The following is a 55,329-nucleotide window of genomic DNA, read 5'->3' as shown; positions in this document are numbered from 1 at the left end:
GCGGAATCTTAAGAAATAATTAAGAATTAGTAGGAAAACCCTAGCTGAAAAAGTATGGAACTTATGCAGCTGCAACCTATCTCCCAGTCCCAGAGGATCAGGACGATGCAATGCGAAAAAATCGATAATGGTAGGAACGGTGGCTGTTCTAGCATGGATGTATCGCCACAGCATTGCCTCAGTTCATTGGGATTAGGTGATGAACAGCTGCTACGCGCCAGCGTTGGAAATGCACCGATTATCTTGTATGCCCTGGATAGCAATGGCATTTTTACGCTTTCTGAGGGCAAGGGGCTGGAGGCTGTCGGATTGAAAGCAGGTGAGGTCGTCGGAAAGTCGATCTTTGACCTTTACAAAGACCAGCCTGACATCTTAGCCAATATTCGCGACGTTTTGGCTGGAAAAGAGGCGACCTGGATTGCCCAGATGGGTAATCTGGTGTACGAAAACCGCACCACCCCCCTGCAAAATCAAACAGGTCAAGTGGTTGGTCTAGTGGGTGTGGCGATTGACATTACGGAACGCCAGCAAATAGAGGAAAGGTTACGGCAACTGGCGGCGGCGGTTGAATTTGCGGAAGATGCGATCGCTATCACTTCCACTGACTTAACTTTTCCCGGCCCAGAAATCGTCTTTGTCAATCGCGCGTTTACGAGAATGACCGGCTACACCCCAGAGGAAATCATCGGTGAATCACCGAGAATCTTGCAAGGGCCAAAAACCGATCGGACTCTCCTCGACCGACTGCGGCAAACTCTGACCGACGGGAAAGTATTTTATGGCGAAGCGATCAACTATCGCAAAGATGGCACGGAGTTTTACAACGAGTGGCACATCGAACCCATCAAAAATACACAAGATGAGATTACCCATTACCTAGCAATTCAACGCGATATTACCAAGCGCAAGCAAGTAGAGTCGCAATTATTCCATGCAGCCTATCACGATGCTCTAACAAGTTTGCCCAACCGAGCTTTTTTTATGGATCGGTTGCGACAAACCCTGGAACGGGCTAATCAGTGCCAGGATTATTTATTTGCTGTGCTGTTTTTGGATGTCGATCGATTTAAAGTGATTAACGATAGCCTGGGACACTTAGCGGGAGATCAATTGCTGGTAGCGATCGCTAAAATTTTACAGGCATCTATGCGCCCAGAAGATACGGTGGCGCGGTTGGGCGGAGACGAGTTTGCTATCGTGCTAGCAGATTTATCAGACCTGAGTCAAGTCACTCTCATTGCCAATCGATTGCAACAGCAACTGCGAAAACCATTGCAGATTGAGGGGCAAGAAGTGTTCAGCACCATCAGCATTGGCATTGCTTTGAGTATGCTGGGCTATGACCAGGCAGAAGACATCCTGCGCGATGCTGACATTGCCATGTATCGGGCAAAAGCACTGGGTAGGGCGCGGTATGCGGTGTTTAACAAGACTATGCACCACCAAGCGGTTGCCCGATTGCAGATGGAAACGGATCTGCGACACGTTCTGGAACGCCAGGAGTTACGGCTGCACTATCAGCCGATTGTATCGCTGGCAACAGGTCAGATTACTGGCTTTGAGGCGCTGGTGCGCTGGCAGCATCCCACACGCGGCTTAGTTTCCCCGGCTGAGTTTATCCCCGTGGCGGAAGAAACGGGACTGATTTTGCCGATAGGCGAGTGGGTACTGAGTGAGGCTTGCAGTCAGTTGCAACGCTGGCATTCAGCATTTCCGAATTACCGGGGACTGACAATGAGCGTAAATTTGTCTGGCAGGCAGTTTTTGCAACCCGATTTAATTGAGAAGATTGACCAGATTTTGCGGAAGACGGAGTGCGATCCCTACAGTTTAAAGCTAGAGATTACCGAAAGCGCGATCGCAGACAATGAAGATGCGATCGCTATGCTGGAATATCTAAGAGTGCTTGGCGTTGAGCTATCGATTGATGACTTCGGCACCGGCTATTCTTCTTTAAGCCGGTTGTATCATTTTCCTATTAATACCTTGAAGATTGACCGTTCTTTTATTAGTCGGATGGGCATCGGTGGCGAAAGTTTACCGATTGTCCGGGCAATTGTGACGCTAGCTAATAATTTGGGGATGGATGTCACCGCCGAGGGTATCGAAACGACTCAGCAGATGGAACAACTCCAGGCGATGGGATGCGAATCCGGGCAAGGATATTTGTTTTCTAAGCCAGTTGATAGCATGGCAGCTGAGACATTAATCGCCGCGTCATTTCGGTACGATCTTAGAGCGATATGAGCGATCGCTACTGGGCTAAGGTGTATAAAAAACTGGCTATTTTACATATTTGTTAATAAATTTGCACGCTGTCTTAATTTGTCACTAATGGAGACTTCACCTTATTTTCACTCAAAGTCCATTACTTCTGATTTTGTTAAGTAAATAGGCTGTTACTGCTTGAGCCGCATACTAAAGCAATAGACAGGTTATTAGTTAAAATATTTAGATTATTTTAATATTCTTACTTTTATAAGTAGGAAAAGTAGGATAAGAAGGAATAATAAGTAATAATTTGTTATGTTTCATTTTTCAGCATTTTATTGTGGTAATAATTAATTGTTAATTTACTCATTTCAGAGGGTGTACAATTAACAGCTATATTTGTTTTGCTGTAAACTTATAAACTGTGGTGACTTGATGCTATTTTTAGCATAAGTTGTCACGATGTTGTAAATGAAAAAAAGTGTTAACAAATCCCGCTCTTCAATCCTTGATGATAAACTTCAAGTACATAATTTGAATAGCATCATTTTCCATCTGAGGTCATTCGGCTGTACAGATGGTGCTATTCGTGTCAAGGGTTATGAAATGATTCATATGATTGACAAGGAATAAGTTCAGGGAATAGAAAAAGTGGGTACTGCCTATGTCGTTGCACTGGGCGGCAAGCGAATTGATTCACAACAAAGGAGAAATTGAGCATGGCTAAATTCCGAATTCTTTCGATTGACGGTGGTGGAATCAGAGGAATTATTCCTGGCACCATTTTATTAACACTAGAGCAAAAAATTATTCAACGAACGGGCAATGCTGATGCCAAAATTTCCGACTATTTCGACTTTATTGCTGGCACCAGTACTGGGGGGATTTTAAGCTGTCTTTATCTACTTCCCGGTCAGACTAGCGATCCGACTCAGCCTCGACCTCGAATTACTGCAAAATCCGCACTCGATATTTATCTGGAGAACGGCAACAGAGTTTTTGCTACAGATCGATATCAAAGACTGCGTTCCGGAGACGGTATTTTGGATGAAAAATATTCCGCTGCTAACCTAGAAAAGCTGATTTTAGACTATTGTCAAGATACAAAGTTAAGTCAACTTTTGAAGCCTTGTCTCATTACTTCTTACGACATTAAAAGAGGAAAACCGCAGTTTTTTACCCAGCACGATGCTCGTGAGTTGGGCGACAGCAATGATTTCTATGTAAAAGACGTGGCACGAGCGACATCGGCTGCCCCAACTTTCTTTGAGGTGACTAATACCCAATCGCTTTCTGGAGTAAGTTATCCTCTAGTGGATGGAGGCGTTTTTGCTAACAATCCCACCCTCTGTGCCTATGCGGAAGTTCACGCGAAATTCTTGAAGACTCCTAAAGGATTCGTTCAGAAAAAACATTTAAGTTCAAAAGGAGAGCAAGCAAAGGACGTAAGCGAGATTTCCGCGAAGGACTTACTAATTCTGTCTTTGGGGACTGGGCGAACTGCTCTCAATTACGAGTACAAACAAGCTAAAAATTGGGGAGCAGCTGAATGGGTGAGACCAGTCATCGATATCATGATGTTAGGAGTTTCCCAAACGGTTGATTATCAACTCCAACAAATTTACGACTGCATTAATCAACCGAAGAGTTATCTCAGAATCGACCCTCTTCTGCCCAAACCCAAAACAATGGTGCAAATGGATAATTCTACACCACAGAACGTGCAAGATTTGAAAGAACTTGGCGTTGAGACAGTTGAGCAAAACAGTGAAAAACTTGATGATTTCTTGGAATTGCTGCTTAAAGAAGCGCAAGGTTGATTAATCTCCGAGAAATCTGCTGGCGACTGCGGGGTATAGCTTTGTTTGAGAATGCCTCAGACTTAAGCCAGTAATGATTGTTCCAAGGCGATCGCTCTCATTTGAAAGTGCTAAGTTCTGAGTGGAAGCAAACAGACTTACATCACTTGATTGTGGGCGATCGCTCTGACTATATGAATTCGTTGATGGAAAATCAATCCTCAGAACACCACGCACAGTTGGCACAATGGCTGCACCGCTTGGTGGAAATCCTGCGAAGCCAAGGAGGCTCTACTTGGAGAGATTTTGTGCAAACGGTTTCGGAAAAAACTGCCGTAATTGACCTGGATGGAATTCAGTTGCGAGTGCGGGCGCATGGCGGCGAACAACTCCAAGTCAAAAGCGAATATCCAGTGGCACTGGAGTCAGTCAATTTTCGCAGCGAAGCCGAAACTCTCCGAGATGTAATTGCTGGCAGGTTGACCTTAGATGCAGCATTGGTTACTGACAAGCTTTATCTGCGGGGTAATTTACAAGACCTGCTTGGTATACACCAAATTGTGATGGGAATCTTAGCCGACAGTGCCATTAACCCGCAGTTGCGGCATTTGTGGGCAGAGTTCGATGAATTGTGGCTTCGTTCCCCTTCTTTACCGCCTTGCCTTTCTCTGGAACATCAGAGACCGTCCTACGGTGAGCTAATTCGCAGAGTGCCCGAAGATGTACTTAACATTCAAGTTTACCCAAAAGAAGAGAACCTAGCCGGGTAGACAATCGTCTATCCATCCCCTTCATCTGACAGTTTCCATCTTTAAACCAATAACAACGATAACTATGAGTAAAACAACCATCACGATCAAAGTCTCTTCAGCGGGTGCCAGATGCGGAAACTCTGCCAGCATTACCGTCAACGACACGGAAATCGGGTTTGGTAATTATACTCGCGGACTCAACGTGGCAGTCTTCGACCAAGCCACAGGTCAAGTCATTTCTGGTGCCACATTCGATACCTTTATCGCTGGGAATGCCGATAGCTTTGCTTACTTCATCGACACGCTGGTGATTGGTCAAATCGTGGCGATCGCTGTACTTGATGACGCCAGTGCTTCTTTATTCTCAGACCCGGCGATCGCAGAACGTGTTAATAAAGCCTTAGAATCAATCGGCAGCATTAAATACCCTAACCTGCAATTTCAAAACTCCTGGGCACTGATTGGGCAAAAAGGAACTCAACCGGGAAGTGCCGCCGAAGAAGTGTCTGGCAACTCAGCTGTAAGCGTAACTCGTGCCTTTGAAGTAGAACCAATCAACACTCCTCGCCTTGGGGTAGGGGCTACCTCAGTTAGTTCGCTGCATCAAGGTGAAGTAGAAATTACTCTCAACGGCACCAATATTTCCCTTGAGGGAGGGTATCAACCAGGACTGAACGTGGCAGTGTTTGATGAAGCCAAAGGCACTTTATTAACAAGTCACGCCTTTGATGTAGCGGAGAATGCAACGGCGGCGGATGCTTTTGTGCAACTAATTAGTAGTTTGCCTACTGGGCGGATAGTTGCTGTTGTTATGAAAGGAGAAAGCAACAACCCGATTCCAGATTCAGTTAAGAAGGCCTGTGCCACTTTAGGCTCTCTCAAAGTCTACTATCTCTACCACAAAGGAATCTGGGCAATGGTGGGGGCGAAAGGCAAAAGCGTGGGGTCAGCCATTGAAAACCTGGACAATGGCTCTCAGTTTTATGCAGGCGATTATGCTTTCCTGATTGGGACTGGAGTGTCTGTGCGTTCTTGGGAAGTTCTAGAAGTAACGGTTCCAACACCCACGCCGACTCCGACTCCTACTCCCACGGCGACTCCGACAGCACCTGCACAGGATGTCCCACGACCTAGAATAGACTACTACCTCGTTGCCAAACACAGCGGTAAAGTTTTAGATGTGGCAGGTGCTAGCACTAGGAATGCAGCCAATGTCATCCAATTTGAAAATCGAGGAAATGACAACCAAAAATGGCAGTTACAGGAGGCGGGAGATGGCTATTACTACCTCGTTTCCAAACACAGCGGTAAAATTTTAGATGTGGCAGGTGCTAGCACTGAGAATGCAGCCAATGTCATCCAGTTTGAAAATCGAGGAAATGACAACCAAAAATGGCAGTTACAGGAGGCGGGAGATGGCTATTACTACCTCGTTTCCAAACACAGCGGCAAAGTCTTAAATGTGGCAGATAATAGCACTGAGAATGCAGCCAATGTCATCCAGTTTGAAAATCGAGGAAATGACAACCAAAAATGGAGATTTAAGCTGGTGTAGTTAAGTTTTCAGCCCAGGCATAAATAAAGAGCTTATAATTGCCCATTTGATATTTTGCATCAACCTAATAGTCCGCCAGAAACCTTAGATGGCTGCAAGATGTGTGCCTAACTACTATCAATGTTAAATCTACAGTTTTTGTCTCTCGTTTCACCTTCTAAGTATATGAGCCGAAATCAATGTAACAAATACCTAACGCCCAGTCCCCTTCCCTACAAGATAGAGGGGAGAATTACCATCACTTTGTAAGGAAGAAGTTAGGAAAGAGGTTTTATGTTTAATTGTGTCTAGCTCTTTAACAACACAAGAAACACAGCCAGAGATGGAATCAAAAACGAAGTCGAATTCTTTGCTATCTTTTATGCACGAGCGCTACAATAAATTAAAAAATACCTTCAACTATCACATCTATTTGTGCAATATCTAAGATTTGGAAAAAAATTACCAATATTGTTTTGCAGGTTTTGTTGACTACAGACACAACAAAGATGAGTGAGATGTTTTTTGCTAAGTTACTTCAGTCTAGTTTGACTACTCAGTATTTTCGCTCAATCAGTCTCTTTGAACACAACCGCCAGTTGAAATTTTTAAACACTTTATAAACGCCAGCAAGTCGGGACAAAAATATATAAATAATTGCTTTGCTTAGGTTTTCGTTTTTCGATTTTTGTTAAGAAAAGTTTTTCCTAATTTTAAACTCATTAACTAATCATTAAGAGGAGCCAAAAACATGAATGTGGTATATCTGTTAGGTGTTTGCTGTATAATTTTTTTTACAATACGCAAAAGCAATTCTAATCAAGATCAAGGAGTACAGCTTGTGGCTAATGTGAAAACTTCTGGTATTTGGGCAAATGTAACTGGAGAAGCGAATGCATCTGCTGGTAATCTAAATGGTGTTGGCACAAACCAAATTATTTGGGGAACTCCTTATCTCCCTAAGAATCCCGAAGGTAAGCAAAGTGCCTATCGCTTCGATGGGGTAGATTCTAAGCCTTTACCCCTAGATGGTACAGACTTTTTATTAGGAACATTTACCCACGTCAATTACCGAATTCAAGGCTCTAGCATTCTTTCAGCTAATTTAAAGTTAACTTTGGAGATTGAAGGGGGCTTAAAAAAAGAGTTTAACTTCATATTCAACCACAATGAGACACCCAATGATGGTGTTAATGGTACCTGTCCGGCGACACCTGGATATAATCCCCCTTGTCCAGATATAGTCTCAGTTCCCACTCTACAATCACACGAAACTGTAACAGTTGACGGTAAGGAGTACGCTCTGTCTATTACTGGGTTTCTCCAAGACAGTAAGGTGGTTAATCAATTTATCACCCAAGAAGATCGGGATAACAGCGCCCAACTGTATGGGAAGTTAGTGGAAGCGAAACCACCAGTAGAACCCCGTCCGCCAGTAACAGTGGAACCCCGTCCGCAAGTAACGGTGCAACCCCCAGCGCCAGTAGCGGTGCAACCCCGTCCGCAAGTAACCGTGGAACCCCGTCCGCAAGTAACGGTGGAATCATTAGTACCGCAATACGTAATAATACCGCAACCAGGGGGATTCCAACAACCAGGCTTCATGCAGCCGGGACAATCTTTCGTCTATGTAATCGGACAACCAGGCTTCATGCAGCCAGGACAATCTTTCGTCTATGTAATCGGACAACCAGGCTTCGCTATCGGCGGACAACCAGGCGGCTTCTTTCCTGGACAACCAGGCTTCGCTATCGGCGGACAACCAGGCGGCTTCTTTCCTGGACAATCCGGTGGCTACATCCCCGGACAACCCGGTGGCTACATCCCCGGACAAGGCTCAATCGTGATCCAAGGACAACCAGGTGGTTTCATCCCTGGACAACCAGGTGGCTACATCCCTGGACAACCCGGTGGTTTCATCCCTGGACAACCAGGTGGTTTCATCCCCGGACAACCAGGTGGTTTCATCCCCGGACAAGGCTCAATCGTGATCCAAGGACAACCAGGCGGCTACATCCCCGGACAAGGCCCCACTGTAATCCAAGGACAACCAGGCGGCTACATCCCCGGACAACCCGGTGGTTTCATCCCTGGACAACCAGGTGGCTTCATCCCTGGACAACCAGGCGGCTACATCCCCGGACAAGGCCCCACTGTAATCCCCGGACAACCAGGCGGCTACATCCCCGGACAACCCGGTGGTTTCATCCCTGGACAACCAGGTGGCTTCATCCCTGGACAACCAGGCGGCTACATCCCCGGACAAGGCCCCACCGTAATCCCCGGACAACCAGGCGGCTACATCCCCGGACAAGGCCCTACCGTAATCCCCGGACAACCAGGCGGCTACATCCCCGGACAAGGTCCCACCGTAATCCAAGGACAACCAGGCGGCTACATCCCCGGACAACCCGGTGGCTACATCCCCGGACAACCAGGCGGCTACATCCCCGGACAACCAGGCGGCTACATCCCCGGACAAGGTCCCACCGTAATCCAAGGACAACCCGGTGGCTACATCCCCGGACAAGGTCCTACCGTAATCCAAGGACAACCAGGCGGCTACATCCCCGGACAAGGTCAAGGTCCCACTGTGGTGCCGGGACAAGCTGGTGGCTACATCCCCGGACAAGGCCCTACCGTAATCCAAGGACAACCCGGTGGCTACATCCCCGGACAAGGCCCCACTGTAATCCAAGGACAACCCGGTGGCTACATCCCCGGACAAGGCCCCACTGTGGTGCCGGGACAAGCTGGTGTCATTCAACAAATGGCATCATTAGTAATAACCCTAACCACTTCTGGTATTTGGTCAAGTGTTGTTGAAGAAGCATCTGGTTTTAGTTACCTAAATGGTGTTGGCACAAACCAAATTAGTTGGGGTATCCCCTACAATACACAAGGTTTCCAAAGTGGTTACCGCTTCGATAGTTCAGGTACTACGTATTTACCCTTTAATGGCTCTTACTTTGCCTTAGGGGCATTTACGCATTACAATTACCCAATTTCCGGATACAGCATCCGTTCGGCTAATTTGAAGTTAACCCTGAATATTAATGGGACGAATGTAGAGTTTAACTTCCTGTTCAGCCACAATGAAACACAGAATGAGGGTGTTAATGGCGTTTGTCCTGTGACCCCCGGATATGCTCCGCCGTGTCCAGATGTCATCGCAATTGCCAACGTACAATCCCAAGAGAGTGTAATGATTAATGGGAAGCAGTACGTTCTATATATTTTAGGATTTCTCCAAAACGGTCAGATTGTTAATCAGTTCATCACCTTTGAAAATCAGCTAAACAGCGCCCAATTGTTTGGTCAATTAGTGGAAGCCCAATCACCAGTTGCAAGGCCAATAGCAGTGAACGAAAATCCAAATCTGAGATCCTACAGATAAGATAGACAAGCTGTAGCTAAACCTTTTTTGGGGGTGGGCATTGCCCACCCTTTATGTTAGATGGGTGCTGCCTATATCTTCTAATTAGAAAACCAACAGTGGTAGCTGGTGCAGAAACTCCAATCTGCCTACCTCTAGGATAAAGAGCGCTTTGGTTGCATTGTCGCCAGACATAACCGAAGATAAAAGTAAATAGTCTTTCAAGAATTAAGCCACAAAATCATTTTCTTACTGCAAAATATTGGATTATCTACTGCCGTCAAAATAGACTGAGTTTATTTTTCAATTCTCATAAATCTATGGTTTTTAAAATTTTCCATGCCAAGAAAGTCAATCAGTATAAATATATACCAGATCCAAACCCGGTATTTCCATTCTGCAATGTTCCTGATTTCCTGAATGAACCACTGTATGAATGTCTTCTTAAATACAGCGAAACTTATGGTGATGTAACTTTATTTTGGATATTTTCTCAACCAAATATTCTCATCACTAGTCCAGAGCTTCTGGAAAAGGTGCTGGTGACTTAACATGAATGATTATTACAAATAAGTCCCCAGGGATGCGGGAAAACCAGCATTGCGTAGCGATATGTTTATTTCCAACGGTGCTGATGACTGGGTTTGGAAACGCCAGGAGCATCAATTTTCTCAGAGCAATCGGGATGCACAATTTGATCGCCTCCTACCGGAACAGTGGCGATCGCTACTATTTAGCCTTGAGCCAATACTTCTCGGAGCGAGCCGCCTAACCCACCGACAGAATTACTTATAGGGAATAGGGAAAGGGGAGTTAAATTCTCCCCTTTCCTGCAACGACAGATATTAACCGAAAAGTATTGAGCCACAATCCTTAAATGTTGATCAGCGACCTGATGTTATTGGCATCATAACCAAGTTCTGCAAAGTCTTTCCTGTGACCCAACAAAATTGTTCTCAATTCTTCTGGAATATCTCCGTCTTCATTCTTGAGGATATATCCATACTTAGTTGCGGTTAATACGTTAGCTAGGTAAAGCAGTTCAATCGCTTCAGATATAGGGGGAGCGATCGCTGGATCGTCCTCACTACCAAAGCTGCCATTACGCATTCCCAGCGAGCTATAAGCAATTTCTCCTCCATCGTCAGCTTGACCATCGTTGACCCATGAGTGCCATAGAGTGAGGTGGAAAATCACATAACGGCAGAACTGCTTCAAGTTTTCAATATCAACGACGTTCGGCTGGTCGGATTGAGTAATGGGTCTGACAGCTTTTAAGACTCCATTAACTTTGTACCTGGGAAGAGCTGGTTTGTCCAGTTCGTTGACATCGTACCATTCGTAGTCATCGGTACCTGCTTTTGGGTTGTTTTCTTTAGCAGGTTCATAAGCAACGCTGTGTTCTACTATGTCATCAGATAAACAGCGAATCTCTACCCATTCTTTGACGATTTCATCGTAATGTTTCTCAAAGAAAACATCAGTATACTCGGTTAAAATGTTCCAATAGAGATTGGCAACCTTAGCATAGGTGTGTGAATCTGTTAATGGCTGACGAGGTTTCCAACCCTTCCAGTCCAGCTTCGACATCACTTCATGGCATATCTGATTAATGGAATTGTTGGTTAAAGGTCCGGCGCTGGTGACGTAGCCTATCTCTGATACCAGAACCGTGTCAGCTCGCTGATTGATGTTGATCACGCTCTTGACATGGGGAATCAGCATCAAGCGTACAGGATTTTTTCTCAAATTGCGGAAGGCAGCAATAGTATATTGCTCCATCTGCAAATGACCTTTTATATAATGCTCTATTAACTCCGCAGCGAATAAGTAATTTGTTCGGAAAATTCGCTTAGCCTGGAGCCACTTTTCCCCGTCGTTTGGAGTATAAGTTACTGACTCTTTTAGTGGAGAAAAAGGAGCGAAAGAATCGGGATATCGGCTTTGGACAGTGATGGCAGTAGGGAGCATTTTGCCATCTTTCACCTCAAAAATTGCTTCTACGTTGTTGAGGTCGTGAACTTTATCTTTTTCGTATGCATCCCAATTGAAAGTCATTTTATATTGATTGGGATTATTTTTATTGCGCTTGAGCAGGCAGGGATTCATGCCATTCAAAACCCGCAATCCGAAGTATTCATCGCTTCTGGTGTAGCCGGGATTTTTTTGTTCTAGCTGTAGTGTTAAGTTAGGTGGATAAACAGTTTGAAGTTCTGCTAGGGATGGCTTATTTGGGTTCAGAGTGTTTTCTAAAAGTTGCTTTACTTTTATAGGTGTAAAAACATTTGCTGCTTCGTATCCTTTGAGTTTGCGACCGATAGCATCCTCATCAGGACTACCTTCTAGCTCCGTGAATAACACCCGTGGAAATGGCGAAGATGGCTTATAAACCCAGTAGGGAACTGTACAGGTGCCAAAGTCGTACACTTGCTGCGTAACGTTGTCTTGCCCTTTAATTATGTAAGCTACCTTTCTGGAAAGAACCAGCTCGTTATTAGCGTTGAAACCAGAGCGTATTTCTATAAGTCTTAATTCCAAATCGGGAACATCTTTGAAACCAGCAGTGGAACCAGCATTTTCTGGATCGTAGTAAATCTCAAACTTACCATCTTTGTCGGTAATTCCTTTTCCCAAGTAGTCATCCGGCTTGCCGATATCTCGATCCCACAGCTCTACTTCTATGTTATGCAAAGGCTTATTATTGTCGGCGAATACCAACTGACCTACAGCTTTATGCAACGAGGATTGTTGTTTTTCTGTCTTTTTCTGAGCTTTTTGTTTTCCTACTGACGTGTTGAGTAGCTTGATCATCGCCAGCTTAAATACTTCTTTGATAAGTGTGGTGGTCTTTGTCATATTTATGATCCTGATAAAGGTTGATTATCTGTTTAATCCGATTTGGCTTTACAAAAGTTCTTTTCCAATAGGTTCCAAGCTGGGAATATTGTTTGCGAACTTCCCCCATTGTAGCCTTCTGGCTGGGGGTAGGTATTACTTGTAAAGCTTTAGTTGCTCAATGGATTAAGGATATCTCACTTGGGATAGATTTGCTCTGCTGAAGTTGATGCATATAAATACTATAAATTTTTTGATAAATTTAGGAAAATTTACTTAATTTTAATTTTTACTTAACTTTACATTTTTTGATACCCGTACATAGCAAATATAAAATTTACTTATTTTTACAATGTGACAGAAAAAGAATAACTATAAACACATACTGATTTTCAGATATCTGCTTATTGCATCCTGTTCCCTCCGTAACGCTATGATGCCTTGAGCTAAACCAAAAATTATTCCTTCAAGCCATATTAACAACAAGACGGCTAAAGTATAATTTTTAAACCAGTAGGAAAAGTAGGTTAATAGAATTTTGTGTGGAAAAATTTATTAAATTTTTGTCAAGAAGTAGTAGGATTATAATCCTAGCACTTTAAAGAATTTTTAAAGCGACACAAATATAAAATCCCAAATTTAAAGTCCTCAAGCTCCATCCTGTTGTGGGTGGAGCCAATGTAAAATCTAAAATCGATTGAGAGGAAGTGATGTGTAGCAGTAATTTGGTAAATTGCTACAGCCGCAAGCGCGATCGCTTCCCTGAGCAGAACGTCACCAGCTAGAAAGTTGCCATTGATGTAGAGCGCGATTCAGGAATTCTCGCACCTCGTCGAATCAGAAATAATTTGGAACTGAAGGTACGTCAGCCGCTTCCTCTATGTTGCTCATATTACCGCAATCGATCGCGCCACTAGCGAGAAAGCGAAAAGTTTCCTGGTAAAGACTCTTCCAAAAGCGATTAACCATTCCCTGGCTGACGTCAAAAGGGTTTACCATCGGGTGAGGCACTAAGTCGCTCTCAGGATAGAGATAGCAGCGATGACCCTTGGCATCACCACCCATAGAGTTAAAGAATTGCTGGATAACCTTGTTATCCGTAGCGTCATCGTTTTCTGTCAGCACAAAAAAGGTGGGAATGTTCTTTAAGTTTTGCAAGTTCTGCTGACTGCGGACAAAACCACCAAAGTAGTTAGCTGCTGTCAAGCAGCCTACAGGGAAGCTCACACCTTGCTCCCAGGAGAATTCTCTGACATCTAGCGGTCCTGCCAAATTTATATACCGCTCTCGCATTTCATCGCCAACTTCCAGCAAGGGAGCGTAGGAAACAACCTTCTTGACTCGGTTGGGTTGAGCTGCGGCTAGAGCCAAAGCAACCGCACCTCCTACTGACAACCCTACTGTATAAATTGGTCCCGGCATCGCCTCCAGCTCTGCCAAACGCTGTTTAGCGTCATTGAGGTACTCCATGTGGGAGGAGGTGAAATAGCGCTGAAACTCTCGGTCATTGCGCCGTTCAATTGCTAATGTCATATCCACCAGACGGGGAAAACGTAGACCGATGCGAGCAATTAAAGACCCCATTTGGCGAACGGTTGGTCGCTGCAACTGCGAGGGGCTATCCTTAGCAACAATATTAGAGAGGAAACTATGGATAACTGGATCTCGCGCCATTTGTTCGCGGATCGGGTCGCGAAATTCCGGCTTGAGGTCAATTTGCGCCCAGTAATTATCGGCTGGCACGAAACAATGCCCGGTTAGGGGAACCTGGTAGATGTTGAAGCCGTTACGATACAGGTAGTCTGCCAATACCCACATTTGGGTTGGTTTGGCAGCAAAGCCGTGGAAGATCATCACCGTACCGCGAATCGGCTCTCCTGGTTCGTGAATCTGGTAGTAGGGTCCAGCGCCTTCTCGTTTGTCTGGGTGAAAATACCATTTGAGGAAGTATGCCTCAATTGCTTGTTTAGTTTGGGCAATTTGTTCGTTAGTTGGGGTGAAATAGTTATCTAAATTGGTTGTCATAGAGGCAGCCTCAAAATACTTGCAATCTTTATAGATGTAGCTGTAATTTTACCAACATAACAATAATTATTATTTAACAAAAGTTTACAGTATAAAATTAATTTTATCGAGTTTTATCCCTTTTCCCTATTGACAAGTTTAAATTAAGCCAGCAAGATTTAATCATTCCAATAGAATTTAATTGCCAACCGCAAAAGTTGACCTTGGCTAAGTTAGAAAACTGGGTCTAAAAGAAGACAAAGACAACCGGAAAAAAAACTTATGCTCAATCAAGTTACCTCTCAAAGCTTATCATTAGGGGCTGATTCCGTGACTGTAATTAACATAGATGCAACAACCAACAACAAAGAAAATTCAGTCGTCCAGTTCTTAACAGCAGGAACCTATGAAGTAAGAGTCGTCGGTACATCAGAAGGGGGAAGATATGATGCATGGAGTCTTTGGAATTTTACTACTGGATGCGACGAAAAAGGAGAAAACTGCATCACGGGGTGGGTGAATGAATATAACATAATGTCAAGTGAATTTACCATCAATATTCCCAGTAGTGGTAAATATTCAACAGCCGAACAGGCGCTAGCTTTGGCTCAAAATACATCATTTACCCTGACATCAGATGCGAACGTTAACTTTTTCATTGGCGACGATATTCTCCCAGATAACCGAGGAGGAGTGTCACTAGCGGTGAAAAAAGTTCGTGAAGCCTCTGCTTACCCACAATTGAAGACTGGGTCATTGGTTCTGATACTGATAGTGTTACTTACGGTAGGGGTAATTTGGCTTTTGATTAACTTGATTACTTCCAATGCTACATCCAGTTAGGAGCGATCGCTCCTGTGGGGAAAGAGTGTGACTACAAGTCTTCAACCAATAAAGTTAAAACCTTTCTCCACGCATACTGAAGCGCCAAAAGTCAACAGCCTACTTCCTACGGCTTGAGGTTTCGTTGTCTAAATACGCTTCGATTGCATCGCCAGCGGCTTTGGTACCATCTTCCGCCTGTACCAAACGACCGACTTCTGCCGCACGAGCTGCATAAGTGGGGTCAAACAGCAGATGTTTGAGTTCGGCGGCGATCCGGTCAGCGGTACAATGCTGACGGTCGATGGTTCGCGCTACCCCCAACCGCACCAAACGGGCGGCATTATCCGGCTGATCGTAAGCGCAGGGAACTACTAGCATGGGACGACCAGAACGCAGCGCCTGCGCGGTTGTGCCGACACCGCCGTGGTGGACAATTGCCGCCGCACGGGGAAAGAGTGCTGAGTGGGGGGCGTAGTCAACTGCGATCGCTTCTTCAGGCAGATAGTTTGGGGGAATATTATCCGCCGCATTTCCCATCAGCAAGATTGCTCGGTAGCCTAACTGGTGGGCGGCAATAGCTCCCTCTAAATAAAAGTTCCCTTGCGTCCACACTACTAGAGAGCCTAAAGTGAATACAATTGGGGGCGGTCCCGCTTGCAAAAACTTCTCCAGTTCGGGAGACAAACCTTGCTGCTGTTGGTAGTTATATAAAGGAAACCCGGTAATCTTCGTTTGGGGAGGCCAATCGGGTTGCGGTTTTGCCAGAAGCTGGGAGAATAGACCAAGTACCAAATCCGGTGAATGCTGACCTTCAAAAAAGGGATCTCCACTCGGTGGTAAACCGAGTTCAGCTCGCAGATGCCGCACTGCTGCGCTCCAATAGCGTGCCTGCCACCGGAAAGATCGATACATAGCATCGTTGGCAACCAATGTCATGGCACGTTCGTAAGCTGATGTCGCTAGAGCAAGGCTGGGAGCATCGTAAACAGACATCAACGAGGCAGGGGAGAGAACAGTCGATACTCTAGGAGTCCCAGTTTTTTCAGCCGCAACAGTTGCTGCAAAAGCCAGATGATGCGTTATCACTAAATCCGCTTCCCCTACTGCTGCGATTAAGTCGTGGTAGGTTGCCCGCAAATGAGGCGCGATTAGGTAGCTGATACCGTAGTCCAGAGACTGCTGGGAGTATGAGAGCAACCCGATAAACTCTCCATCTTGTTCGAGATTGATTGCTCCGCTTGGTCTGACGGCAAGAAACTCAATTCCTTCTGATTCGATGATATAGCTATACAGTGGGCTGCTGGCAGCAAGAACAACACGATATCCCCTGGTTCGCAACTCTTTGGCGATCGCTACGTAGGGATATAAATCTCCCAAAGAGCCAAAGGTAGCGATCGCAATATATTTGCTCATTCTTCTGCCCTTGGCATACTACATGAAACGTTGACTTGATGAAGTATCATATTTTACAATATCTATCCTTTTTAGATTAACCATCTAGTTGAGTTGTACTTTCCTACTTTTCCTACTTTCTGTACCTATTATTTTTATGTCCTAATTTACATACATTTGACGCATTTATCCACCATAAACTTGAAGGTTTATTACTAAAAAGACTTTACTATAACATAATAATATGTTAAGAGTATTATCTAAAAGAATCTAAAAAACTTATTCTCAGAGGAAAAACGATTGTACCTAGTCCCATTATAAGGTGGTCGAGTCGGAGCTATTTTCCGATAAAATGCATTTTAAGAGTAGCCTCGTGCTGAATATGGCAGGCAACAATCCGGAACCTTTGAATAGATTTATTTATCCAGGCAAAGGTACTAATGTAAATTAACTTAGCAATGAACAAAGTATGTAGAGATAATTATAAAATTTTATGTATATTGATTTGTTGTAACGAAAGATTGACTTAATTTTGATGGGTAACGTTCGCACTCTAACCAAGCTACAAATAATTAAGATGGTCTACTAAATGTTGATAAAAAGAAGGAGCGATCGCTTCGTATTAGATATTTAGAGAAAGGATTTTAAGTTTAAATAATGATTATTTTACACTCAGCAAGCCGCCCAGCAAAAAAAAATAATTTAATCGAGGCAATTTATGATGGTAAATTTACATAAAAAAGAAACTTCCATCGTCTCTATTACAATGTTCCTTGCCCTCGCTGCTGTCACACCAAAGTTTCTAGAAGCAGCCCTTATTCTCAATCCTGTGCTGGCTCAATCTGCCCCACTCTCTTTCCAATTGCCCACATCTGTACCCCGTGGCACAACAGTGCGGATCGATGGATCGAGCAGCATGGAAAAAGCTAACAAAGCCCTAAAACAGCGTTTTGAGAAACAGTTTCCTGGTACGAAAGTGGAAATCGAAGCGGGGGGAAGCGATCGCGCGATCGCTTCCCTGCTGGATGGAAAAATCGATCTAGCTGCCATCGGTCGTCCTCTGACTAAGCAAGAAAAAGCTCAAGGACTGGTGCAAGTTCCCTTAAACAGACAAAAGATTGCGCTGATAGTTAGACCTGATAATCCTTTTAAAGGAAGCTTGAGCTTTGAGCAATTTGCTCGGATTTTTCGAGGTGAAATTACCAATTGGTCTCAGGTTGGAGGTGCCCCTGGGTTAATTCAGCTGATCGACCGCCCGGACGGTAGCGATACTCGGCGGGCGTTTCAAAGCTACAAGGTGTTCCAAACCGCTCCCTTTAAGACAGGAGCAAAAGCCAAGCAGATCCCCAAGGGTAGTACAGCAGAAGTCATTAAGCAACTAGAGAAAAACAGTATTACTTATGCGATCGCCGACCAAGTGCTGAAGCGGAAGGATGTGCGAATCGTCCCCATGCATGGAGTCTTACCCGATAATCCCAAGTATCCTTTTTCACAACCCCTGTCTTACATCTACAAAAAGCCAAATCCCAACCCCGCAGTTTTAGCATTTTTGGGCTACGCTACCGATCCATCCAATCAGCAGATCGTAAAAGGAGCGATCGCTGCTACAACTACTGCATCAAGCGTGACTGTTGCTAGCAACACAGCACAGATAGACACTGCCAATAGTAGTGCAGAAACTGCTACTGCACCAAGCGCGAGTGCTTATAGCAACACAGCACTGTTAAACGCTGCTAGTAGTGGTGCAGAAACTGCAACTTTAGAAGGGGGATTATCCTGGTGGTGGCTTTGGCTACTGGGGATTCCAATATTAGGAGGGTTCCTCTGGTGGTTACTAAAAGATCGACGAGTAGCGATCGCCTCCATAGCAGACACTACTGTTGCTGCCACTATACCAGCAACATCTGCCGCCACCCCAACGCCTGCCCATAGCATCCTATTCTTAGTGCCTTATGACGGCAAAAACGCCTACGCTTATTGGAAAATTGCCCCAGACCAAATCGAGGAACTCCAGCGCCGAGGGGGACAAAAGCTCGTGTTGCGGCTGTATGATGTCACCGACATCCCAGACCTAGAACGCTACAACCTCCCAAGCCTACAGCAGTTCGGCTGTCAAGTTCAACAGGATTATTTGCTCCTTACCCTACCAGCCGAGAATCGGGATTATATAACCGAGTTGGGGTACCTCACCCAAGTAGGAAGTTGGCTACCGCTGACTCGCTCCGGGACAGTGCAAGTTGCCAAGAGCGCACCCACAGGCAATATCCTCACCCTAGAAAACAGCAGCTATGGGGGCACAACTCAGCTCACCCAAGCCACAGACACCGCCGTGGTAGCGACAACCACCCCATCTTGGTACACAAGCGAACATCACTCACCAGTCCCATCCCACAGCCGCCTGTTCTTGGTGCCTTATGACGGCAAAAACGCCTACGCTTATTGGGAAATTGCCCCAAGGGAAATCGAAGCCCTCCAGCAACAAGGGGGACAAAAACTGATGTTGCGGCTGTATGATGTCACTGACATCCCAGACCCAGAGAGCCACATCCCCCACAGCCTACAACAGTTCGACTGTAAAATCCCAAACCAATATTTGCTGATTAACCTACCAGCAGAGAACCGAGATTACATAGTCGAGTTGGGGTACCTCACCCAGGCAGGAAGTTGGCTACCACTGACTCGCTCAGGGATGGTGCGAGTTGCCAAGAGCATCCCTACAGGCGATGTCGTCCTGCTCTTGGTGCTTCGCGATCGCCAAAATGCCTACACCTATGGGGAAATACCCCCAGTGGCAATAGAGGCTCTCAAGCGCCACGGGTAGAAAAGCTAACGCGGCAAATCTACGCAGCCATGAATATGGACATGGACTCTGAGGCTGTCCGTATATCAAATGTTGACTTAATTATCAAAGGAGCAAAAATGATTTCACAGGGTACTGTTCAAGAGCAGTCTAAAAGTGGCTACTTTCTGATCAGAAGTAAGCTCAATGGCTTCGTGCTGGATGTTGCAGGTAACAACCCGGAACCTAAAACCAACCTAGTGGTTTACCCAGCTAAGGGTACTTATGGAGAGCCGAATCAGCAATGGCAAATTACTAAGGATGGATTAATTAAAAGTAAGCTCAACGGCTTAGTACTGGATATTCCAGCAAGCAAAAGAGACCCTTTTACCCCCCTGATTATGTACCCAGTAAACGGTGCTAACGGTACGCCCAATCAGCAATGGACAATTACTGAGGATGGGTTGATCAAAAGTAAGCTTAATGACTTCGTACTAGATATCCTAGGAAGTATTCCGGAGCCTTTGACCCCCATTGTTATGTACCCAGTCAACGGTACTCACGGTACGCCGAATCAGCAATGGGAACTTGTTCCCGTTCCAGAAGAAACTTCGCCAGCATCAGTGTCCTTCCTAACACAAGGACCAAAAGGCAGCTTTATCAATGCAACGAATTTTGACATCCGACCAAAAAAAGAAACGCCTAAATCGAGAATTAAAACTGTGCGTATTCATGCTGCTTGGGCTATCGACAAGATTCAAGTTCAATATGAAAATCTGGCAACCAATCCACCTGAGACATACGAGTCAATAGCATATGGTGGATCGGGTGGTCAACTTGGCGAATTTAGCCTAGAAGCGGGAGATTATTTGACAGGAATTTTAGGAACCTGGGGGAAACAAGCCCCTAGTTATCCACAACAAGATATTGTCAGCTTACAGTTTCAAACCCATAAACAAGTTAAATCACAGGTATTTGGCGGAGGAAATAGCCAAAAGGAAGTTGAACCTTTCTCTTTTGAAGCACCTCAAGGTTACGAAATTATAGGCTTTTTCGGTGCCTATAGCGGCAATCTTGATGTGTTAGTTCGCCTGGGTGTTTATCTCAAAGCGATCGCCCTGTAACCCTGACAGAATGACAACCGTCTCAAAAGCTCGCTTGGGTGGGGATTGAAATAACTTGTAGAAAAAAATAAGCTTGATCTTGTCAATAACCCCACCTAAACCTGTTTTCAATGACAGCTAAAAAAATCTGACTCGGTTGGTATCCAATAGCTTGAATGTTTTGATTCATAGAGAAATTTAATGCTGGCAATTTTCTTATTTGCGGTATGTTTTTGTTTCTTGGCTTCGTTAATAAACAGCCCTAGCCACGACATCGTAAGTCAAACCAAAAAACTCTCACAGCAGCAAGTTATTAAAATCGTCACGGCGATACCAAAGGAACAAGCAGACAACCAATCAATACTCTCTGTAGAATTTAATTTAGGCAACGGTATTAAAAACCAATCGATAGCTTGCCAGCAGTTGATGCCTGCTTCTAGAGCAGCTTTTGAGGAGAATGGGACTAAGATAAGCCCAAATGGGAATGGGAGGAAAGAGGGCACTGAGAGAGGAAAACAGGGAGATAATGGAAATTCCTCAACCACACTCGCAGCGTTCCAAACTGTTAACTCAGTGCCATTAGCTTCTGATGGGATGTTGGCTTTCGCCTTACGTAATGACATTGCTACAAACTTGTTAAATGAAGAAACCATACAAAACCATAAGATTGAGAAAATTCCCAAGATTGCCCAAGAGGAATTGATGTATGACAAAAAAATTATCAATGAAGCAGTACACAAATCCCGCTTAGTTGTAATTGAAAAAATCCAAGAATTTGTTGAAACTAAAAGTTACCTATCAGGTGCCTATAAACCCTTATACGACTTGTTAACAGATTACCCCTTTCGAGTCGGCAAAATGCTGCGCCCAACCATGTGTATTAGTATTGCTAGAGCAGTAGGAGGGATGGGACATTCTGCCTTAACGTCGGCATCTGCTCTAGAACTTTATCACAACGCTTTTTTGATTCACGATGATATCGAAGATGGTTCTGAATCTCGACGGGGTAAGGGCACTTTACACCAACTGATAGGAATTCCTCGTGCCATTAATGTAGGCGATGCTACGAACGTGTTGGCGGTGGGTTTGTTACTAGAAAACTTGTCCGTTATCGGAGTTTCTAAAGCTCTTAATGTTCTGCATGAAATCGAGTTTATGGCACAGCAATCTGTCGAAGGACAAGCGATGGAATTAGATTGGGTTGCCACTAATGCTTCCCACCTAACCGATCAAGATTACTTTAAAATGTGCGTCAAAAAGACGTGCTGGTATTCGTTTATTACTCCCTGTCGAATTGGTTTTATCGTCGGACATCCATCAGCAAATGTTAAGGATATGGTTGAACATTTGGCAGGTCTAACTCGATTTGGTATGATTTTAGGAATTGCCTTTCAGATCCAAGACGATTTGTTGAATTTACAAGGTCAACTTGAAGCTTATGGTAAAGAGATTGGCGGAGATATTTACGAAGGCAAGCGCACATTAATGCTGAATCATGTCTTGGCAAATAGTGGCAAAGAATCTGAGAAGATATTAGAAATTCTCGCTTTACCCAGAGAGAAAAAAACAACCGATCAACTCGCCTTTATTATCGAGAAAATGGAGTGTTGCGGTAGCATCGAACACGGTTGGAAAGTAGCGCGATCGCTCTCCAACAGAGCCGCAGAAATTTTTGAGAGCCTAGATTTTCTTCAGCCAGAAACTCCAATACGACCAGAAGAACAATGGGTATGCTCCGTCCACGACCGACGATTCTTGAAAGAATTAATCAACTATGTAATCTATCGAAACGCTTAACTTTGCATAAGTAGAAGACAAAAAAATAATGAGCGAACACCCAACCGTCCTACAAAGTTCTCCTCACTTAAATATCAAAGTTTATCCAGGTGCAACCCTGGTTCTACGGGTGTTACTTCATAGCCAGATAGCTGAAACTTTATTGTTCCGTCTTACCTTGGATGATTGGATATTAGATGACGGTCAGATTATCTCTCTATCTAGCCGGATCGAACCCTCATATCTTTATCTATGTCAAGGAAATAAAGTCAACCAAACAATAACACTTTCAATTCCTTTTCTTCTGCAACCTGGGCAACATCTCAAGAGTTGGTTACGCTTTCCGGCAATTCAAGAAGAAGCTATTCCGATTGAACTAAAAATTTTGTCATCAGTACAGAAACAAGATAAACCTCAAGCTGTCGAAGTCTCCTTGCCAGTCACTTTGCCCTTCACTTCTCAATTGTCGGATACCCGAAATCAAGCGCCAGCCGCAATCTTTGGTTTATTGTCAGGTTTGATAGATTTAGATAAAATTCCATCTCGTCGGCTATTAGCTGAAATTTTAATAATTTTGTGTCAAACAGGAGAGGAATACGCCCAAACAGAATCAGGCGCACAGTTACTCAATCAACTTAAAACCACTCCCTTCTTTCAAAATGGAATCATCGCTTTTGCATTCGCTCAAATTCCTAACTGGATCGCCGATAGCCTCAAAAGTACGAATGCAATCTTAAGCAATCAGAGTTTGCTATATCTTTGGGAGCAATGGCTGTTAAGTTTGGTTCCAGAGGATATAGCAGTAGATCGCAAAAAAGCAGAAATATCTGTTCCTTTTTTAGCAAATTTTGTTTTCAAACTAGGAGGATCTGCCGAACGCTGGTTTGCAGGCATCCTTTTAGGACTGGCGCTAATCTCGCCAAGAATTACCATCAATTTGAAAGATTTAACCTCTGGTGAAGCATCTCTCTCAAAAGCTACCTTAGAAAGCGGTTCGTCAAGAGAGAAATCCGCTGTGTGGAATCGCGCTACCGCAGCAACTAAAACTTTGTTCCCCGCACTAGCGTGTTTAGCTACGCTCCCGGCTCGTTGGCTGGTGGTAGAATTATTGCTCCTGCTGTGCCGACAAGGCGACAAATACGCTCAAACCGATGCTGGTAGCATACTGGCACAGCTAAAGCAGACAAGTTTCTTTGATAATGGGGTACTCGCTTTCTCAGCAGCTCAAGTTCCCCGTTGGTTAGCTATCACTCAGGAAGCGGCATCTAGTTATCATGCTTGTGTTGGCACTCAGATGGGGCAAGGTGGTTTGCTTTATTTAGGGGAACAGTGGCTGTGGAGTTTGGTACCAACCGAATTAAATGTCAGTCAGCCCAAAGTTGATACATCGGTGTCGGATGCGGCGGCAGAAGTCGTGGCATCCTTGGGCATGGATGCAGAACGCTGGTTTACTGGCGTTGTTTTAGGACTGGCGTTGGTATCGCCTAGGATTGCGGCTACAGTGGAAGCGATCGCTACCAAAGCACCATCACCCGTAGAAATGCCTCCACCCCAGATCGATTTTGAGGATGTTATTGGGGCAAAAGGCTCGATACAGCGATGAGCATTAACGAACAACTAATAGCCCGTGTAGAAGATTTACGCATCCCCCTAAATGACCTCTTTTCACCCCTAGACTGGAAGGATTGGTACCACTTTATTTTGATAGATATTCAAAGTGGACTGCGAGTGCTGGTCAATATGACAATGATTGGCAGACCGCAGCAAGGAGAGATTCAAGTTAGCTTCATAGTAAATCTCCCCTCAGAACAGATTACGCAACAACACCAACCAGATACTCCTTTGGCTACCTTCGCAACCACCTTTTCCTTGGAATGGCAACAAGACATGGTGTGTCGTCATCCATTGCGTTTGCAAGGAAAAGGTATCTATTTAGAAATTAACGGCAAGCACTCAGTAATAGAAGTGCAAGACGAAAGGGCGCAGCTATTTATACGCTTTCAAGGGGAGGCCCAAGCAATGCCTCTATTAGTGACGGAGGATTCGCCTTTCGGTAGCGGGTTTATCGGATGGGGCTTAGTGCCCGGTCTAAAGGTAATGGGAGAATTATCAGTATGCGGACAGCGTTTTAATATCCATCAGGATTGGTTTTGCTATCACGATCGCAATTTTGGTCGCTTTCGTTGGGGTGAAGATATTGGTTGGGAGTGGTTTGTGGTTTTTGCTACTTGTAATGACGGTAGGAAAATCGCGCTGATTTTAGACCAACGTACTAATAAAGATCACTCTGTGGGCGGCTTGCCCTACATCTTTATTTATTTGGGTAACAACTTATCTAAAGTTTTTCTGGGTGCTAACTTAAGCATTAATTGGCATTGGTCTGAGTCGCCAGTTTTACCTTTGCGTCTGCCTGGAACTATGGCGTCACTGTTTGGCGATCGCAAATTAAAATATCCTCAAAGGTTGCAGGTAGAAGCCGCCGACGAACAAGACCAATTATTGCTTTCCGTACATTTTGATGCGATGACAGAGCTAGTAGTGCCCGACAATCAAAGTCGGCAATACACCTTTATTGAGGAAGTCACAGGCAACGCTGAAATCAGCCTTTCTCTGCAAGGAGAAACTTTGCGAGCTAACGGATTAATTTATGGTGAATACGTGGTGTAAACATCGGAACTGTTTTTCATCGCCCAAATGGCGATCGCCTTCCTTCCATCGGGGCTAAAGTAGAGTTAAGAGCAGCAGATGCTTACGCGATCGCGCCCTTGTCGTTTTGACTGCAAGAGGGCTTCCTCAGCTGTCGCAATCAGTATCGCTGGAGAGATTTGAGGGCTAGGCGTTATCGTTGCCACCCCTAAACTGACTGTGAGAACATCAGCAGGAAATCCATCGAAATTGGAATGATCGTGGGCGATGGCTAAAGCTTTGATGCTCTGTCGAATATTTTCTGCGAGTAAAATCGCCACATCAGCATGAGTTTGGGGCAAAAGCACAGCAAACTCTGTAACCCCATAACGTGCAACTAGAGCAGCTCGATCCGCCACGCACTGACGGGTAGTCCTAGCGATTCGCTCTAAACTGGCATCACCAGCTAAATTTCCGCGAATATTGGTGTAAAAATTGAAATAATCGACATCGCATAAAATGAGAGACAGCGGTAAAATCTCTCCCAGAAGCTGCTGCCACTTGGTTTCTAGATATTGGTTGAAGTAACGCCGATTAGCCAAGTGGGTGACTTCATCAATAATATTGTATAAATCCTGAAAGTTTTGTTTTTCTTGCTCTAACTGCTTTAGAAGCACGTCAGTTTCATTTTCCTTTCCTAACTGTTGGCGAAAATAGAGACGATACAACTCGCAGCTGACGCGAACCTGATTTCCATCCAGTTGAACCAATCCCATGCTTTCTAACTTATGGGCAGCGATCGCTTCTAATCGCACGCTTCCATTAGCAGTAACAACCTGTTGCAATGCCGATGCCAATGGTGGCTGCTCTCGGAGGATCGCCAAATAATCCCGCAGATGATGACTGTATACCCCACCTAATGTAGGGCTGAAAAGTAATAACTCCTCCAAAGTCATCTCTTTCCGACACAAGTAATAAAGCGCCACGCTGACTAGATAGGGATGTCCTCCCACCATTGCCATCAGTTTCTGGATTTCGTCATCAGTCCAATTAAGTCCATAGCGAACTGCCAAATCCTGCACCTGCTCGCTTGTAAACTGTGGCAAGCGAATGGATAGCCCAACGTTGAAGGGGGATTGATTCAGCTTGAGCGAAAGATAGCCTTCCGGCGCGTAAATTACCACCAGGCGAAGTTTTTGCCAAATTTCAACTTGTTGTGCCTGTTCGTGCCAAAATCGCAGCATCCCCAGAAAGTCTTGGGCAATGTTGGGATGCTCAAAAACCCGATTGACTTCATTCAAAGCCAAGACTACGGGAGTGTTAAGTTGCTTGAGCAGATAACTCTCAAAATAGATTTTGCAACTCACCTTGCTGCCCATATCCTCATCCCAATAATCGTCTAGCATGGGATTGAGGTTCAACTGCCTGCTGACATTGGCACAGAACCAGCGCAAAAATTTATCGAAGGAAGCAAAAATCGCTTCTTCGGCTTCTTGAAAGTCCAAGTAGACGGTTTTGTAGCCAACAGCTGTCGCGCCAGCAAGAATTCGGTTAAGTAGCGAACTTTTCCCCATCTGCTTAGGTGCGTTGATCCACAGCAGGCATTGAGGTTGGGTAATTTCAGTGCAGGCGAGTTCTTCAATCGAGGGGAGATTGATGTAAAGCGGGGAATCTAGCGGCACACCACCGCTGGGAAATTTGATCTCAGTCGCAGTGAGGGGGGCTGGAAAATTTTCTGGGGTTCTTGTAGAAGTTGGCAACTGGCGCGGCGCTGTGCCAATCTGCTCAAGAGTCCGGTTTTGCTGGTACTGGTTGAGGAGTAAATTCAGATTTTTTTTCGTTACTCTCTGCCCTAGTACCGCTGAGAGATCCTGCCACAACTGGGAGCCAACTTCTTTGAGGTGGGGGATACTGTAAGCAGAATCCCGTGCCATCTCGCTATAATCGTGCCCCAGCCACGACTGACGCAGAATTAATCGCTCAAGGTGATTGAGTTGCCGAGAAAGCAGAACTTGTTCTACAGCTTCCAGAACTTCATCTACATTCATGCGATCGCATCTTTTGACGTAGAGTGCATATAGCAAGTTATTTCCAGAATGTTCGGTTCCTAAACTGAAAAATTCTATCTTAATTTTCCAACTTTTCCTACTTTTTACCAATGAAAATAAATAAGTTTTGTGGTAATTATGCGGATGCAATTAAATTGAAGATTTTCGTAGGGAATGGAAAACGCTCTTGAAACCCAACATCTGCACGGGTTAGCGATCGCGTAACCACTACTACAAATAATTAATCCCACCTACTTATCTGTTTTTATAATAGACAGGACTTACGCAAACATCACCACATAGTAAGGGCAACCACAGGGGGATTGAACCCGAAAAAACGCTATATGTATAAGCTTTGCGTAAGTCCTGGAAGTAACAAACCTGCAAATCCTGTAACTGCATTTTCCTGTAGTCAAGATGTCGAGCGCAGGAATTAGGGCGTCCTTGCTCAGAAAGGAGGTTGCAATCCTGCGCGATCGCATAGAAGCATTTAGCTTCTTACCAGGGTGATGACACGATCCTAAGCAACCTTGTCTACCAACTCCTCCAGTTCTAAAACCACCCTGTCTAACTCATCAATGAGCGGTGATGAACCGGCTTGGCGAAATGCGACAACCAAAGAGCGATAATACCAAAGCGTTCCTTCTCTGCCTCCTTGAAAGCGTTCCCAAACTGCCTCGCCTACAATGTGATAATCAGTCAAAATCGAGCGGGCATTGTGGAGTTTATCGGCTGCTGAGACAAGCCGCACCGAGGTTGAAGCAGTCGGAATGTGGGCAATATAAGCTTCTTTGCGTTGTCGCCAGGGTGGTTTGGGTGTCGTGTCAGCATCGGTACAACCGTTGACAATTTCCGTCACCGTATCTCCAAACCGACGGCGAATTTCTTCTCGGATTGCGGCACCGCCTTGGTCTTCGATGGCATCATGGAGTAGGGCAGCGATCGCTTCATCTTCATTCGCCCCATGCTCTAAGGCAATACTGGTGACGCCAAGTAAATGGGAAATATAAGGAACACCTGAACCTTTGCGAATTTGGTTCGCGTGCAGCGTGGTAGCAAAGGTGAGGGCATCTGTAAAGCGTTGTGAGAGAATCATTTTAATTTTGGGTAATGGGTAACGATCAATAGTTTTTAGTTCTTAGTTGGTGGCTACTGACTAATCACGAATCACCCATAATGAATTACCAATTACTAATTCCCAACTACCCATCTTTAGTGTAAGCCTGCCTCCCAAATGCCAATATAAACGCGATCGCGCCGATCTCGCTCAATCACTCCCTGAAGGGACTCTAGCGAAAAAAAGAATTTGGGAGACTGACGCTGCTGCACCTGTTGTAAACCCTGCTTGATGGTGTCGTTGAGCTGGCAACCCAACATACTATTCAACGTCACCAGCACGATCTTGGTATTCACCCATTGGGCAAAAGATGCTTCGGTTTGGCGTATGAGTCCAGAAGTTTTATCAAATAAAAAACCCAGGCTCACCTGATCTGGTATTAATTGATATGATATTGCACGAGTATTAGGCCAGTAGCCTTTAGTCGTTACGCTGGGATTGCCGAGGATTCGTTGGACAACGTTATTATGTACTCCTGGTTGAAATCCTGGAATGCCAACGCCGATAGGAATATCCTGACAAATATCGGCATTAAAATCCTCCAAGGTTGGCTCCGGACGCAATTCGGGTGGTATATTTTCTAAAACCTGTGAAGGTGAATAAGGCTGAGCGCTCAGAAAAATGCTTGCTGGTACTACCAGCGGATTTGGCAAGCGCTGAGGAAAAACTAATGCCTGTGTTGGTTTAGTAAACAGTAAACCAGCAAAAATATAGGCACCCATCAACATCATTCGGTGAGACCGTTTCACCATGTCTTTAGAATTTTTTTTGCATTAGGTATTTACTCATAAAAAGCTGCCCTTTCATCCCAGAATAGGGTGAAAGAACAAAAATTAGCAGCCTTACCTTCTCACTCTTACCTGAGTCTGACGCCACGATCGCTCTAAGTTCCCCACGGTCTAGAGGATGCAGAACTTGGCTGCAATGAGTTTCAGGAAGCGATCGCATCCCGATCTGACAACTTCAAGATTCGGCTATCAGAGCCATCCTCTGTTCATCACTTTTGACAAGCTTTTCGCAAGCGATCGCGCCAATTATGATTATCTTTTAATCTGTCTTCTTGCGCCTTTCGGAATCGCTCCCGCCACTCGTCACTACCTTTTAATTTATTTTCTTGCGCTTCACGCAATCGCTCCTGCAATTGGACAAGAGGACTGGCATTAGCATTTCTGGGTGGTAAGATTCCCAACAATGCCAGCCATTCCTGCACTGACTGAGGGCGATCTTCTGGTTTTAAAGCCATACCTTTGACAATAGCGTAATTTGTGCGATCGCCGAGGAGCGAATTAATTTGTTTGGGTGGTATTAGTTGCATCCCATACGCTCTCATCGGAGAAGGCGTAGGTACTTGGGCGGTTAATAAGGTATATAGCGTCGCCGCCAAAGAATAAACATCAGTGTAAGCACCCCGTTTTGAGCGCCAGTCATACTGCTCAATCGGTGCAAAGCCGCTGGAGCAAAATTCTGTCTGCGTTTGGGTGATATCTGGGGTAAACTCGCGGGCAATGCCAAAGTCAACCAGAACCGCTTCAAAGACGCCCTCCATCTCAGAAGTCACAACATCAGCATTTTTACAAGAGCGCAGCATGATGTTGAGTGGCTTGACATCCCGATGCAGTAAACCATTGTTGTGAACCAGCGTCAGGGCGTCACCTATCTGCTGAATGTAGCGCCATGCTTCCGTTTCGGGCATTGCCCCTTTCCGCCAAACTCGATGGGCTAGACTCTCTCCAGCAATATATTCCATCACAATGCACCACAGTCCATCCTCTTGAATGACTTCATCAATTTTCACGATATGAGGATGATTGAATTTGGCTAACCGCACCGCTTCATTCAGGAAATCCTGTTGAAATTTGTCGAAGTCGTGTTGGTGTTGCAGAAAGTGTTTGAGGGTTTTGATGACCAGCAAATTGCCTTTTTTGTTTTTAACCAAATGCGCGATCCCAAAACCACCTTGTCCTAGCACTTTTTCAATAGTGTACTTGCCGTTTTGCAACTTCTGCCCAGGATTCCAAGCCATTATTTCTGACTCCCTTGCGCTTGTATCGATTTTGGCGCGGTCTGAAGAGGTATTATGTTAGTACAATTGTACTATATTGGGAAGACAAATACAAGCGATCGCTTCCTTACAACATTTCAGGACTTACGCAAAGCTTATACATATAGCGTTTTTTCGGGTTCAATCCCCCTGTGGTTGCCCTCAGATGTCGCGCAAGTTGCGTAAGTCCTGATTTTTCGGTTAACCCCTCGTCCAAAGGATTTCCTACAAAAAAATAAAAATATAATTGCCCCCTTTCCTCCCAGGGAATGGAATTGGGAGTTAGGTAACATGACAGCTTAGCTGACGAAATACGCACTCGCATCGTCTAACCCCTCGGTTGACATCTGACTGTTCAATGGCAGCAACACTGTAAAAGTGGTGCCTACCCCAACTTCACTATTAACGGCAATCTGACCGCCGTGCAAATCCACGAATTTTTTGACAATTGATAATCCCAGCCCCGTACCGGGAATCTTGCCAACATTTTTGGCTCGATGAAACACTTCAAATAGTTGTTCTTGGTCGATTGGAGGAATGCCAATTCCTTCATCTTTAATTTGGATAGTTGCCTGTCCATTTTGACAAGAAAGTTCAAGCTGGACAGTGCCGCCTTGAGGTGAATATTTAATTGCATTCGAGAGCAAATTCGTCAGAATATGCCACAGTAATTTTTGATCCATATACGCCTGGGTACATTCCGATTTACTGACAAAAGTGAGCGCGTGTTCCTTGCCAGCCGTAAATTGAATTTCTTCCACCAGATCGTGGCAAAATTGTTTTAAATTAAAATGCTCTAAGTTAATCTCTAATTCTCCAATTTCTGCTCTACTAATTGTCAAAACATCCTCTAACAACTGCGTCATATGTTTAGCAGCCAAGCGAATGCGATTGAAGTATGAAGTTTTTTGCTCTTCAGTCGTTTTATAGCTGTAATGTTCGAGAAGTTCGGCAGACATAAGGACTGTGTTGAGTGGATTGCGAAACTCATGAGCCATCATCGAAACAAAGTAAAATTTATCTTCGTTCAGTTCTTTTTCTTTTTCCAAAGCAATGCGAACTTCTTCTGTTCGCTTCCGTTCCGTAATGTCCCGGCAGTTAACAACAACTCTAGCGATTCCTGACTGGGGGATAAAATTGTTGCAAATGGCTTCCAAGATTTGCCAAGAGCCATTTTGATGCTGAACTTTAAATTCTATAGATAGGGTAATATTTGGTTTCTCAACTGCTTGATTTAGGGTATAAAGAACCTCTGCTACATCTTCGGGATGAACAAAATCGCAGAAGTTTTTGCTAACTAACTCTTCCGGTTTGTAACCTAAAACCTTCTCAACGGATGGGCTATTGTAATATACAGTGCCGTCAGTATCTAGAACGGCGATGATGTCTAATGCATTTTCGATAAGTAAGCGGAAGCGTTCTTCATTCTCACGTAAAGCTTGTTCTGCTTCGCGCCGTTTGCGCCGCTCAACTGCTTCGCGCAACTCGCGTTCAACTGCGGGAATTAATCGCGCCAGCTTGCCTTTCATCAGGTAGTCAGACGCTCCAGCTTTCATCGCAGCGACTGCAACATCCTCACCAATGTTGCCGGAAACAATAATAAATGGTAAATCTAGCTCTTTGTTCTTCAACAAAGTTAAAGCAGCGGGAGCGCTAAAATTGGGCATTGAGTAATCTGCAATGACAATATCCCAATGCTGTTTATCCAGTGCTGCATTCATGGCAGCCGCTGTATCTACCCGTTCGTAGACCGGCTCGTAACCACCGCGCTCTAGTTCATTCAGCAGTAATTCAGCATCATCTTCTAAGTCTTCGACTATGAGAACTCGCAGCGGTCGATTCATCATATTCCTAGCAGCGGCGGGGCTTCATTTAAAAGTAGCCAGTAGACTCCCAACTGCCTTACTGCTGTCATAAATTGTACATAATCTACGGGTTTGCGGATGTAACTGTTACAACCGAAGCTGTAGCCGTTGAGGAGGTCTTGCTCTTCTGTTGATGTCGTGAGAATAACGACTGGCAAGAGTTTTGTCCGGTCGTTGGCACGCAGTCGTTGCAACACTTCTAAACCATCAATTCTGGGCATTTTTATATCCAGGAGAACAACTGCTGGTAGTCTGTTGATGTCCCTGTCAGCGTACCTACCCGTACCAAACAGATAATCTAGTGCCTCTACTCCATCATGGGCGACTACAATATTGTAGGAAATACCGCTTTGATCCAAAGCAAGTAAGGTAAGCTCTTCATCGTCAGGATTATCTTCCACCAATAGGATGTGTCGGTTATTCAATTTATTTTCCGTTTAGAAGTAAGTTTGAATTCTGCCCACCCTAAAGCGTGAAATAGAAAGTTGCGCCTTGTTCTACTGCGCCTTCAGCCCATACTCGACCCCCGTGGCGGTGAACAATTCGCTGGACAGTTGCCAGTCCAATGCCAGTTCCGGGGAACTCAGTCATCGAGTGCAGGCGCTGAAAGGCTCCAAACAATTTGTTGGTGTAAGCCATGTCAAAACCAGCACCGTTGTCACGTACAAAATAGGCAGGTTGAGAATCTGCCTGTAGTATGATGCCAAATTCGATGTGAGCATATACGTGATTTGACGTAAATTTCCAGGCATTATGAAGTAAATTCTCTAGAATTATTCGTAAAAGCCGCGCATCCCCCTGTGCAACGATGCCGGGAGCGATCGCCAATTCAACGTGTCGTTCCGGTTGCGTCTGTCTTAGCTCAGTGGCAATCTGAGAAGCGATCGCGCTTAAATCAACTTTGGTGCTACGCATCTCGGTACGTGTCACCCGTGAAAGCTCCAGCAGGTCATCAATGAGTTCTCCCATCCGCTGGCTGCTTGCACGAATCCGATGCAGGTAGTGTTTGCCTTTCTCATCCAGCGTGTCGGCGCAGCGCTCCAAAAGTGCCTGACTAAAGCCATCAACACTCCGCAGCGGCGCACGTAAATCGTGGGAGACAGAATAAGAAAAAGCTTCTAGTTCCCGATTGGCGACTTCGAGTTGTGCAGTCCGTTCAACCACCCGGCGTTCCAAGTCTTGATTGAGTTGTGTAATTTCCTGCTCGAAACGTTTGCGATCGCTAATGTCTTCAATAATGCCAATAAAGTACCTTGGTTCACCTGCACAATTACGGACAAGCGATACTGTTAAATTAATCCAAATGTGGGAGCCGTCTTTGCGAATGTAGCGCTTTTCCAGCGAGTATGCCGAAAACTCACCCGCTAACGATCGGCGGACGTGTTCGCAGCTACTATTGAGGTCATCGGGGTGAGTAATATCTTGGAAAGTTCGCTCTAAAAGTTCCTCACGAGTGTAACCAGTAATGTCGCAAAGCTTTTGATTCACCAGTCGCCATTGTCCATTCATTTCTACCTGTGCAATGCCGACAGCGGCTTGATTGAAAGTAGCACGGAATCGCTGTTCGCTGTTCCGCAACGCTTCCTCCGCCTGCTTCAGTCCAGTGATGTCCCGCGCGATACCTAGTACAGAATTGATTAAACCGTCTTTGGTAAATTCTGCTACGAGGCGAGATTGATAATATTTCAGCCCATTCGGTGTCGGAAACTGAAATTCAACAACCTTCTCTTGGCCCGTTTCAACAACTTGGCGGATAACACTTTCCCAATGGCAGACGATATCCTCAGACATCCCTAATTCTCGATTAGTTTTGCCGATAAATACCTCAGGCGGTACTCCTGTTGCCAGTTCCACTGCTGAGTTGACATAGGTATGACGCAGATCCCGATCGAACCGTGAAATGATATCTGGAGTATTTTCGATTAGCGCTTTGAGTTCTTGTTCTCGTTCGTGTAGCGCTGCTTGCGCCTGTTTACGTTCAGCAATTTCAGCTTCTAACGATGCGTTGATGGTTGTTAATTCTGCCGTTCGTTCCCGAACCCGAATTTCTAGTTCATCATAAGCTCGCTGCAATGCTTCCTCCACTTGCTGACGTTCTAGCACTTCCTTTCTCAGCGCTAGGTTTGCCGCCTCCAGTTGTGCTGGACTGGGGAGAACCAGCACTTTAGGAATCAACTCTGCCAGCAGCACCGCCGTACCGAGGGAGACAATCGCGGTAAAAGCTTTGATCCATCCCGCTAGCCAGTAAGTAGGATGCCACAGCGTCCATATTTCCATCAGATGAGTGGTGCCGCAGGCGATGATAAAGCTGCCAAACATCAGAAAAATCCAGTTAAAGGGCACATCTCGTCTTTTGCAGACAAAATAGACCAGCATGAATGGAATTGAATAATATGCCAGCGCAATCAAAGCATCCGACGTAACATGAAGCCAAACTAAATCTGGCTTCCAGAGATAGCAGTGTCCGTGGGGAATAAACCCTCCTGAAGTCAAAAGGGTTCTTAAAAAATCCGGCATGAAGTCTCCCTCATGTTGTTGCTGGTGATAATATTTGCCTCGCCAATTCTTGTCTTCAATTAGGCTAAGGGCGATCGCACTTCTGGGCAGTGATTCGGTTCACACTACTACCGCAATCATTGCACCGAATAGCGTCTGTTACGTCTGTGCCTGACGCGCACTCGCACGAGAAAGGCAAAGATGAAGGATGCCTGAAACTAGCGTCATGTTTCGGGCGATTAGGCTAGAATTGTTAAGGCTTCTTTACAGGATTCATGTTAAATCCCAAATTCTGTTAAGTGAGTCAAGAGACATCTATTTCAATTTCAATCTCAACACCCTCTCTGGAACGCTTCTATGACGCTCCCTATTCGCAACGTCGCAATTATTGCCCACGTCGATCACGGCAAAACAACCCTCGTTGATGCCCTCCTCAAGCAATCTGGCATCTTCCGCGAAGGCGAAGACGTTCCTGATTGCGTCATGGATTCCAATGCCCTAGAGCGGGAGCGAGGCATCACAATTCTGGCAAAGAATACAGCTGTCACCTATAAAGAGACGCTGATCAATATTATCGATACTCCCGGACACGCCGATTTTGGCGGCGAAGTCGAGCGGGTGTTAGGCATGGTAGATGGCTGCATCTTGATTGTAGATGCCAATGAAGGCCCCATGCCCCAAACGCGATTTGTGCTGAAAAAAGCTTTAGAAAAAGGACTGCGCCCCATCGTTGTCGTCAACAAAATCGATCGTCCCCAAGCTGATCCCCACGGCTCAATTGATAAAGTATTGGATCTGTTTTTGGAACTGGGCGCAGATGACGATCAGTGCGATTTCCCTTATCTGTTTGCCTCCGGTATCAATGGTTATGCCAAAAATAACCTGGAATCCGACAGCATGGATATGCAGCCCATGTTTGAGGCAATTCTGCACCATGTCGCGCCACCTGTAGGCGATCCGAATAAGCCTCTACAACTGCAAGTGACTACCCTGGATTATTCTGAATATCTGGGGCGGATTGTGATTGGCAAAATCCATAACGGCACAATCCGGATGGGACAACAAGTGGCTTTGGTGACAGAAACCAGCGCCATCGTCAAAGGCAAAGTCTCGAAGTTGATGGGGTTTGAAGGCTTAAAGCGGATTGATTTGGAAGAAGCCTCCGCTGGAAATATTGTAGCGGTGGCTGGTTTTGCCGATGCGAATATTGGCGAGACAATTACTTGCCCGAACGAACCGCAAGCTTTGCCGCTGATTAAGGTGGATGAGCCTACCTTGCAAATGACCTTCTCGGTGAACGATTCGCCGTTTGCCGGACAGGAAGGGACTATGGTAACATCGCGGCAAGTACGCGATCGCCTGTTCCGCGAACTCGAAACTAACGTCGCCCTGCGCGTCGAAGATACCGACTCTCCCGATAAATTACTGGTTTCCGGTCGAGGCGAACTCCACCTCGGCATCTTGATTGAAACCATGCGCCGGGAAGGCTATGAGTTTCAAGTTTCCCAGCCACAAGTGATTTACCGCGAAGTGAGCGGTCAACCCTGCGAACCTTACGAATGTTTGGTGCTGGATGTCCCCCAAGAAGCCAGTGGTGGCTGTATCGAGCGTTTGGGACAGCGCAAGGGCGAAATGCAAGATATGCAGATGAGTGCCACTGGTCGCACTCAACTAGAATTTGTAATTCCCGCCCGTGGTTTAATCGGCTTCCGGGGCGAATTTATGCGCCTCACCCGTGGCGAAGGGATTATGAACCACAGCTTCCTAGACTATCGCCCCATCAGCAGCGATATGGAAAATCGCCGCAACGGTGTCTTAATTTCATTTGAGGAAGGTGTTTCTACCTTCTACGCGATGAAGAATGCTGAGGATCGGGGTGCATTCTTTATCACTCCGGGCACCAAGGTTTACAAAGGCATGATTGTAGGCGAACACAATCGCTCTCAAGATTTGGAACTCAATGTCTGCAAGGCGAAGCAGCTGACGAACCACCGTGCTTCTGGCGGTGATGAGTTAGTGCAGTTGCAAGCGCCAATCGATATGAGCTTGGAGCGTGCCTTGGAATACATTGGTTCAGATGAATTGGTGGAAGTCACTCCTAAGTCAATTCGTCTGCGGAAGATGACAAAGAAGTTGGCGAAGCGGTAAATTATTCGACAACATTAGCCCCATTCAGCTTGGGGCTACACGAAAAAAGCCCGCTGTCGCGGGCTTTTTTTTAAGAGCGATCGCTCCTTGGAGAAATGCGAGATTTGATCATGGATGTACAAGAGATAATTGACAATTGGTACGCTCTGGGATCTGGCAAAGATATTCAGCTTGATGAAGCCAGGGGTTCAAACCCCTGGCTAATAGCTCAAGTCCACTAAAGTGGACTGAAGTTCTTCCCCAGTCCACTTTAGTGGACTTGAGCTATTAGCCCGGAACTTGAGTTCCGGGCAGGATTGGCGGCTTGTTGAGAATGGTGCAAGATGTCAGTTGTAATCTTTTTCATGGTAGTTAAAATCCCTAACAATCCAAGGGATAAACGTCTAGTCGAGGCTAGCTACACAATTGTCTCAAAGCTTATAAAACCTTACATGAGTAATTTTGATTTATTAAACGAAGAGGAGGACTTAGTTGCTATGGCAAGCAATCCAGAAATCCAAGCTGAAATTGCGGCAATTAACCAGGAATTTGCCGTAACTGAAATGGATGGCTTGAAATAGCTGTGAGTATTGAGAGATCCCAAATATATTTTGTAGTCAGACGATCGCATTCTTGATATGACATCCATAGAAGCGATCGCTCCAACTTTTCCGGAAAACCCAGCTTACATCCAGGTACGAGCCGAGTTAGAAGCGTCAATTCCGCCTGTGCGGATACGGCGATCTAGATCGTTGGGATCTGGGGAAGCACTCAATGCCGCCTCTAGGGTAATCCGACCCTCTAGCATTTGATCGTAAAGCGCCTGATTCATTACCTGCATCCCGTCGAACGTGTCATCTAGCATCAACCGATAAGCTTCCTCATCGTTACCCTTGAGCAAGTAATCCTGCATTGCCGGAGTATTGATCAAGATGTCGTGGACTGCCGTGCGACGACTATCCGTGGTTGGCAGCAGCAGTTGTGCAATGACAGCCACCAAAGAATCGGTGATCTGAATTCGCATCGCTGGCTGTTCATCTGCGTTGTACAAGTTCAACAAGCGGTTAACCGCGTTGATGGCGTTGCGAGTGTGCAGAGTACCTAAAACTAAGTGACCTGTTTGGGCAGCTTGCAGGGCAGTATTAACGGTAATGCGATCGCGCATTTCCCCAATCAGAATCACATCTGGATCTTCCCGCAGAACTGACCGCAGTGCCCCGTGAAACTCATGGGTATGCAAACCCACTTCCCGTTGACTAACCAAGCACTTTTGGGAAGTGTGGACGAATTCAATCGGGTCTTCAATCGTAACAATGTGCTTATTCGTCGTCTCATTCAGATGACGAATCATCGCCGCTAAGGAAGTTGATTTCCCCGATCCCGTAGGACCTGTCACCAGAATCAATCCTTGCGGTTTGCTCACAATATCCTTGAGAACTTGCGGTAAGCCTAAACTATCAATGGAAGGAATATCCAGGCTAATCAACCGTAGAACCATCGCTCCGCCCATCAGGGATTCAAAACAATTCACCCGACAGCGCACGAAACCTGGGTAGAAAATTGCCGTATCCAGTTCCTTGTTTTCTGCAAACTGTTTTCGCTGAGCAGGAGTCAGGATTTCGGCAAGGTATTGTTCAAAAATTTCTGGTGTTACCTTGAGCTGATTCTCAGTCTCTACCATCTGACCTCGAATCCGATATCTAGGAGTTTGCCCGACTCGAATATGGATGTCCGAGGCTTTTTGAGCATACGCATCTTTCACCATCTGTTTAATGGAAGTCGCGCTGTTGACTTCTGGGGGGCGCCCTGGCTGCATCTGCGGAGGAAGTGGTGGCGGTGGTGGTGGTATGCGTGAAGGAGCTTGTGCGCGAGTCGCTTCAGCATCATTTGCTTTGGTCATTTTTTTTCCCCTGGGTACTCACTCTTGTCCGGCAGCGTCGGTAAAACCACAGTTTAATTGATCTTGCCTTTAAAAATTTTCTTTAAGTCAACCGTGAATGTCCTTAATTTTAAAAAATTACCAGACAGGTGTAAAATATCTTATTTATTTGTAATCAGAATTTTGTTAAGGTGCTGGGATAGCTAGACTCTAGACTGGGCAGCGCTGTTTATGAATATCGGTTATCGGATAGCAGACTGGCTGGAAACTCGGTGGGTGACGCCAGCCTACGCCGGGTGGATACTGGGAATCATCGCCGTCTGTTTTTTTGGAGCCGCCACGAACACAATGGCGGGGTGGCTGTATGTTATAAGTGGTCTCAGTTTGGCGCTACTGGGAATCGCCGCCGTCCTATCCGTGCGATCGCTTCGTCATCTTCAAGTCAGCCGACGCCCTATCCAGCCCGTCAGCGTCGGCGATGAGCTAACCATTGAATTAGAAATTGAAAATCCGGTTAACCATCCCAAAACCTTACTCTTAGTCCGGGACGTTCTTCCCTTCGTACTGGGACAACCCGTACAGACTGCAATTGAAACGATTCCTCCTCACAGCATTCACCGCTGGGTTTACTACCTACCCACGCAAAAACGCGGGGTTTATCGGTGGAACACGGTGCAACTGAGAACCGCTGCCCCTGTGGGATTATTCTGGTGTCGCCGCCAGCGTGAAGTTGCCGCTACAGCATTTGTTTATCCCACCGTTTTACCCCTCACCAACTGCCCGATGGTGGATGAAATTGGGCAAGAGAAAAGTCCCTTGTTTCTGAGTTTAGATCGCCGTTCCCAAGCTGCCACAGAAGGAATCACGCGATCGCTTCGTCCCTATCGAGTCGGCGATCCCACTCGTTTAATTCACTGGCGAACCAGCGCCCGTTACGGTGAATTCAAGGTGCGCGAACTAGAAGTTTTCACGGGTGGACAAGAAGTAATTATCTGCCTCGATAGCGCCACCAATTGGAATCTAGAGCATTTTGAACAAGCAGTCATTGCGGCGGCATCCTTGTACTTCTATGCCAGTGGGCGTCAGTTGAATGTAAAACTTTGGACAGCATTCACAGGTTTAGTGCAAGGTCATCGCGTGGTTTTAGAAACTCTAGCAGCAACCTACGCCACAGAAGATGCCCGTGCTGGAGATCCACCCACGCTTCCCTTAATCTGGCTGACTCCCAATCATGTTACTCTAAGCTCTTTACCCCCCGGTAGCCGCTGGATGATATGGATGCCGGAGTCTTCAACTGAGCCTGCAATGCCCGTAAATCGCAATTCTTCTGGAATTGTCATCAATACCGAGCAGCCGCTACAACTTCAGCTACAATCCCCTCTGAAGTAGGCTTGCCCGATGGCATCGATCCCAGCCAATCCCCTTGAGGAAAAGGCTTAAGATACAATGCATAAACACCTGTCGATCCGTGTCATCTCATATTATGAACCCATCAGAAACTGAAACAAAATCCAGCGAAAAAAGTCTAGAGGCGATGCGCCATTTCTCCGAAACATACGCCAAGCGTACCGGCACCTACTTCTGTGTCGATCCTTCCGTAACAGCCGTAGTGATTGAAGGACTCGCCAAGCATAAAGATGATCTTGGTGCCCCTTTGTGTCCCTGTCGCCATTACGAAGATAAAGAAGCAGAAGTACGTGCAACTTTCTGGAATTGTCCTTGCGTACCCATGCGAGAGCGAAAAGAGTGCCACTGTATGTTATTTCTGACAGAAGATAACGAGTTTCGGGGTGAGATTCAGGACATCTCCCTTGAAGAAATTAAAGCTGTACGCGATAGTATGTAACGATAATAGCTAATAACTAAGGGCTAATGACAATTAGTCTTTAGTTATTAGCAAAGTCCAAAGGACTATTAGACTCGTAAAGTTTATTGACAAGTTACGATGACTGGAGGCTTTTTGAAAATAGAGCCTCCGGATTCCAGAATACTCTCTTTAATTACACTCTATAGATAAATCCGGAAAAATTTTTCCGCAAAATCTAATCATTGTAGGTTCAAAGGAACTGGCAAACGTTGTATCTAAGCCAGAAAAATACGAGTAGGAGCAATTAATTTGAAAAAACTATAAATCCAAATATTGCAATTCAGCAATTTGCATTTTTTAATAATCATATTTCTATCCGGTTAGGAAATAAATATTTTCCTCGCTTATAAAATTACTGAGTGAGGCTTAATAGACAGTTGAAAAACCAGATTTAAAAATGAGCAAACCTTCATTATTTGGAGTCACGACAACTAGATGTCAGTCATGTTGCCTTTACGCACGGGTGCGGTATCAAAAGCACTGGCGATCGCATTCCATGCCAACTTGCGTTTCATTTGTGCATCAAGTGGCAGGGGACGCACTGGTGCATCATCTCTGCGTGGTTGCTTATCTGAAAGCCATGTATAGCGATCGCTTAATCCCCAAGTCAATACTGCAATGACCGCTGGTTGCTCCAACACTACTGATAGATATTCCTCATAGATTCCGGCGACGAGGCGATCGCGTACATTAATATTTTTTGGTAACTTTTTGTCTATTACATCCAGTTCGGTAATCATGATTTTCAGCCCAAGACTGGCAACATCCTCCAGAAAAGTCTTCAGCTTTTTAGCGCTAAAGCGAGTCTCTCCCCCCCATAAATGCGCTTGAATACCAAGAGCGTGTACTGGAGTTCCCCTAGACTTTAAACGCTCTAGCAACTTTAAGACAGCCGTTCTTCTTGATTCATCTTTCGGCGTGTCATACTCCAAACTATAGTCGTTATAAACTAATAATGCCTGTGGATCTGCCTCTGCTGCAACGCGAAAGGCAATCTCAATATAATCAGGTCCTATAAACTTCAGCCACGGCGTGTTTCGCAGACTATCAACACGTCCATGCTTTGGGAAAATTGCCTCATTGACCACATCCCATGAATGAATCTTTCCAGCATAGTGCCCAGCAACTGTCTTAATATGGTTTACCATGATCTGCTCGGCGTTTTGACGGTTAACTGTCGTTTTAAACCACTTAGGTAATCTGGCGTGCCAAACTAAAGTGTGCCCGCGAAACAGCATATTGTGAGTGTTGGCAAACTCAGCAAGCCAGTCGCTTCGAGTAAAGTCAAAATTATGTGGAGTCGGACGAATCGCTCTCCATTTCAAGTCATCTTCTGTCACCAGCATGGCGCACTCTTGGGCAAAGCGAGTTGCAAATGCTGTGTTTGAGGAGAGCATATATTTTTGAGTAGCTGCCCCATAAATTAATCCCTTTGCCGCCGCCCGGTTGCGTAGAGGGGTGTTCCCCAGCACTGGAAAATTTCGTTTGTTAGCAAGCGCTTGAAGTGGATTTCCATACTGGGATCTACTGGCGATCGCTAAAGCTCCTGTCCCCACCAAAGTCCCCAAACCCAATAAAAAGCTACGCCGCCCTCTTAGGATTCGTTTTTTTGCCACTGCAACTCCTTCCTTACTTGTTTAAGGGACGCTGCTTGAATTTTAGTAGTTCGGCTAAAAACAACCTCAGTATGAACCAAGGCTCGACTAAGTAGCGCCGCCACAACCGCTGCGGTTCAGCCAGCAGACGAAACAACCACTCTAGTCCCAATTTTCCTGCCCACCTGGGCGGAGTCGGTACAGCACCCGCCACATAGTCGATAGCGGCACCGGAGGTCAAGATAGCATTAGCAGAGAGTTGTTCAAGATTATCCAGTACCCAGTGTTCCTGGCGGGGCATACTCATACCCACCATCAGCACGTGCGGCTGGTAAGCCTTAATCCTTTCTAAAACGGCTTGGTTTTCTAGGCTATTTGGATGAGCATCAAAGTAGCCGTGTGCCGTTGCTATCTGCAAGCCTGGGTACTGTTCTCGCAGAATATCGGCTCCTCGCTCCGCAATTCCCGACTTGGAACCTATATAAAATACGCGCCAATCTTGTTGCACCGCTTCCGCCATCAAGGGATGTGTCCAATCTGCGTATGTAACTCGATGCTCTCGGCTGAGAGGAAGACCTAAAAACTTGCCCAACAAGACTAGAGCCATCCCGTCCACGTGTACGTAATTTGCTTTTGCATAAAAGTCACGCATCTTGCGGTCGTGGTAGTAAAGGTAGATGCTGTGCAAGTTGTGATTAGCAATAATCCACCGTTGGCTATTAGTGACAGCCTCAGCAATCAGACTATGAAGGTTTTCTATAGTCAAGGGATAAACAGTAACGCCAAGAAGACTCAGCGAACGTTTAAAGTTTACCTGATGTGTTGTAGATTTCATATTTTGCAATTTAGTAACGACAGAAAAGACTTTCTTTCCAACTAATGTTGTTGAGCTGAACTCCCAATTTAGTAATTTTTTGGTTTAACAGCGGCTGGCTCGTTGCTATTGATGAAAATTCGCATTTCTTTCAATTGCGAACTTATGTATGACAACAGGGCGTAAATAAAGATAATAATGCCTAGCATTTCCAGTAGTTCTTCGACAGTTGCGATCGTTTGCTTTCTTTTTACTAAAAGCGATCGCCGCTAGTAGCAGAGAACAGAATAGCAACGTTAATCCGGAATAATAAGTAGGAAAATTTTTCTCAGTTGCTAAATTGAACTGTGAGACAAAGCCGAATAGATCGGAATCCCCTAAGAAGTGTTTGGATATTTGTCCAGCAATACTTGCAAGAGCAAAACCCAGCACTACAAGAAGCATAAAACGGATAATTTTTTTTACAGATATTGTAATTTACATTGACAAAACCTCAAAAAAATAACTGCAATCGTTACCTTCTGATGTGGGCGATCGCTATAAGTCAAAGATTGTGTGTTTATAAGCGAATCCTGCAAAACCAGCAGCATTAAGTGTAACTATGCAAACAAACATATAGCGCTATAAAATTTGCTAAAAGCGCAGTTTTGCACTAAATAGCGCTTGAATTGAATGTCAGATTTTAAGCCCCTATTTGCTGATTTTTATTGTATCATATTGTAACTGATTATTCTCTATTTTTAATCTATTAATTTTAAATTCAATGTAAAGATTGTACTAAATTATTAGTTATAACGAAAAACAGAAAGTATTTATACCGAGTTACGTTCAAATCTGTCCTTCTGACGCAGCGTTAGAGGAATAAAAAAACATCTCTAGCCGGAACGAGATGCTGCGCTAGTGCTTCATCTCGTTCCCCATAAAAAAAATCTATACATGAAGCAACTTGGTATCAAGCTGTAGTTTCAGCAAAAATAGAATTTTTGAGAAGAAGGAAAAAGCAAGGGGACATATCTGTCAAAAAATGTGCCAATACTCGGCTGTTCAAGGCAATAGATTTGCGAGTGAGTTTATCTGTTTCAACAATACTGCACCTATTTGGCAAAGCGGATAGTCTGTAATTTTTGACTAAGGATGAATTCACATACTGCTAATTAAATCCGCTAAGTTTTATCAAAATCTGAACGCTTCCTGTCTTTAATCAGGTGATAATGTCACAACGTTCGCATCTGACTGCTGCTTTTTTAGCTCCAAGATTTGGTCAACTGTTTTAATCAATGTCTGCACGCGAGCAATCCAACTGTGATTGAGCAAAATTTCTTCACGAGCCTGACGCCCCATCTCTGGCAGTGCTGTCCTCGACTTATAAGCTTTGATCAATGCAGATTTGAGTTCCTGCCTGTCTCCGGATTGGAACAAAAATCCGGTTTCCCCTTCCCTTAGCACCCGTTGAGCATCCTCAAAAGCTGAAGCTAAGACTGGTTTACCCATCGCCATATACTCGTATATCTTGAGTGGCGAATGGTACATCTTGCCGATTTGTAGCTTGACATGACCAGAATATCCCATGTCAAATCCGGCAATATAAGCGGGTACTTCGTTCCAGGGAACTTGACCGACAAACTTCACGTTGTTGGATAAGCCCAGTTTCTGAGCTAATGCCTCCCATTCTGTACGCATTTGACCGTCTCCCACGACGACTAGGGACATATCCAAGCCATCTGTCCGCAGATCATGCAAGGCTACCAGCAAATCTTCTATCCCCTGCCAAGCATACAGAACACCTACAAAGCCAATTGTAAAGTTATCAAATATGCGCTTCGGCTGCTGCCCTTCGGGGTTAAATATAGAAGTGTTTACACCGTTAGGTAGCACAATGATTTTCTCAGGCGAAATATCTGCTTCGCGAACGATAATTTCTTTGAGCGCTTCGGTAACGCAAATCAGGATGTCGCAATCTTGGTAAGCTTTGATTTCTAACCATCGTTCAAGTCTGCTTAGGACAACATTTTTCCGCTCGGCTTTGGATTCGTAGAACAGAGGGGAATTGGTTTCTAATATCCAAGGGATACCGTGCCGCGTGAAAATCCAGCCTAAAGATTGAAGTGCAGCACGGCGTTCGTAAACCCAGTCAACTTGCTGACCTAATTCTTGCCAAGCTCGTCTTGCATTCAGGGCACCCATATTGAGGCGTACTATATCTGATACCAGGGTACGGAGAAACCCACCCGTGACGGCGCGTTCTGAGCCTGCCGTTACCCAGCTCAAGGGTACGCGATCGCCCACAATAAAGGGTTTAACTTCCCACTGGAGAACTTCAAAAGCTCGCATTACCCCAAGCATATGCGATCGCGGTCCGCCTACTTCCGCATCAGGATGAGTAGAAGAGCGCGGGGCAGCTGATAAGTATCCCAGTCTACGCTTCACACTAGCATTTTGTTCCATTGAACTTTTCCAAATACTTCAAGAACAACTTCAAACAAGCAAAGACTAAGAAATGTCTGTTTCCAGTCAGCTTCCTCAGCATTTTTCAACCTTTCTCCTTTGCTGCAAGTTTCGCTGACGCCGACATCTGAGGTGACTCCTGATGTTGGACAACCAGCGAAAGAGACATTGCTACATAAAGAACCCAAAAGATATTATTTTGCTGCAAAATTACGCTGTCGCTGATGTTATATGGCAACATCAACGTCAAGTATGTCAGAGGCAATAACCCAGATGCCGTCTTGTTAGTATGTGCCCTCGTTAATGCTCGCATAAGATTAATAAAAAATCCCAGCGCAAATATCCATATTCCTCCCCACCCTAAATCAAGACCTAGTTGGAGATAACCGTTATGGGCATAAGTGGGTTGCCATCCGATGATATTCCAGACCTTTCCAGATTCACCCTTCTCGCCTAGCCAGAAAGCACTGTATCCATAGCCTAACCAGGGATGTTTGTTAATCATATCTAGCAAAACCGACCATAGCTCTGTCCGTCCGCTAAAGGTCAGATCCCGCCCCGCAGCACCGAGTATGGCTTCCACATTTCCAAAAAACCATGTAGTAATTGTAGTCCCTGCCATCACTCCCATAGCAAATAAAGGCGCGCTCAACGGATGGCGCAATTGCAAAACCCAATATAATGGCAAAAAACTGACAAGAGTCAGTGAGGACAAAAGAGGTGTCGCTGAGGTTGACATCCGAATTAGGGCAACGGTAAGACCCAAGCTAGCCCATTTCACCAGACGATGTCTTCCCCCTTCCAGAGCTAGAAGCAAGAAGACCATAAAACTTAAGCTTAAAGCACGCCCCATTGCATTTTTATGCGTATATATTCCCCTCCAAGCTCCTACATGGGTACCTATCTGATGCACTCCATACTTCGGTAACGCTACAGCAAATACTAAACTCAGTAAGCATGCAATCCCTAATGCCCAAGCTAACAAGCGCAACTGGTCTTTTAAGCTATAGCGCGTAGCCAAGTACGTTCCAAAGATGGTGGTTCCCACTAACGCAATACTGCGGCGCAGAGTCACAGGTGGAGCGACTGACCATACTACTGAAGATAAAGCGAATGTTACTAAGACAAATGCTAGCTTTTCCTTGGTCACAGCCCAAACAACTTTTTGCCACCTAATAAAAAAAAATGTAATTCCATAAATTCCAAACAAAAGCACTTGCATAATTCCATCGCCGCTGCTCGCATCTAATTTAAATCCCAATTCTTCACGCACAAGCGAAATCAAAGCATCGGTGAACAGCAGAAGCGATATAACTACAAATACCTCTTCAAAAAAGTTTTTATGAATTATAATTTTCAACGTTTCATCTCACAGTTTATCTGTTCTTCAGGTCGATTGTGAGGAGGGTTTTACCCAACCATCCCATCTAAAGCGGGTAGCTTGTTTTGACTATAAATTTCTTGATTCAGCAGTTGTTTGTAAATTTCAACTAGATAATCATTAAGTTGGTCGAGGTTGTAGTGCTGTTCCACATACGCACGACCCGCTTGTCCCATTTCAGGCCAAACCTCCGAGTGTGCGATGAGATAGCCCAACTTTTCAGCTAAAGCATCCGCATCCCGTTCGGGTACAAGGAACCCAGAAATTCCATCTTCAACCAGTTCTGGAATTCCGCCGTGTTGGGTACTAACAACAGGCAAACCCATTGCCATTGCTTCTTTTAAGGTATTTACGGGAGCATCTTGATTGCCGTCTTTAGCTGTTACGCATGGAGCAATAAAAATATGAGAATTATTGAGAAGTTCAATGAGCTCTTGCTGTTGTTTTCGACCTATTAAGTGTACACTATGCTCAACTTTTAAGATTTGAATGAGTTGTTGTAATTCTTTCAATAAAGGGCCATCACCTACAATATTGTACTCAATATTTGGGTAGGTGTTTGCTAACTTGGTAACAGCGCGAATACCGTACTCTACACCTTTTTTTTCAACCAAGCGACCTGTGGTTACAATTTTAATACGTCCGTCCGGATGCGGATAGCGGGGACTAAAGCGAAATCGACTACAATCAATTCCCGATCCAAATACGATAATCTTGTTTTCTTCACAGCCCAATTTAACGAGTCGTCGCTTAAAAAAGTCGCAGTTCGAGAGAAAAAGGTCGCCTGTCTTGAACAGTGGCTCGTAAGCGTCTTCACCAACCTGCTGAATATATTTACTAATATCAGAACCGCGAAAATGCGTAATCAGTTTTCCTTGCAGAACCCCCAACTCTCTCAAAGCCATTGCCATCAGACCTAAATGACCAAATTGGCAATGAATGACATCATAAGTTGTCTGCCGTTTCATTAATAAAATTGTTGCGTATAGCAACTTGAGTGAAGTTGCCGATCGGCTGTACTTAAAAATGTTGAGTGATCGCAACAGCAGGACGGGTTTTTTATAGAAATTTGCTAATAGTAAACCAAAACCTTTGAGCGCTCTTAAGAGAAAATTGTCTGGTACTTCAGCACAATAAGTCTGCTCTAAAAGTCGGTAAGTTTTGACATCTGGATGGACTTTAGCAAGATTACCTGCCTTGTTCGTATAAATGGAATAAATCTCAACTTCATGCCCGCGCTCGATTAAACCTGTAATTTGATTTAAAATGAACGTTTCTGAAATGACAGGAAACCGATCCACGAATATTGCTACCTTCACAATAACTCTCCTACAGCTTAATAATTCACGTTTTTGAAATTCTGTTCGCTTAGCGTCGTTTGAACTGGCTCACAACAGATAAATAAAGCTCCTTTGCATTGAAGACATGAAACATAATTAGGTAATAAGTCAATGCCATTGCTAAGGAGGTAATAATACCCGTAGACCAGGCAGGCAAACTAGAGCCGATGGTCAATTTAAGGGTCAGAGCGATCGCTCCTGCCGGGATAGATGCGAGCAAAGGTTGCTGCACAGCACGCAATAAATCGAGCATAGTGATGGACGTGTTGCGCGTTGCATAGTACATACACGGCCATGTCTGCAAAAGTTTGGCAATCGAGTAGCTTAAGGCAACCCCCTTGGCTCCGTAGGGTAAGCCAATAAAAAACGACATTGCTAGAAAGGTGGAGCTAAATACTCCCCACTTAAACATCCGGTCAGTTCTACCTGTACAGATGTATAGCCAGCCAGAAGTGTTGGTAATTAGTTGTACCAGTGCAGATATGCCCAAAAATCTAAAAATGATACTTGCCTCACCCCATTGCGAACCAAGAATCAGCTCGACGATTTCTTCGGAGATGACCAGCATGAGGATAACTACAGGCGCAGTAATAGAAGTGAGCAGCGAAAGCGCCTTGAGGTAGTGGTTGCGAAATTGCTCTGGCTCAAAATGCAATCGGCTCAAGCTGGGAACGGCAACGGCTTTAATCGGGGAATTGATTTGTTGCAAAGGAAGCATCATTAAGCTGTATGCTTTCACATAAAGACCTAAAGCATTAGCTCCCCACACCCTTCCGATCAGCACGTTGTCAAGGTTGCGAGCCATGTAGTTCAGGAAGTCAAAACCCGCAAGGTTGCTGCCGAAAGCCAGCATGGAACGGATACCGGAACCTCGAACGGGTGGACCGGGACGCCAACCGCACATTACCCAAACTCCCACACAAGTAGCTATCACCGTTGCTACTTGCATCAGTACCAGTGCCCAGTAGCCAGCCCCATACCAAGCCGCGATAATGGTGGTGGCGACGCCAACCAAAATAGAGATAATATCGATAGCTGCTAAGGCTACAAAACGCATCTGCCTCCTGAGCAACGCTTGGTGCTGGACGGTCAGACCCGCAAAGATAAACGTCCCAGCCACCACGAGCGTAATCCATATCAGGCGTGGCTCCCCGTAGAACCAAGCAATCAGCGGTGCCATTGCTGCGGTCAGCAGCGCGAGCGAGATGCTGAGTGCAACATTCACCCAAAATAAGGTGCTGACCTGCTTATGGTTAACCTCAGCCTTTTGAATAGTTGCCGCCGACAGGCCCATGTCATTGAATATATAGACAAAACCTGTAAGGCTAGTGACCATACCGAGCAACCCGTAGTCTTGCGGGGAGAGCAGGCGGGCGAGAACAACCGTAGATCCCAGGTTAAGGAGGAATTTACAACCCTGCGTCACCATCGTGACTGCACCACCTCGAACGGAACGACCCTTCAGGTCATTCTTCAGATGGTCGGTGCGAAAGTGCTGAGCAGGGTCAGCCGCAGGAGAGATGTTTCTCAGGAGCTTTGACAAATTGGCACCTTTTCTTGTTTGAGCGCTACAGCAACCGATTGATGCATTTACAAAAACCCATCTCAACTTAGCGTCTGCTTAAGAGCGATCGCTATATTTTCCACTCTTGGACATAGCCTTTTTAGCAGTTGTATCATTCAGTTTGGCAAAGGAGTCTTCCTTGGCATAGTAAAAGTAGCTGTCAGATTCGTTTTCCAAGATCACGCCATTGACCACTAGACCTAAAATATTGTTACCCGAACGCTCCAGTGACTCTTTAGCAGCAATTGCACTAGTAGAATCAACCACCCCAGGCCGTGCCACGAATAAGATACCATCGGTCATTTGACCCAAACTCAAAGCATCAGCTGCCTGGATTACAGGAGGCGTATCGAAGATCGCAAAATCGTAGTGTTCGGAAAAATACGAAATCAGTACAGCCATGCGTTTGGAGTCTAAAAGAGCCATTGGATTTGGAGGCATCACCCCAGAAGTCAAGACATCCAAGTTTGGCATCACTTCTCTTGCCACAGTTGCTTCAAATTCAGCCTGACCTACCAGCACATCACTTAAACCTGCTACATTAGTCAGTCCCCAAATGTGGTGCTGTAACGGACGGCGCATATCCGCATCCACTAGCAATACCCGTCGTCCTAGTTCAGCCGTAGCTGCTGCTAAATTGGCAGCAACTGTAGACTTCCCTTCTTTGGGAGAAGAACTCGTTACTACAATTACTTTCAGCGCCTTATCTGAACTCATAAATTTCAGGTTAGCCTGAAGCATTGGGTACGCTTCGCTAAGCGACGAACCGGGAACAGCTCTAACCAGGATCTCTGGAATAGTCCATTCCTGCTCCTTACCACGCTGGTTAACTTTTTTCCCAAAAGCAGGAATTGTTCCTAGCAATGTATACCCAAACAGCTCTTTTGCTTCTTTAAGGGTTTTTATGGATGTGTCTCTGATTTCTAAAACTACAATGGTTGCTGTAGTAAATAGCATACCCAGCAGAATTCCTAAGGCTAGGATTAAAGCTGGTTTGTGAATTGAGGCTTTTTCAGGAACTAAGGCGAATTCCATAATACTAGCGTTCCCTATGTTTTGGTTTTCTGCAACTCGTACTTCTTGCAGCTTTTTTAATAGAACTTCATAGGTTGATTGGGCGGCTTCCACTTGCCGCTGTAGCTCCCGCTGATCTTGTTCCAATTTGGGTAGTATATTTATCCTTTGTTTATACATCGACTGGGTGTTAGATAGCAAAGCTAGCCGACTACCCAAAGCTAAGCGTTCTACCTCTGTTTTGACCAAGTCATCGCTAAGTTTTTGTTTGCTCTCTCCAATCTGCAAATTCCGTTCTGACAGTTGCTGCTGACTGCCAAGAGACTGTTCTACCCGCTCTTCTAATAAGGCTTCTAAAGTGGCTCTTTTTTCCTTCAAATCGACGATTGCAGGATGGGTGTCTAGAAAGCGGCTGCGCTGAGCTGCCAACTGAGATTCTACTTGTTGGTATTCTGCAAGAGCTTTTTGCACTCCTGAAGACTGGTTCAGAGAATTTATGGCTATGGCTTCCTGTGAAGTCGTACCCAATTTCTTTTGAAGAGTTATAGAACGAGTATTCATATCTGCCAAACCCGCCTGAGTTTCGGTAATTTGGTTGTCTAAATTCTTAATAACTTCTACTGTCGATTTAGCTTCCTCATCCAAAGCTACAACCTGGTTTCGTTCTTTGAATAGACGCAGGGCTGCTTCTGCTTGACGAACGCTTGCTTCAGCTTTAGGCAGCTGCGAAGCTATAAATTCACGAGCTGCAACAGCCTCAGCACGATTAGTTAGTAAGTTTTTTTCTATATAAAGATCCATTAGTTTGTTGACCACTGCCGCCGCTTCTTCAGGGTCAGAACTTTTATAAGAAATCTCTATTACATCTGTTGATGCAATATTTTTTACCTTTAAAAGTTTTTTTATCAATGATTTAGGTTTACTAGGAGTGCCATCTTCTTCTTTTACATTGAGTGCAGTTATGGTCTTCTGAACTAAAGGAACAGACTTAATAATTTCTATTTCTGTATTGAGAGGATTACTCTTTTGAGCTAAGGGGTCTAACTCACCTATTTCTTTGCCTACTCCAGTTAGGGAAGAGGTACGATTAATCTTAAATAACAGCTTTCCTTGGGTTTCGTAGTCTGGCTTTTGTAAGAGTGCCATGACGATAGCGATCGCCGTACAAGATCCAAAGACAGCTAAAGCTGGGAACCAGCGCCGTTTTAGGCTCAGCCAGTACTTTTGCAAATCTATATTGATGTAATCTGTAGATTGAGATTGCATGAAAACCTCATGAAAAAGTACGGGGATGTGGGAGGACTTGACAATTTATCCTAGCATTGCCGTAACGGAATCGCTACATTACTTTAAGCGATCGCCCAATCATTACTCTGTAAGACTCCTGAGTAACACTCAATTCCCCTGTATTCCCACCCCTATCTTGTTTTTCTTCAAAAAAACTGTAATTGACATCTGTTGTGCTACATCGATTTAATATTCTCTTGTTCTTACGTGCTTATCAATTACACATCTCTACCTTCTACTCTTCTTTAATAAGCTCCTTTTCTATATATAAGAACTGTAACGGTTTGCATCAAAATTTGTAAGTCTAACAGTAGCGACCAGTTCTCTATATAGAAAAAATCCAGTTGGATTACCTGTTCAAAATTGGTTATATCCGAACGACCCGATACCTGCCAAAGTCCTGTTATTCCAGGTAAAACCGCCTGACGTACAAAGTGATGTTCCGAAAAATTATTGACATCTCGAACAGGTAATGGACGCGGACCAACTAAACTCATTTCTCCAAAAATTACGTTCAATAGTTGGGGTAACTCATCTAAGCTATAATGCCGCAGAAATTTACCAACTTTTGTAATGCGTGGGTCACTTTTTATTTTAAAAAGTACCCCATCTTTCATTTCATTGTATGCTTCTAATTCCTTTTGAAGTTTGTCAGCATTAGTAACCATCGTCCGAAATTTCCATACCTTGAACTGCTTACCATTTAGACCAACACGGGTTTGCTTGTAAAAAACGGGTCCCGGAGAATCTAGTTTTATCAACAGTACAATCAAAAGATAAATTGGAGCTGCAAGTAATAGCAATATAATCGAAGAACAAAAATCAAAACAACGCTTAATCCAAAAATCACTTCCCGTAATCAGTGGAGGAGAAAACTTGATAGAAGGTATTCCACCTATCATAAAAGGCTCAGATCTCTGCGAAAAAGGTTCTAAACCTATTGGCAAAATATTTAATGTAATTCCTGCATTACGTAAGTTCCAATAAAGAAACATTCGCTCCTTTATAGTGCCCCAATAACATATAAAAACTTCTACAATTCCTAAAGATTGTATATGTTCGATTGTTTCTCCCCATCCTAATTCTTCAGCTAATGAAAGATCGGAAAAGCCCATTATCCTATAGCATTTTTCTCGTTTCAACAAATTTATAGCTTTTTCAGTATCTTTAGGATGACAGATTAAGAAAATGGGAGATCGCATTGCACCTTTTTGACGAAGATGCTTGATAATAAAATCCACGCTCAGGCGACCAGCATAAGTAAACAATATACTCAACAACAAAGACAGTATAAAAGTGGAACGAGAAACAAAATCTCCTGGTTTATAGAAAAAAGCGATGATTAGCAGAACTATATGAGATAAAGTCAGTGACTTGATTAACTTCCGGTAGGCGCAACGCTTTTGTCCACCTTCATACAGTCCTTGTGCTGCCATTACTCCAATCTGAGTAGTAAGGATGGGCAGTAATGACATCGGATTGTTTCCCACGCTCCAAGGAGAAGCTATGGGAGTACCGTAAGTTTCAGCTACTTGCCATGCCGCAAATAGCAGCGTGGAATCTACTGAGAGTAGCGTTAGCCGTCGTAGCCAGCCTCTACCAATTCCCTTACGTAGGGTTGTAAAGACAGGTTCCCGTAGGTCTAGCTTGGTCTTTAATAAAGGCGTATTTGTCATGCTTGGCTCCTTTACTTAATTACACTCTAAAGATCCGTATCTCAATATTTGCTTGCGTAGTTTTACTTGACACCTTAGATGTACTTTCCCCCTTCTTAACCTACTTTTAACCTAATTTGTAAAGATTTTACCATATTCTATAAGAATTATGTAGCAGAGGTATTCGCGTAACTTACGTCTATTTAGGTAGATGTTTGTAGTAGATTTAACAGTGGCTGGTAGTGGTTTGGCTCGGCTTCAAAACTCTTAGCTTAATTACGCAATAGCTCCAAATTTGGATGTAAATCTGCTGAATCTCTATCGAAAGTTATAGTGCAAGGCACTAGACAACATTCCAAATACCTATTTCTCTTTATAAGAAGATATAAGCTTTTTGAGGCAATTAGGTGAACTTCACAGAAACTTTGCCAAAACTTTATCTAGGGTTCATAAATTTCTAGTATGGTTAAGTAGGATACGGAATTTCTACTTAGGCAAAACGCTCTTTGCTACTTTATAGGAATGAAATTCAACACAAAGAGCAATTGAACAAGTAACTGCCATAGGCGATCGCCATCAAGACAGCTGCTGTCAAAGTCAAGACAGTCGGGTCAGTCATCAGTGTGCTTACTTACCCCTCAGAATTAACCAATCCAGTCATCCCCGGCTATTAAGTCCTACGGTAGACACTATTGTTTTTGGCTCAAGATGTATTTCAGGGAGCGATCGCAAACAATCTCAAGCTCAAGAAATACGTAATGACTGAAGAAACCCCATCTGAATTTTGGCAAGGGATCGAAGAGTTTAATCAGCGCGAGTTTTACGCCTGCCACGACACCTTAGAGGCTCTGTGGATGGAAGCCAGCGAGCCGGAAAAAAGGTTTTATCAGGGAGTGCTGCAAATTGCCGTTGGGTGTTATCACCTAGGCAATCTCAACTGGCGGGGTGCAGTTATTTTATTGGGGGAGGGAATCCGCCGCTTGGAGGCTTACGAACCTGCTTACAGTGGAATTGATGTCACCGAACTGCGCGAACAGAGTGCCGAACTGTTAATGGTACTACAACAAGCTGGGGCAGAAAACGTGGCTGATTTTGTGGAGCAGATGCAACAAGACGATAATGCCTCACAGTTGCCAAAAATAGTGCGAGTAGAGGCTTAGAAACTTCTCAATACTTAGAAACGTCGGGATTGTTGTGCCTGGTTATCGCTGGATTTGTTCTGGATCGATCCTTTAGAAAGAGTAAACTAGGCACAAGAGCCGATCACCGTCTTTGATGTCTCCGCACGACCCATGATGTCCTCATTTCAATTTAATCAAAGTCTAATGCGTCGCCTGGGATTAGTGCTGATGCTTCCAGCTGTTTTAGCGGGAGCGATCGCTATCCCCACCCAAATCCAAACTGCCCAAGCCCAAACCGCCGATGATGGACGCGCCCTCACCGTCCGTTCTGATGTGCAAGAAGCCAACTCAAAAACAGGCGTGGTAACAGCTCGTGGCAATGTGCAAATGTATTACCCCTCGCGGCAGATTCAGGCAACTGCTGCCCAAGCGCAGTATTTCAGCAAAGAGCGCCGCATCGTTCTGAGTGGTAACGTCTACGTCCTGCAACAAGGCAATAGTCTCCGAGGCGAGACAATCACCTATCTGATCGATGAAGGACGCTTTGTTGCCCTGCCTCAGTCCAATCGGCAGGTAGAATCAGTTTATCTGGTCGCCGATCCAAATTCTCCAACTACATCCGTAGCGCCACCGGCTCCCGCCGTCAATCCTAAGCCAGCCTT

The 55,329-nt window shown here is 44.9% G+C and carries 39 protein-coding genes; 20 read left to right on the top strand and 19 right to left on the bottom strand.

All coding sequences use genetic code 11. The annotated features are described in order from the left end of the window. Window positions 1-105: 105 nt before the first annotated feature. The 7 genes from ACFW2W_RS02275 (at window position 106) to ACFW2W_RS02245 (ending at window position 10,467) form a co-directional block, all read left to right on the top strand. Window positions 106-2,247, top strand: coding sequence for an EAL domain-containing protein (locus ACFW2W_RS02275; protein WP_378172769.1), 2,142 nt, complete (start codon window positions 106-108; stop codon window positions 2,245-2,247). A gap of 683 nt (window positions 2,248-2,930) precedes the next feature. Next, a complete protein-coding gene (locus ACFW2W_RS02270; RefSeq protein ID WP_378172766.1) occupies window positions 2,931-4,031 on the top strand; it encodes a patatin-like phospholipase family protein in 1,101 nt (366 codons plus the stop codon). Between the two features lie 107 nt (window positions 4,032-4,138). Then, on the top strand, window positions 4,139-4,780 hold the full coding sequence (locus tag ACFW2W_RS02265) for an SCP2 sterol-binding domain-containing protein (protein ID WP_378172764.1): 642 nt from the start codon (window positions 4,139-4,141) through the stop codon (window positions 4,778-4,780). A gap of 64 nt (window positions 4,781-4,844) precedes the next feature. Next, window positions 4,845-6,317: an interleukin-like EMT inducer domain-containing protein gene (locus ACFW2W_RS02260; RefSeq protein ID WP_378172761.1), complete on the top strand. Its 1,473-nt coding sequence runs from the start codon at window positions 4,845-4,847 to the stop codon at window positions 6,315-6,317. A gap of 820 nt (window positions 6,318-7,137) precedes the next feature. Beyond that, window positions 7,138-9,693: a THxN family PEP-CTERM protein gene (locus ACFW2W_RS02255; protein ID WP_378172758.1), complete on the top strand. Its 2,556-nt coding sequence runs from the start codon at window positions 7,138-7,140 to the stop codon at window positions 9,691-9,693. A gap of 299 nt (window positions 9,694-9,992) precedes the next feature. Continuing rightward, window positions 9,993-10,223 carry a hypothetical protein gene (locus ACFW2W_RS02250; protein ID WP_378172756.1) on the top strand — a complete coding sequence of 77 codons (231 nt, stop codon included), beginning with the start codon at window positions 9,993-9,995 and terminating at the stop codon, window positions 10,221-10,223. 61 nt (window positions 10,224-10,284) lie between these two features. Then, window positions 10,285-10,467, top strand: coding sequence for a hypothetical protein (locus tag ACFW2W_RS02245; protein ID WP_378172754.1), 183 nt, complete (start codon window positions 10,285-10,287; stop codon window positions 10,465-10,467). Window positions 10,468-10,545: 78 nt separating this feature from the next. On the opposite strand, the gene ACFW2W_RS02240 is transcribed toward ACFW2W_RS02245, so the two are convergent. Together ACFW2W_RS02240 and ACFW2W_RS02235 are read right to left on the bottom strand one after the other, a co-directional pair. Continuing rightward, the gene (locus ACFW2W_RS02240; RefSeq protein WP_378172751.1) at window positions 10,546-12,528 is read right to left on the bottom strand and encodes a lipoxygenase family protein; all 1,983 of its coding nucleotides are present in this window, start codon (window positions 12,526-12,528) and stop codon (window positions 10,546-10,548) included. A gap of 816 nt (window positions 12,529-13,344) precedes the next feature. Continuing rightward, the gene (locus tag ACFW2W_RS02235; protein ID WP_378172748.1) at window positions 13,345-14,532 is read right to left on the bottom strand and encodes an alpha/beta fold hydrolase; all 1,188 of its coding nucleotides are present in this window, start codon (window positions 14,530-14,532) and stop codon (window positions 13,345-13,347) included. 261 nt (window positions 14,533-14,793) lie between these two features. Between ACFW2W_RS02235 and ACFW2W_RS02230 the strand changes: the two genes are divergently transcribed. Next, window positions 14,794-15,354: a hypothetical protein gene (locus ACFW2W_RS02230; protein WP_378172746.1), complete on the top strand. Its 561-nt coding sequence runs from the start codon at window positions 14,794-14,796 to the stop codon at window positions 15,352-15,354. A gap of 99 nt (window positions 15,355-15,453) precedes the next feature. Here ACFW2W_RS02230 and ACFW2W_RS02225 read toward each other — a convergent pair whose 3' ends face one another. Further along, the gene (locus ACFW2W_RS02225) at window positions 15,454-16,749 is read right to left on the bottom strand and encodes a glycosyltransferase (protein ID WP_378172743.1); all 1,296 of its coding nucleotides are present in this window, start codon (window positions 16,747-16,749) and stop codon (window positions 15,454-15,456) included. Between the two features lie 697 nt (window positions 16,750-17,446). Here ACFW2W_RS02225 and ACFW2W_RS02220 point away from each other — a divergent pair. From ACFW2W_RS02220 to ACFW2W_RS02200, 5 genes are all read left to right on the top strand, one after another. After that, complete coding sequence (locus tag ACFW2W_RS02220) at window positions 17,447-19,549, top strand: DUF4912 domain-containing protein (RefSeq protein ID WP_378172740.1); 2,103 nt, start codon at window positions 17,447-17,449, stop codon at window positions 19,547-19,549. A gap of 29 nt (window positions 19,550-19,578) precedes the next feature. Beyond that, the gene (locus tag ACFW2W_RS02215; RefSeq protein WP_378172738.1) at window positions 19,579-20,631 is read left to right on the top strand and encodes a jacalin-like lectin; all 1,053 of its coding nucleotides are present in this window, start codon (window positions 19,579-19,581) and stop codon (window positions 20,629-20,631) included. A gap of 180 nt (window positions 20,632-20,811) precedes the next feature. After that, window positions 20,812-22,407 (top strand): polyprenyl synthetase family protein, encoded by a 1,596-nt coding sequence (locus tag ACFW2W_RS02210; protein ID WP_378172735.1) that lies wholly within the window; start codon window positions 20,812-20,814, stop codon window positions 22,405-22,407. 28 nt (window positions 22,408-22,435) lie between these two features. Beyond that, window positions 22,436-23,989: a hypothetical protein gene (locus tag ACFW2W_RS02205; protein ID WP_378172733.1), complete on the top strand. Its 1,554-nt coding sequence runs from the start codon at window positions 22,436-22,438 to the stop codon at window positions 23,987-23,989. Beyond that, window positions 23,986-25,053 carry a hypothetical protein gene (locus ACFW2W_RS02200; RefSeq protein WP_378172730.1) on the top strand — a complete coding sequence of 356 codons (1,068 nt, stop codon included), beginning with the start codon at window positions 23,986-23,988 and terminating at the stop codon, window positions 25,051-25,053. Before ACFW2W_RS02205 ends, ACFW2W_RS02200 begins: the two co-directional genes overlap by 4 nt. Before the next feature lie 65 nt (window positions 25,054-25,118). On the opposite strand, the gene ACFW2W_RS02195 is transcribed toward ACFW2W_RS02200, so the two are convergent. The 4 genes from ACFW2W_RS02195 to ACFW2W_RS02180 all read right to left on the bottom strand — a co-directional run bounded on the left by ACFW2W_RS02195 (window position 25,119) and on the right by ACFW2W_RS02180 (window position 30,199). Beyond that, window positions 25,119-27,170, bottom strand: a complete 2,052-nt coding sequence (locus ACFW2W_RS02195; RefSeq protein ID WP_378172728.1) for an AAA-like domain-containing protein — start codon at window positions 27,168-27,170, stop codon at window positions 25,119-25,121. 409 nt (window positions 27,171-27,579) lie between these two features. Beyond that, window positions 27,580-28,152 carry an HD domain-containing protein gene (locus tag ACFW2W_RS02190; protein ID WP_378172780.1) on the bottom strand — a complete coding sequence of 191 codons (573 nt, stop codon included), beginning with the start codon at window positions 28,150-28,152 and terminating at the stop codon, window positions 27,580-27,582. Window positions 28,153-28,271: 119 nt separating this feature from the next. Then, entirely contained in the window at window positions 28,272-28,928 is a 657-nt protein-coding gene (locus tag ACFW2W_RS02185) for a hypothetical protein (protein WP_378172725.1), read from the bottom strand. A 245-nt stretch (window positions 28,929-29,173) separates the two neighbouring features. Continuing rightward, window positions 29,174-30,199 (bottom strand): serine/threonine protein kinase, encoded by a 1,026-nt coding sequence (locus ACFW2W_RS02180; RefSeq protein ID WP_378172723.1) that lies wholly within the window; start codon window positions 30,197-30,199, stop codon window positions 29,174-29,176. 54 nt (window positions 30,200-30,253) lie between these two features. Here ACFW2W_RS02180 and ACFW2W_RS02175 point away from each other — a divergent pair, with 54 nt between their 5' ends. Then, window positions 30,254-30,403, top strand: coding sequence for a hypothetical protein (locus ACFW2W_RS02175; protein ID WP_378172720.1), 150 nt, complete (start codon window positions 30,254-30,256; stop codon window positions 30,401-30,403). 113 nt (window positions 30,404-30,516) lie between these two features. Here the strand turns inward: ACFW2W_RS02175 and ACFW2W_RS02170 are convergent, their stop codons facing one another. The 3 genes from ACFW2W_RS02170 to ACFW2W_RS02160 are packed head-to-tail and all read right to left on the bottom strand — an operon-like array spanning window position 30,517 to window position 34,599. Then, window positions 30,517-32,064: an ATP-binding protein gene (locus tag ACFW2W_RS02170; protein ID WP_378172717.1), complete on the bottom strand. Its 1,548-nt coding sequence runs from the start codon at window positions 32,062-32,064 to the stop codon at window positions 30,517-30,519. Continuing rightward, entirely contained in the window at window positions 32,061-32,507 is a 447-nt protein-coding gene (locus tag ACFW2W_RS02165; protein WP_378172715.1) for a response regulator, read from the bottom strand. The genes ACFW2W_RS02170 and ACFW2W_RS02165 overlap by 4 nt, the downstream gene beginning before the upstream one ends. 40 nt (window positions 32,508-32,547) lie before the next feature. Continuing rightward, complete coding sequence (locus tag ACFW2W_RS02160; protein WP_378172712.1) at window positions 32,548-34,599, bottom strand: PAS domain S-box protein; 2,052 nt, start codon at window positions 34,597-34,599, stop codon at window positions 32,548-32,550. A 336-nt stretch (window positions 34,600-34,935) separates the two neighbouring features. Here ACFW2W_RS02160 and typA point away from each other — a divergent pair, with 336 nt between their 5' ends. Both typA and ACFW2W_RS02150 read left to right on the top strand, forming a co-directional pair. Then, window positions 34,936-36,726 carry a translational GTPase TypA gene (typA, locus tag ACFW2W_RS02155; protein WP_378172710.1) on the top strand — a complete coding sequence of 597 codons (1,791 nt, stop codon included), beginning with the start codon at window positions 34,936-34,938 and terminating at the stop codon, window positions 36,724-36,726. A gap of 323 nt (window positions 36,727-37,049) precedes the next feature. Continuing rightward, window positions 37,050-37,286: a hypothetical protein gene (locus ACFW2W_RS02150; protein ID WP_378172707.1), complete on the top strand. Its 237-nt coding sequence runs from the start codon at window positions 37,050-37,052 to the stop codon at window positions 37,284-37,286. A gap of 104 nt (window positions 37,287-37,390) precedes the next feature. Here ACFW2W_RS02150 and ACFW2W_RS02145 read toward each other — a convergent pair whose 3' ends face one another. Next, window positions 37,391-38,521: a type IV pilus twitching motility protein PilT gene (locus ACFW2W_RS02145; RefSeq protein ID WP_378172777.1), complete on the bottom strand. Its 1,131-nt coding sequence runs from the start codon at window positions 38,519-38,521 to the stop codon at window positions 37,391-37,393. A gap of 294 nt (window positions 38,522-38,815) precedes the next feature. Here ACFW2W_RS02145 and ACFW2W_RS02140 point away from each other — a divergent pair, with 294 nt between their 5' ends. Beyond that, the gene (locus ACFW2W_RS02140) at window positions 38,816-39,973 is read left to right on the top strand and encodes a DUF58 domain-containing protein (RefSeq protein WP_378172705.1); all 1,158 of its coding nucleotides are present in this window, start codon (window positions 38,816-38,818) and stop codon (window positions 39,971-39,973) included. A 94-nt stretch (window positions 39,974-40,067) separates the two neighbouring features. After that, window positions 40,068-40,430, top strand: a complete 363-nt coding sequence (locus ACFW2W_RS02135; protein ID WP_378172774.1) for a ferredoxin thioredoxin reductase catalytic beta subunit — start codon at window positions 40,068-40,070, stop codon at window positions 40,428-40,430. Window positions 40,431-40,882: 452 nt separating this feature from the next. Here the strand turns inward: ACFW2W_RS02135 and ACFW2W_RS02130 are convergent, their stop codons facing one another. The 8 genes from ACFW2W_RS02130 to ACFW2W_RS02095 form a co-directional block, all read right to left on the bottom strand. Beyond that, a complete protein-coding gene (locus ACFW2W_RS02130) occupies window positions 40,883-42,067 on the bottom strand; it encodes an endo-1,4-beta-xylanase (protein WP_378172702.1) in 1,185 nt (394 codons plus the stop codon). Between the two features lie 13 nt (window positions 42,068-42,080). Further along, window positions 42,081-42,881: a WecB/TagA/CpsF family glycosyltransferase gene (locus ACFW2W_RS02125; protein ID WP_378172699.1), complete on the bottom strand. Its 801-nt coding sequence runs from the start codon at window positions 42,879-42,881 to the stop codon at window positions 42,081-42,083. A gap of 1,176 nt (window positions 42,882-44,057) precedes the next feature. Next, the gene (locus tag ACFW2W_RS02120) at window positions 44,058-45,305 is read right to left on the bottom strand and encodes a glycosyltransferase family 4 protein (protein WP_378172697.1); all 1,248 of its coding nucleotides are present in this window, start codon (window positions 45,303-45,305) and stop codon (window positions 44,058-44,060) included. 85 nt (window positions 45,306-45,390) lie between these two features. After that, window positions 45,391-46,665 (bottom strand): O-antigen ligase family protein, encoded by a 1,275-nt coding sequence (locus ACFW2W_RS02115; protein WP_378172694.1) that lies wholly within the window; start codon window positions 46,663-46,665, stop codon window positions 45,391-45,393. A gap of 50 nt (window positions 46,666-46,715) precedes the next feature. After that, window positions 46,716-48,005, bottom strand: coding sequence for a glycosyltransferase (locus ACFW2W_RS02110; protein WP_378172691.1), 1,290 nt, complete (start codon window positions 48,003-48,005; stop codon window positions 46,716-46,718). Window positions 48,006-48,054: 49 nt separating this feature from the next. After that, window positions 48,055-49,569 carry a lipopolysaccharide biosynthesis protein gene (locus tag ACFW2W_RS02105; protein WP_378172689.1) on the bottom strand — a complete coding sequence of 505 codons (1,515 nt, stop codon included), beginning with the start codon at window positions 49,567-49,569 and terminating at the stop codon, window positions 48,055-48,057. Window positions 49,570-49,647: 78 nt separating this feature from the next. Next, window positions 49,648-51,870 carry a GumC family protein gene (locus ACFW2W_RS02100; protein ID WP_378172686.1) on the bottom strand — a complete coding sequence of 741 codons (2,223 nt, stop codon included), beginning with the start codon at window positions 51,868-51,870 and terminating at the stop codon, window positions 49,648-49,650. Between the two features lie 266 nt (window positions 51,871-52,136). After that, a complete protein-coding gene (locus ACFW2W_RS02095) occupies window positions 52,137-53,567 on the bottom strand; it encodes a sugar transferase (protein ID WP_378172683.1) in 1,431 nt (476 codons plus the stop codon). 737 nt (window positions 53,568-54,304) lie between these two features. Between ACFW2W_RS02095 and ACFW2W_RS02090 the strand changes: the two genes are divergently transcribed. Beyond that, window positions 54,305-54,706, top strand: coding sequence for a DUF309 domain-containing protein (locus ACFW2W_RS02090; protein WP_378172771.1), 402 nt, complete (start codon window positions 54,305-54,307; stop codon window positions 54,704-54,706). A 132-nt stretch (window positions 54,707-54,838) separates the two neighbouring features. Continuing rightward, window positions 54,839-55,329 (top strand): LptA/OstA family protein (locus ACFW2W_RS02085; protein WP_378172680.1); only part of this gene is annotated, 491 nt, incomplete at its 3' end.

The sequence above is a fragment of the Coleofasciculus sp. H7-2 genome (genome assembly GCF_042747725.1).
Taxonomy (GTDB): domain Bacteria; phylum Cyanobacteriota; class Cyanobacteriia; order Cyanobacteriales; family FACHB-T130; genus FACHB-T130.
The sequence above is the reverse complement of the archived record's forward strand: the minus strand, read 5'-3'. Positions and strand labels throughout refer to the sequence as shown.

What these genes read in the sequence shown, in the direction of transcription:
- ACFW2W_RS02120 (WP_378172697.1), bottom strand. Translation starts at nt 45,305, where the DNA reads ATGGAACAAAATGCTAGTGTGAAGCGTAGACTGGGATACTTATCAGCT.
- ACFW2W_RS02100 (WP_378172686.1), bottom strand. Translation starts at nt 51,870, where the DNA reads ATGCAATCTCAATCTACAGATTACATCAATATAGATTTGCAAAAGTAC.
- ACFW2W_RS02205 (WP_378172733.1), top strand. Translation starts at nt 22,436, where the DNA reads ATGAGCGAACACCCAACCGTCCTACAAAGTTCTCCTCACTTAAATATC.
- ACFW2W_RS02250 (WP_378172756.1), top strand. Translation starts at nt 9,993, where the DNA reads ATGGTTTTTAAAATTTTCCATGCCAAGAAAGTCAATCAGTATAAATAT.
- ACFW2W_RS02095 (WP_378172683.1), bottom strand. Translation starts at nt 53,567, where the DNA reads ATGACAAATACGCCTTTATTAAAGACCAAGCTAGACCTACGGGAACCT.
- ACFW2W_RS02125 (WP_378172699.1), bottom strand. Translation starts at nt 42,881, where the DNA reads ATGAAATCTACAACACATCAGGTAAACTTTAAACGTTCGCTGAGTCTT.
- ACFW2W_RS02260 (WP_378172761.1), top strand. Translation starts at nt 4,845, where the DNA reads ATGAGTAAAACAACCATCACGATCAAAGTCTCTTCAGCGGGTGCCAGA.
- ACFW2W_RS02135 (WP_378172774.1), top strand. Translation starts at nt 40,068, where the DNA reads ATGAACCCATCAGAAACTGAAACAAAATCCAGCGAAAAAAGTCTAGAG.
- ACFW2W_RS02215 (WP_378172738.1), top strand. Translation starts at nt 19,579, where the DNA reads ATGAATATGGACATGGACTCTGAGGCTGTCCGTATATCAAATGTTGAC.
- ACFW2W_RS02275 (WP_378172769.1), top strand. Translation starts at nt 106, where the DNA reads ATGCAATGCGAAAAAATCGATAATGGTAGGAACGGTGGCTGTTCTAGC.
- ACFW2W_RS02140 (WP_378172705.1), top strand. Translation starts at nt 38,816, where the DNA reads ATGAATATCGGTTATCGGATAGCAGACTGGCTGGAAACTCGGTGGGTG.
- ACFW2W_RS02175 (WP_378172720.1), top strand. Translation starts at nt 30,254, where the DNA reads ATGTTAGTACAATTGTACTATATTGGGAAGACAAATACAAGCGATCGC.
- ACFW2W_RS02240 (WP_378172751.1), bottom strand. Translation starts at nt 12,528, where the DNA reads ATGACAAAGACCACCACACTTATCAAAGAAGTATTTAAGCTGGCGATG.
- ACFW2W_RS02270 (WP_378172766.1), top strand. Translation starts at nt 2,931, where the DNA reads ATGGCTAAATTCCGAATTCTTTCGATTGACGGTGGTGGAATCAGAGGA.
- ACFW2W_RS02225 (WP_378172743.1), bottom strand. Translation starts at nt 16,749, where the DNA reads ATGAGCAAATATATTGCGATCGCTACCTTTGGCTCTTTGGGAGATTTA.
- ACFW2W_RS02220 (WP_378172740.1), top strand. Translation starts at nt 17,447, where the DNA reads ATGATGGTAAATTTACATAAAAAAGAAACTTCCATCGTCTCTATTACA.
- ACFW2W_RS02150 (WP_378172707.1), top strand. Translation starts at nt 37,050, where the DNA reads ATGTCAGTTGTAATCTTTTTCATGGTAGTTAAAATCCCTAACAATCCA.
- ACFW2W_RS02090 (WP_378172771.1), top strand. Translation starts at nt 54,305, where the DNA reads ATGACTGAAGAAACCCCATCTGAATTTTGGCAAGGGATCGAAGAGTTT.
- ACFW2W_RS02145 (WP_378172777.1), bottom strand. Translation starts at nt 38,521, where the DNA reads ATGCAGCCAGGGCGCCCCCCAGAAGTCAACAGCGCGACTTCCATTAAA.
- ACFW2W_RS02160 (WP_378172712.1), bottom strand. Translation starts at nt 34,599, where the DNA reads ATGCCGGATTTTTTAAGAACCCTTTTGACTTCAGGAGGGTTTATTCCC.
- ACFW2W_RS02200 (WP_378172730.1), top strand. Translation starts at nt 23,986, where the DNA reads ATGAGCATTAACGAACAACTAATAGCCCGTGTAGAAGATTTACGCATC.
- ACFW2W_RS02185 (WP_378172725.1), bottom strand. Translation starts at nt 28,928, where the DNA reads ATGGTGAAACGGTCTCACCGAATGATGTTGATGGGTGCCTATATTTTT.
- ACFW2W_RS02230 (WP_378172746.1), top strand. Translation starts at nt 14,794, where the DNA reads ATGCTCAATCAAGTTACCTCTCAAAGCTTATCATTAGGGGCTGATTCC.
- typA (WP_378172710.1), top strand. Translation starts at nt 34,936, where the DNA reads ATGACGCTCCCTATTCGCAACGTCGCAATTATTGCCCACGTCGATCAC.
- ACFW2W_RS02180 (WP_378172723.1), bottom strand. Translation starts at nt 30,199, where the DNA reads ATGGCTTGGAATCCTGGGCAGAAGTTGCAAAACGGCAAGTACACTATT.
- ACFW2W_RS02210 (WP_378172735.1), top strand. Translation starts at nt 20,812, where the DNA reads ATGCTGGCAATTTTCTTATTTGCGGTATGTTTTTGTTTCTTGGCTTCG.
- ACFW2W_RS02170 (WP_378172717.1), bottom strand. Translation starts at nt 32,064, where the DNA reads ATGATGAATCGACCGCTGCGAGTTCTCATAGTCGAAGACTTAGAAGAT.
- ACFW2W_RS02235 (WP_378172748.1), bottom strand. Translation starts at nt 14,532, where the DNA reads ATGACAACCAATTTAGATAACTATTTCACCCCAACTAACGAACAAATT.
- ACFW2W_RS02245 (WP_378172754.1), top strand. Translation starts at nt 10,285, where the DNA reads ATGTTTATTTCCAACGGTGCTGATGACTGGGTTTGGAAACGCCAGGAG.